This window comes from Variovorax sp. GW821-FHT10D07, assembly GCF_059415325.1.
In genome coordinates this window covers 1-57,671 of sequence record NZ_JBWKMZ010000016.1, presented here as the reverse complement: position 1 = coordinate 57,671, position 57,671 = coordinate 1, and the positions used below count along the sequence as shown (strand labels likewise).

Genomic DNA, 57,671 nt, shown 5'->3' with positions numbered 1-57,671 from the left:
CGCCGCGCACCTCGCTCAACGTCTCGATCACCAACCAGCGCACCTTCGCGGGCCGCACCATCTCGCTGGCCGAGACCAAGTACATCGCCAAGCACTTCGGCGTGTCGCTCAACGACGTGGTGATGGCCACCGTGGCCGGCGCGCTGCGCCACTATCTGGCCGACAACAACGAGCTGCCGGCCAAGCCGCTGGTGGCGGGCGTGCCCGTGAGCCTGCGCGAGGCCGGCGACGACACGGCCAACAACCAGGCCAGCATGATCCTCGTGAGCCTGGCCACCGACATCACCGACCCGCTGCAGCGGCTCAAGGCCATCAATGCCTCGTCGACCTCCTCGAAGTCGACCATGAACCGCTTCAAGGCCGTGATCCTCGACGACTTCCCGACCTTCGCCGCGCCCTGGCTGGTGTCGGGCATCGCCTCGATGGTGGGCCGCTCGGGCCTGGTCAACATGCTGCCGCCGGCCGCCAACGTGGCGATCTCCAACGTGGCGGGCGCGCCGTTCCCGATGTACTTCGCGGGCGCGCTGGTCACCTGCTACTACCCGGTGTCGATCGCGAGCCACGGCACCGCGCTCAACGTCACGGTGCAGAGCTACAACGGCCGCATGGACTACGGCCTGATCGCCTGCCGCCGCGCCGTGCCCGACATCACCGAGATCGGCGACTACCTGCTGGCCGAGCACAAGCTGCTGATGGAGCTGACGCAGAAGCATCCGTCGGTGGCCGGTGCGCCGGCGCCGAAGCCCGCGGCCGTCGTCGAGGCGCCCGCCGACGCGGAGCCCGCGGCCAAGGCTGCCGCGAAGAAGGCCCCGGCGCGCAAGGCCGCGGCGAAGAAGACGCCGGCACCGGCGGCCAGGAAGGCGCCAGCGAAGAAGGTGGCGGCCAAGACTGCAACCAAGGCGGCCACCAAGACCCCCGCCAAGGCCGCGCCGAAGCCCGCTGCCAAGACCCCCGCCCGAAAGGCCCCCGCGCGCAAGAGCGCGCCACGCGCCGCGGCCGCCGCCGCTTGAGGACCGCCCGGGTCCGGAAAATTGGGGCAGTTGGACTAGTTTTCCGACGCTTCTAGTTTTCCAGGCCTAGGCCCTTGGGAAGAAGATCACCCCATCGCGAATCCCGCGACCGATCAACTTCCAGGAACAACCCATGTCCACCTCGCAAACCTCCATCGCTTCCGCCGCCGTCCACGTCATCGGCCAGTACAACGACGCCGGCAAGACCCTGGTCGGTGCCTACCGCACCGGCGTGCAGCGCCTGCTCGACGGCGCCGCCTCGCGCTACAGCGACTTCCTCGGCCAGCGCGAGCTGCCGCTGGTGAACGACAAGATCAAGGCCAACCTGATCGGCGCGCAAGCCAAGGTCAACGGCTTCCTGGCCAACCGCCTCGAGATCGACACCGGCCGCATCGTCTCGGTGATGGACCGTGTCGCCACCGGCACCACCAGCGGCATCGAATCGGTTGCCAACCGCGTGGCCCAGGTCGAGTCGCCGGTCGCCACCTCGGTGATCAACGCGCTGTCGGCCGTGAACCAGCCCTTCGCGACCGTGTCGGTGCAGATCGCCGACCGCATCGCCGCCGGTGCCAAGCAGATCGAAGTCCGCGTCGCGGGCAGCGAGGAAGCCAAGCCCGTGCGCACCGTGAAGGCCAAGGCCGCCGCGGTCAAGAAGCCGGTTCGCCGCGCTGCCGCCCGCAAGGCGGCCTGAGTTCCGCAGGCGCCTTCGGGCGCCTTTTTCTTTTGCGGTACCTTCGAAGGTACCGAGTTCCCCTGGAGTGATGCATGGCGACCCGCCGCGATGAACCCGCAGAACTGAAGAAGAAGGCGACGCCCGCGAAGAAGACCGCCGGCGCCAGGACCCCCGCGAAGAAGGCCGCGGCGCCGCGCAAGCGCAGCGCCGCCAAGGCCAAGACAGGCACGGCGGGCACGGGCACCAAGCCCGCGTCCTCCGGCGAAGGCCTGCTGCGCGCCGGCCTCAAGGCGCTCGACACCGTGCGCAACGACGTCGCCAAGCGGCAGGCCAGCGTCACCAACGTGATCGAGGGCCTGCTGGGCATCGGCGGCAAGGGCGGCGAGGAAGCGAGCGGCGCCAAGGCCGTGCTGACGCGCGGCTTCCCGGGCCTCGACAGCTTCGGCATCCGCAAGTTCGAGGACGTGTTCGACCAGCGCGTGGCCACCGCGCTGCAGCGCCTGGGCATGCCCACGGCCGAGGAGGTGCAGGCGCTGCAGTCGCAGATCGCGGCGCTCGCCGAGCGGCTCGACCGCCTCGAGCAGGCCGCGCGCGGCGGCAAGCGCTGATCGATCCCCGCACGACCTGCAAGACCCGCCAGTGGCCGGCTCCAACACCACGCGCGACCGCATCCTGCTGACCAGCCTCGCGCTGTTCAACGAGCAGGGGCTCGCGGCGGTGTCCACCCACAAGATCGCGGCCGAGCTCGGCATGAGCCCGGGCAACCTGCACTACCACTTCAAGGCCAAGCAGCTGATCGTGGAGTGGCTGTTCCGGCGCTTCGAGCAGCGGCTCGAATCGCTCAACGGCTCCTCGGCCGGCATCGCGGCCATCGACGACCTGTGGCTCGCGTTGCACCTGCGCTTCGAGGCGATCAACGAGTACCGCTTCATCTACCGCGACATGGCCTTCCTCGCGAGCGAGTACCCGGTGCTGGGCCAGCGTGCGCAGGCCCTGACCGCGCAGAACCTGCTGGCGGCCCAGTCGCTGTGCGAAGGGCTGGTGGCCTCGGGCGTGATCGAAACGAGTGCCGAGCAGGCACGCATCCTGGCGCTGCAGATGGTGTTCACCACCACCTGCTGGCTGTCGTTCGAACGGCTGGTGCCGGGCCGCGACGCGCTGGCGCAGGCCGATCCGGGATTGGCGGCTTTTTACACGCTGACCCTGGTTTCTCCTTATGTTTCGGGCGAATCGAGGGCTTACCTCGATTACCTGAGGGCGAAATACCTCGGATAACAGACGACACCGTCCGACGGGGGGCCTTGCGGCGGAACCCGAGACTGGCAACGAAGAACCAACAGAAGCGCAGAGACACGCAAGAAAGGACCCGCTCATGACCACCGCCACCCGTGAACACATCTCGCCGCCTTCGCGCCTGCTGCTGCTGGCCGAAGGCCGTGCGCTCTGGGAAACCGGCGCGGGCCTCGCCATGTGGCCGCTGCTGCAGCTCACGCCGCGCGGCGACGGCCATCCGGTGCTGGTGCTGCCGGGCCTGGTGGCCGGCGATGCCTCCACGCTGGTGCTGCGCCGCTATCTCGCGAGCCGCGGCTACGACGCGCACGGCTGGGGCCTGGGCCGCAACTTCGGTCCGCGCGAAGGCGTGGAGGACGGCATGGTCGAACTGCTGCACAAGCTGCACGACGACAGCGGCCAGAAGGTCAGCCTGGTCGGCTGGAGCCTGGGCGGCGTCTATGCGCGGCTGCTGGCGTCGGCCCATCCCGATGTGGTGCGCAGCGTGGTCACGCTCGGCAGCCCGTTCTCGGGCAGCCCGCGTGCCACCAACGCCTGGCGCGTCTACGAAGGCGTGAGCGGCCAGAGCTCGCACGACCCGCGCCGCATGAAGTTCGTGCAGCCCACGCCCTCGGTGCCCACCACCTCGATCTTCAGCCGCACCGACGGCGTCGTGGCCTGGCGCTGCAGCATCGAGAAGACCGGGCCGAAGTCCGAGAACATCGAGGTCATCGCGAGCCACCTGGGACTGGGCGCGCATCCCGCGGTGCTCTATGCGCTGGCCGACCGGCTGTCGCAGCCCGAGGGCGGCTGGAAGCCCTTCAACCGCGGCCTGCTGGGGCCGCTGGTCTATCCCGATCCCGATCGTCAGAACTGAGGTCCGCCGCCGGAGCCTTCAGGCCTCGGCGTAGCCGGCCGCCTCGCAGGCGAACTCGGCCTGCGAGCGCACTTCCTGCAGCATGTAGCCGCGCCCGTAGGCGGCGCGCAGCACCAGAGCGCCATCCTCCTGCAGCGCGAGCTTTTTGCGCACGCTCGCCGCGGCGATGTTGAGCGCGCGGGCGCCCTCGTGCGGCGGCCGCTTCCACAGCGCGATCCAGAGGAATTCGCGCGTCAGCAACTGGCCGAGGTGGCGGAACAGCATCAGCGCCAGGTCGAACTCGCGCGGATCGAGGCGCACCTCGCGCCCGCGCCGCAGCACCAGCCGTTCGTCCTGGAGAAAGCGGTAGTCGCCGCAGACCAGTTCCTGCGCTTCGGCGCTCGGCCGCGCCGGCGTGCGCGAGCGCGACAGCAGGGCGCGCAGGCGCCATTCGAGTTCGTGGTCGGCCAGCGGCAGCGGCGCGAAGTCGACCAGGCCGTGGCCATGGCACAGGGCCTCGACCGCGGGCGGCGTGCGCCAGGCCGAGTCCTCGGCGAGCAGCAGCATCGGCATGCGCTGCAGCCGGCAGGCGGCCGAGAGGTCGGCCCAGGCCGTTTCGTGTTCGGGATGGAGCAGCAGCAGGTCGAAGCGCCAGCCGCCCTGCAATGCCTTGAGCAGGCCGGTGGCGCCATGGAACGGCATCGCGCCGTAGCCGCGCCGCGCCATGCGCTGCGCGAGCGCCGCACCCCGGACGGCATCGCCGTCCACCACCGCCGCGCGCAGCGGTTCGTCTGCCCTGAGCATTCGCCATGCCTCCCGGTTGTTGATCGGATCGCGGATCCCGTGGATCTCGCGAGAGGCCGATCTTCGGCGGGAGGGTCTAGGCGTGAAAAACCAGAACCGGCGGAAAGTTAGTCCAATTGCTCCAACTTTTTTCGCGCGGCGACGGGCGCGTCAGCTGCCGGCCCAGACGTCGAGCACGTAGCGCTGGTCCGCGATCATCCGGTCCATCCAGGCGGCGCTGTCCTGGCCGTGCTCGCGCGCGATGTCGGACAGCGCGCGCCGCACGTCGGGCTCCATGCGCGAACCGTCGCCGCAGACGTAGACCACGGCGCCGGCCTCGAGCAGCGCCCACACCTGCGCCGCCTGTTCGCGGATCAGGTCCTGCACGTAGACCTTGCGCTCGCCCGCGCGCGAGAAGGCGGTGTGCAGCTTCATCAGGCCGCGGTGCGACCAGGCCTTGAGCTCCTCGGCGTAGATGAAGTCCTGCTCGGGATGGCGGCAGCCGAAGAACAGCAGCGCCTCGCCGAGCGCGGTGCCGGCCTCGGCCTGCGCGGCGCGCTCCTGCAGGAAGCCGCGGAACGGTGCCAGCCCGGTGCCCGGGCCGATCATGATCAGCGGGCGCTGCGCATCCTCGGGCAGGCGGAAGCCCTCGGCCGTGGTCTCGCGCACCACGCCGTGCACCGTGTCGCCGGCCTCGGCGCGCGCCAGGAAGTTGGAGCACACGCCCTCGAAGGTGCCGAGGCCCGACTTGGCCGGGCCGCTGACCACGCCCACCGTCACGCTGCACTTGCCGGGCGTCATCGTGGGCGAGGAGGAGATCGAGTAGTAGCGCGGCGACAGCGGCGACAGCATCTCGAGGAACACGGCGAACGGCACCTGGCAGGCGCGGTGCTCCTCGAGCAGGTCGAGCAGCGACTTGCGCTTGTGCAGCACCTCGGCCTTGTAGGCCGCCTGCGAGGCCTCGTCGCTGCCCGACAGCGCCACCAGCTTCGGCTTGGTGAACGGGCATTCGGTGTAGGCCGCGAGCGTGGCGATCTGCTTGCGCGTGGCCACGTCCTGCAGCTCGACGTAGTCGCCCAGCAGGCGGTCGACCGCGATCACCTGCTCGACCGGCAGCGCCGGCTTGCGGCCCGCGATCGCATGCAGCCGCACATGGGCCGTGCGGTCGAAGCCGAAGCGCGCCATCGCGCGCTCGACCTGCTTGGGGCTGTTGCGCGGCACCACGCTCAGGTGGTCGCCGGCGCGGTAGACCAGGCCCTCGGGCAGCATCAGCTCGACGTGGCGCGTGGAGCGGCCGGCCTCGCCGCCGGCGTGCTGCAGCTCGCGGTTCTCGATCACGCGCAGCGCCACCGCGCCCAGCGCGTCGACGATGGCGTTGTTCTGCGGCGGCGGCAGTTCCTCGAGCGTGTAGAGCGGCTCGCTCTGCGCGGGCGTGTCGGCACCGGTCTTGATGTCGAAGGCCTTCACCAGCTCGGGCCACAGCGCGTCGCTCCAGTCCTGGAAGGCGCCATCCATGTCCTCGCGCGCATCGCCCTCGCCGCGCGGATGCACGCGCGTGGCGCCCAGCGCCTCGAGCCGCTCGTCGATGCGCCGCGGCACCGCCTGGTAGGTGGCGGCCCAGTCGGTGTTGCCGCAGCCGAAGACGCTGAAGCGCACGCCGTTGAGCGCGTCGTCGGCCTTGTCGAGCCAGCGGTGGAACTCGGCCGCGTTGTCGGGCGCCACGCCGTTGTACGAGGCACAGACGATGGCCACCGCGCCGTTGGCCGGCAGCCGCTCGGCGTAGTCGTCGAGCGAGGCCAGCTGGGTCGAGAAGCCGCGCGCCTCGCCGGCCTCGGCGAGCTGGCGCGCCAGGTCCTCGGCGGTGCCGAGGTTGGAGCCCTGCAGCACCAGCAGCGAGGTGCCGTGGCGCGCGGCCTGCGGCTTGCGCGCCGCCGGCTGCACGGGCTGCACCGGCGCGGCGGCCGCGTCGTTGATGTTGCCGCGCGGGCGCGTCGCCGGGTCGCGCAGCAGCGCCTTGATCCGGAAGCCTTCGGGCTTGATGGTCAGCGCTTCCTTGATCTTGAGCTTGTAGCCGGTGTGGTCCACCAGGGTGAAGCGCTGCAGGATCATGCCCAAGGTCAGCACCGCCTCCTGCAGCGCGAACTGGCGCCCGATGCAGGCGCGCTGGCCGTTGCCGAAGGGCTTGAATGCGTTGACCGGGCGCTCGCGCTCGGCCTCGCGGCTGAAGTTGTCGGGATCGAACTGGTCGGCGTTCTCGCCCCAGATGCCCTTGTCGCGATGCAGCGCCAGCGCATGCATGATGACCATGTTGTTCTTCTTGATCGTGTACTGGCCACCGATCTGGGTGTCTTCCTTCGCGCGCATCGAGATCGCGGGCGCGGTCGGGAACATGCGCAGCGACTCCTTGAGCACCTGCATCACGTATTGCAGCCGGTTGACCTGCGCGTAGGTGGGCTTGAGCGAGGTGTCGGGCCCGAACACGTTGTCGACCTCGGCCTGCGCCTTGGCCAGCGCCTCGGGGTTCTTCAGCAGGAAGTAGATGGCGAACGAGAGCAGGCCGCTGGTGGTCTCGTGGCCCGCGATGAGGAATTCGATGCACTCGTCGCGGATCATCTTGTCGGTGAGCTGCTCGCCGCTCTTCTTGTCCACGCCCGCGATCATGTAGCTCAGCAGGTCGGGCTTGGTCGCGATGTCGGCACCGCTCGCGCGCCGCTCCTCGATGATGTCCTCCACCATCTTGTGCATGTAGCGGATGTCCTTGCGCTGCTGCGCGAGCTCCTTCTTGAGCATCAACTCCTCGAGCGGCAGGCCGCGCCGGTTCTGCACCGTCTCGAGCGTGCGCACCATCGCGTCGACGAAGGGATGGAAGCCCTCGCGGTAGAAGGAATTGAAGCGGTAGCCGAAGCCGCACAGGCCGATGGTGTCGAGCGTGAGCGCGGTCATGTCGCGCACCACGTCGACCTCCTCGTCGAAGTTCAGCCGCTCCCACTTGGTCACGAGCTGCCCCGCGATGTCCAGCATCATGGGGTGGTAGGCCTGCATCGCGCGCTGGCTGAAGTTGGCCAAGAGGATGTTGTGCGGCTTCGACCAGGTCTCCTCGTGGGTGTCGGAGGTGAACAGGCCGTGCGAGGCGGCGCGCAGCCGGCGCAGCGCGCCGCGCGTGCTCTTGTCGAAGCGCGCCTCCTCGCAGAGTTCGTCGACCAGCGCGGGCGACGACACCACGATCACCGGCATGCCCGGCATGTCCAGCCAGTAGATGCCGCCGAGCTCCTGGGCGATCTTCCACATGTCCAGCACCGGGGAGTCGGAGCCGATCGACAGCAGGTTGCCCACGAAGGGCTTCTTGGCGGGATGGGGGATCGGGTGGAGCGAGTTCTTGCCTGCCATGGTCTGGATGTTGTGCTTCTGCGGGAGACGGCCGTGGGGCGCGCCGAGGGGGAACGACCACTGGAGTATCGAAGCGGCTCCCCCAGCGGCAGGACGGGGTTTCCCTTAGCAAATGTCAGGGCCGCGGCCGAAGCGCCGCGGCATCCCTTGCGCACGTATTCGGGTTTTCAGCATGCATCATTGTTGGGCATGCGCACTAGCATTGTTCAACAATTCGTGTGAACGGCATGCCTTGGTAGTTTGAAATTGTTCATCTATTTGGCACGGGGCTTGCATCGGGATGTGCAGGCCGGGGGACTGCGCCCGGATCACGCCGCACCGTTTTCCATCAACCCGGCCATGCCACTTCCTGGAGGATCTTTTTTCATGTTCCGAACGTCTCTTGCCGCCGTCGCGCTTTCCTGCCTGGCCGCCTCCGCGCTCGCGCAGACCAAGTGGGATCTGCCCACCGCCTATCCGTCCAACAACTTCCACACCGAGAACATCGCGCAGTTCGCCAAGGAGGTCGACACGGCGACCGGCGGCAAGCTCAAGATCACCGTGCATTCGAACGCCTCGCTGTTCAAGGCGCCCGAGATCAAGCGCGCGGTGCAGGGCGGCCAGGCGCAGCTCGGCGAGATCCTGCTGGTCAATTTCCAGAACGAATGGCAGGTCTTCGGCACCGACGGCATCCCCTTCCTGGCCGACAGCTACGACGCGGCCTGGAAGCTCTACCAGGCGCAGAAGCCCGTGCTCGACAAGAAGCTCGCCGAGCAGGGCATCCAGCTGCTCTACACGGTGGCCTGGCCGCCGCAGGGCATCTTCGTGAAGAAGCCGATCGCCTCGGCCGCCGACCTCAAGGGCGTGAAGTGGCGCGCCTACAGCCCCGCCACCGCGCGCATCGGCGAACTGGTCGGCGCGCAGGCCGTGACCGTGCAGCAGGCCGAGCTCTCGCAGGCCATGGCCACCGGCGTGATCGAGTCGTACATGTCCTCGGGCTCCACCGGCTACGACACCAAGACCTACGAGTACATCAAGAACTTCTACGACACCCAGGCCTGGCTGCCGAAGAACGCGGTGCTGGTGAACAAGAAGGCCTTCGAAGCGTTGGACAAGCCCGTGCAGGAAGGCCTGCTGAAGGCGGCGGCCGAGGCCGAGAAGCGCGGCTGGGAGCTGTCGAAGAGGAAGAACGTCGAGTATCTCGACCTGCTCAAGAAGAACGGCATGACCGTGCTCGCGCCGTCCGAACAGCTCAAGAACGACCTCAAGAAGGTCGGCGACACGATGCTCAAGGAATGGGTCGAGAAGGCCGGCCCCGAGGGCCAGGCCGTGGTCGACGCCTACCGGAAGATGTGAGCGCGCGCGGCTGCACCGATGAATGCGAACACCATGCAGGCGAGTGTCCCGGCCTCCGGGGCAGCCTCGATGCGCAGGTCCCTGGACTTCCTCTACGACAGCGCCGCCGCCCTGGCCGCGTTCTTCCTGTTCGCCTTGCTGGTGATGGTGCTGCTGTCCATCCTCGGCCGGCAGCTGAGCTTCAACGTGCCCGGCATCGATGCCTACGCGGGCTACATGATGGCGGCCAGCGGCTTCCTGGCGCTGGCCCACACGCTTAAGCGCGGCGAGCACATCCGCGTGACGCTGGTGCTCTCCAGCCTCGGCGCCGGCGTGCGCCGCTGGCTCGAGCGCTGGGCCATGGGCGCCGGCGCGCTGCTGGCGGTGCTGTTCGCCTTCTACTGCGTGCGGCTGGTGTGGCAGTCCTGGGCTTTCCACGACATCTCGACCAGCAACGACGCCACGCCGCTGTGGATTCCGCAGCTGTCGATGGCGCTCGGCGCGCTGGTGTTCGCCGTCGCGGCGGTGGACGAGTTCTTCATCGAATGGAACGGCCGGCCGCAACGCGCCGACGGGGAGGCCTTGCGCCATGAGTGACATCGCCATCGCCGGCTTGCTGATCCTGTCGCTGTTCCTGATCCTGGGCAGCGGCGTGTGGATCGGCCTCACGCTCTCGGGCGTCGCGTGGATCGCGATGCAGGTCTTCTCCTCGCGCCCCGCGGGCGACGCGATGGCCGTCACCATCTGGGGCTCGGCCTCGGGCTGGACGCTCACCGCGCTGCCGCTGTTCGTGTGGATGGGCGAGATCCTGTTCCGCACGCGGCTGTCGCAGGACATGTTCAAGGGCCTCGCGCCCTGGATGCAGGCGCTGCCGGGCCGGCTGCTGCACACCAACGTGGTGGGCTGCGCGATCTTCGCGGCCGTCTCGGGCTCGAGCGCGGCGACCTGCGCCACCATCGGCAAGATGAGCCTGCCCGAGCTCAAGCGCCGCGGCTATCCCGACGACATGGTGATCGGCACGCTGGCCGGCGCGGGCACGCTGGGGCTGCTGATCCCGCCGTCGATCATCATGATCGTCTACGGCGTCAGCGCCGACGTGTCGATCGCGCGGCTGTTCATCGCGGGCATCGTGCCGGGCATCCTGCTGGCGCTGCTGTTCTCGGGCTACATCGCGTTCTGGGCCCTGCGCCATCCCGAGCGCGTGCCGCCCGCGGACGCGAAGCTGCCCTTCGCCGAGAAGCTCAAGGCCTCGATGTCGCTGATCCCGGTGGCGCTGCTGATCCTCGGCGTGCTGGGCTCGATCTACGCCGGCATCGCCACGGCCACCGAGGCGGCCGCCGTGGGCGTGGTCGGCGCGCTGATCATCGCCGCCTCGCAGGGCGCGCTGAGCTGGACCACCTTCAAGGAAGCGCTGCTGGGCGCCACGCGCCTGTACTGCATGATGGCGCTGATCCTCGCGGGCGCGGCCTTCCTCACGCTGGCCATGGGCTACATCGGCCTGCCGCGCCACCTGGCCGAATGGATCGGCTCGCTGGGCCTGTCGAAGTTCCAGCTGGTGGTGATGCTCGCGCTGTTCTACATCGTGCTGGGCTGCTTCCTCGACGGCATCTCGATGGTGGTGCTGACCATGGGCGTGATCATGCCGACCGTGACCGCGGCGGGGATCGATCCGATCTGGTTCGGCATCTTCATCGTGCTGGTGGTCGAGATGGCGCAGATCACGCCGCCGGTGGGCTTCAACCTGTTCGTGCTGCAGGGCATGACCGGCAGGGACCTGCTGTACATCGCGCGCGTGACGCTGCCGATGTTCTTCCTGATGGTGGCCGCGGTGCTGCTCATCTACTTCGTGCCGCAGCTCGTGACCTGGCTGCCGCTGCAGATGACGCCCTGATCGGCTGACGCACGCCATGCACCGTTCCTCGCAACCGCGCACCGGCCACAGGCGACCGCGCGTCGCGCAGCTGCACGCGGCGGAGCGCGCGCCGCCCGCGTTCCCCGCGTCCTGATTCCTCGCGCTCCGCGACGAGCACCCGCCCCGGGGCGGCGTGCGGGACGCGCTCGTCCCGTGCCCCCAAAAAAAACAAGTGCAACGCAAAAGGGAGTCTGTTTCACGTACCGCCGCGCGGTGCGGCCAGGCCGGAGGGATTGCCATCGAGAAAGCCATCGACGACCCATCGCAGAACGACCAGGGAATGAGAAGGCGCCGCAGTGCGCCATGCCCGGACAGTTTTCAGAAGGAAATCGAATCATGTTGACACGACACAGAATGAAGCTTTCGGCCGTTTCGGTCCTCGTTGCAGCCGTGGTTGCCGCGTGCGGCGGTGGTGGAGGAGGGGACAGCGTCGTCTCCATCGTTCCGCCCGGCACGGGCAATCCACCGCCCCCCAACACCATGGCCAAATGCAGCTGGGATGCCAGTGCCAAGCTGGCCTACGAAGAGCGCCGGCTCGCGACGCCGCTGCCCTACAGCACCGCCTCCGTGGTGGGCATCGACGAGCGGCCGCTGGCCGAGCGCATCGTGAAGGACACCGGCTTCGACCAGTTCGCGCCGAACTTCTCGGCCAAGCTGTGCGGCAGCGATGGCACGACCACCGTGGCCGGCTACGACGCCGCGGTGACGCTCGTCAAGTCGGAGGGCGCGGCCCTGTGGCGCGCGGCCGTCGACCGGGTGCAGGGCCGTCGTGCCTCGCCCGCGGGCAGCCAGTTGCCCAACAGCGACGACCGCATGCTGTACTGGGCCCGCGTGCAGATGACCAAGGTGCTGCGCCAGTGGGCGCCCGAGTTCGCGCTCTCGGATGCGCAGAAGGCCTCGCTGCAGTGGGAGTTCGAGCGCGCCTCGCGCGGCCAGTACGACATCGAGCTGCCCGAAGGCAATGCGCCGAGCGGCGGCAAGTACCGCCGCATGATCGTGAGCGGCTTCGATACCTTCACGCTCGGCGCGCTGGGCACGCCCAACACCGGCCTGCGCAACGGCAACCCCTCGGGCGCCACGGCGCTCGAGATGGACGGCCGCGAGATCACGCTCGACGACGGCAGCGTGCTGCACGTGGAAAGCTACGTGCTGCCGGTGAGCTACGACCCGTTCCACGCGGGCATGCAGGAGGACACGCTGGGGCCGTGGTTCAAGGCCGGGCCGAAGCGCGTCGATGCCTCGATCACCATGAGCCAGGGCAGCGCCAACGTCTTCAACCTCGAGCAGTGGAACGCCCGCTACCACGGTCCCTCGGCGGGCAACGACGGCATCATCTATTGCCCGGTCGGCAACAGGCTGCCGAAGTACGTGCTGCCGATCGGCACCATCACCGTGCCGAACACCGCGCCGATCTCGATGCCGGGCTCGGGCTGCGACACCAACCCGCAGTCCCGCTGGCTGGGCTACGACGCCATCAGCGCCTGGCTCAAGGAAGCACCGCCGCAGTTCACCACCTCGTCGCTGCCGATCGCCGCGATGGTGACCGGCAAGACGGGCGCCGGCGTTGCGCGTCCGCCGGGTGCCACGAGCGAGGGCACCGACGGCTTCGACGTGACCTGGCACACCAACTACGCTTACTTCGCGGACTGCGACAACGAGGCGGGTACCTCCGTGGCTTCGAACGGCGTGATGAACGCCATGCCCGACCCCTCGCTGGTGAAGGCCCCGCCAGCCACCGCCTGCGCGCAGTCCGGCGGCGGCGGCAACTACCTGTCGAACGAGAGCGCCTACCGCAACACGCTGCTGCGCGATACCTTCAAGCTCGACATCCCGGCGGGCCACATCCACGTGCCGGTGATGACGAACTTCTTCACCGCCGCCACCGGCGGGGTACCTGACGACAACGCCATGACCGACGCCCGTTTCGAGGCCTACCGCACGGCGATCGTCGCGCAGACGAAGAAGCTGCTGGTGGTGATCGGCAACAACCTCAAGTGACGGGGCACGGCATTCGCTTATCTTCACGAACACACGAAAGCATCACCATGAAACTCAAGCTCACCCTCGCCGCCGCCTCGCTGCTGCTGGCCGGCCTCGCCATGGCGCAGCCCAGCGAGTACTACCTCTGGAAGAACAACAGCACGGGCAAGACCGTCTGCGAGCCCGACATGCCCGCCGACAAGTGGACCAAGCAATCGGGCCCCTACGAGGACCCGAACTGCAAGATCCGCCTGCCGGGCTGAGCTCGACAGAGCCGCGCCGCGCTTCCTGGCGCGGCGCGCGTCGGACCTAGACGCTCCAGCCCGAATCGTTGATGTGCCGCGCGTACACCGCGAGCACGATGCGTTCGGAATGCACCAGGTAGTCGTTGAGCGCCGCGGCGGCGCGGGCGAATTCGCCGGCCTCCGCGAGCTCGAGGATGCTGGTGTTCATCTCGACGTAGGGCGCATGCAGGAACTCGGCGTCGCGCAGCAGGCCGAAGGCCAGCCGCAGTTCGGCCAGCACCGAACCGAAGAGCTGGTTGAGCCGCTCGCTGTCGGCGAGTTCGACCACGGCCATGTGGAAGGCCATGTTCGCCGTGCCCACGCCGAGCCAGTCGCCGCCGTCGCGGCAGCTCTTCGCGGTCTCGACCGCCTCGCGCATCTTCTTCTTCGCGGGATGGCGCGGGTAGGCCTGCGCGAGCGCCTGGCACTCGATCAGGCGGCGCACGCGGTAGATGTCGATGATCGACGCGATGCTCGGGATGACCACGAACACGCCGCGGTTCGGCGCGTGCTTCACGAGGCCGTCCTTGGCGAGCATGCGGAACACCTCGCGCAGCGTGTTGCGCGAGATGCCGAGGCTCTCGCTCAGCGACTGCTCGGACAGGCGTTCGCCGGGCATGAACTCGCCCTGCGTGATCTTCTGCCGCAAGGCTTCGGCCATGCGCTCGCTCAAGGCCTGGGCAGGGGGAGTCAGCGGTTCGGAAGCGGCGGAGGTCATGCGGATGGGGGATTTCAGGGGTGAGGGGTTGTAGCAGATTCCGTTCCTCGCGCCGCGGCGCCCGGTGCATGGAATCAGGGTTTGCCCCTGTGAGTCGGCATGCATATTGCTCAACTGATTGATTGAATTGTTCAACAATCAAATAAACTTCGTTCCAATAAAACGGCCAGATTCGAGTCGATCCCATGTTCTTCATGCGCCTTCCGAAGCCCTCCCTCCCGCGCCCGGCCCGGCGTGCCCTTCTGTCGGGCACCGCAGCGTGAGCGCCGCGCCGGGCCGCCCCAAGCAAGCTCGCACCGCAGTGCGAAGCACGAAGGTATTCCAATGAGCGCGCTGGATCTCAACAGCGACCTGGGCGAGAGCTTCGGCGCCTGGCGCATGGGCGACGACGCGGCGATGCTCGGCATCGTGAGCAGCGCCAACGTGGCCTGCGGCTTCCATGCCGGCGACGCGGCCGGCATCCTCGACACCCTGCGCCACGCCAAGGCCCATGGCGTGGCGGTCGGTGCCCACGTGTCCTATCCCGACCTCGCGGGCTTCGGTCGCCGCGCGATGGCGATGGGCAGCGCCGAGCTCGTGGCCGACGTGATCTACCAGATCGGCGCGCTGCAGGGCCTGGCCCGCGCCGCGGGCACCTCGGTGCGCTACGTCAAGCCGCACGGCGCGCTCTACAACGCCATCGCGCACGACGAGCGGCAGGCGCGCGACGTGATCGCCGCCCTCCGCGCGATCGACGACCGGCTCTGGCTGGTCGGTCTCGCCGGTTCGCCGCTGCTTGGCTGGGCGCGCGCGAGCGGCCTGCGCACCGTCTCCGAGGCCTATGCGGACCGCGCCTACCGCGCCGACGGCACGCTGGTGCCGCGCAGCGAGCCGGGCGCGGTGCTGCACGACGCGCAGGCGGTGGCGCAGCGCATGCTGCGGCTGGCCACGCACGGCGAGGTCGAGGCCATCGACGGCAGCACGCTGCGCCTGCAGGCCGATTCGGTCTGCGTGCATGGAGACAGCCCCGGCGCGGTGGCGATGGCGCGCGAGGTGCGCGCCGCCTTCGAGCGCGCGGGCGTCGCGGTGCGGGCCTTCGCGCGCGAGGACCACGAGCCGGCGGGAGCGCCGCGATGATGCGTTTCCTGCCCGTCAACCTCGACGCGCTGCTGGTCGAGCTCGACGACCTCGCGCAGACGCTCGCGCTGCTGGCCTCGCTGCAGGCCGAGCCGATCGAGGGCATCGAGGAACTGGTGCCGGCCGCGCGCACGATCCTGGTCCGCTTCCGCCCCGGCGCGGTCACGCACGAGGCGCTCGTCCAGCGCATCGGCGCGCGCCGCCTCGACGGCACGGTCGAGCGCGCGGGCCGGCGCATCGAGATCCCGGTCGACTACGACGGCGAGGACCTCGACGAGGTCGCGCGGCACCTGGGCCTCGCGCGCGAGGAGGTGATCCGCCGCCACACCGGCCACGACTACACCGTGGCCTTCACCGGCTTCGCGCCGGGCTTCGCCTACCTGAGCGGCGGTCACCCGAGCCTCGACGTGCCGCGCCGCGCCACGCCGCGCACCCGCATCCCGGCCGGCGCGGTCGCGCTCGCGGGGCGCTTCAGCGGCGTCTATCCGCAGGCCAGCCCCGGCGGCTGGCAGATCATCGGCGTGACCGCCACGCCGATGTGGGACCTGGGCCGCGCGCAGCCGGCGCTGCTGCAGCCGGGCTACACGGTGCGCTTCGTCGATGTCTCGGGCCAGGCCGCGCCAGCCATCGCGCCACCCGTTCCGGCCCCGGCGCCATCGGCCACGCACGAAGGGCCGGCCCTCGAGATCCATGCCACCGGCCTGCAGGCGCTGTTCCAGGACCTGGGCCGCCACGGGCTCGCGGGCCAGGGCGTCTCGGCCTCGGGCGCGATGGACCGCGGCGCGCTGCGCGCGGCCAATCGCCTCGTGGGCAATGCCAGCGACGCGGCCTGCATCGAGATCGTCGGCGCGGGCTTCCGCTTCAGCTGCCGCGGCGATGCGGTGCTGGCCTTCGCGGGTGCCGACGTGCCGCTGCAACTGCGCAGCGCCGGCGGCGCGCGCTGGACGGTGCCCACGCACGAGGCGATCGCGCTGGCCGATGGCGACAGCCTCACGGTCGGCGAACCGCGCGCGGGCCTGCGCAGCTACCTCGCGGTGCGCGGCGGCTTCGAGGTCGCGCCCGTGCTCGGCAGCGCCGCCACCGACACGCTGGCGCACATCGGCCCGCGGCCGATCGCCGCCGGCGACCGGCTCGCGCTGCGGCCGGTGGCGCGCGGTGCCATCGTCGGCCTGCCCGATGCGGCGCCGCCCGCGCTGCCCGGCCTGCACGAGGACGTGGTGCTCGACGTGGTGCTGGGCCCGCGCACCGACTGGTTCACGCCCGAGGCGGTCGCGCTGCTCGCGAGCCAGCGCTGGACCGTCACGCCGCAGTCCAACCGCGTCGGCCTGCGGCTCGCGGGCGAGACACCGCTGGCGCGTCTCGACACCGCCGAGCTGCCCAGCGAAGGCACCGCGCTCGGCGCGATCCAGGTGCCGCCGAGCGGCCAGCCCGTGCTGTTCCTCGCCGACCATCCGCTGACCGGCGGCTACCCGGTGATCGGCGCCGTCGCCACCCACCACCTCGATCGCGCCGGCCAGATCCCGGTCGGCGCGCGCCTGCGTTTCAACCCGGTGCGCGCCTTCGACGCGCACTGCCTTCCCGCTCCTTCCTCCGACACGCCATGAAGAAAGTCCTGATCGCCAACCGCGGCGAGATCGCCGTGCGCATCGCGCGCGCCTGCGCCGACTACGGCGTGCGCTCGGTGGCCGTCTATGCCGACGCCGATTTCGATGCGCTGCACACGCGCGTGGCCGACGAGGCCCATGCGCTCGAGGGCACGCGCCCGGCCGACACCTACCTGGCCATCGACAAGCTGCTGGCCGCGGCCGCGCGCAGCGGCGCCGACGCGGTGCATCCGGGCTACGGCTTCCTCTCGGAGAGCGCGGCCTTCGCGCGCGCCGTGATCGAGGCCGGCCTGTGCTGGATCGGGCCGCCGCCTTCGGCCATCGAGGCACTGGGCGACAAGGTGCAGGCGCGCCGCATCGCGCTCGAGGTCGGCGCGCCGCTGGTGGCCGGCACGCCGGCGCCGGTGCGCGACGCGCAGGAGGTGCTGGCCTTCGCCGAGGCGCACGGCCTGCCGATCGCGATCAAGGCGGCCTTCGGCGGCGGCGGCCGCGGCCTCAAGGTCGCGTGGCGGCTCGACGAGGTGGCCGAGCTCTACGAATCGGCGGTGCGCGAGGCCGTCACCGCCTTCGGCCGCGGCGAGTGCTTCGTCGAGCAGTTCCTCGACCGGCCGCGCCATGTCGAGGCGCAGGTGATCGCCGACACGCACGGCCGCGTGGTGGTGCTCGGCACGCGCGACTGCTCGCTGCAGCGGCGCAACCAGAAGCTGGTGGAGGAGGCGCCCGCGCCCTTCCTGAGCGACGCGCAGCGCGAGCGCATCCACCGCGCCGCGCACGACATCTGCGCGCGTGCCGGCTATGTCGGCGCCGGCACGGTCGAGTTCCTGCTCGGGCCCACGGGCGCGATCTCCTTCCTCGAGGTCAACACGCGGCTGCAGGTCGAGCATCCGGTGACCGAGGAAACCACCGGCATCGACCTCGTGGTCGAGCAGCTGCGCATCGCCGACGGGCTGCCGCTGTCGGTCAGCGAGACACCCGCGCCGCGCGGCCATGCCTTCGAGTTCCGCATCAACGCCGAGGACCCGGGCCGCGGCTTCCTGCCCACGCCCGGGCCGGTGCGCCTGTTCGAGCCGCCCTCGGGGCCCGGCGTGCGCGTCGACACCGGCGTGGCCTCGGGCTCGAGCGTGCCGGGCAGCTTCGATTCGCTGATGGCCAAGCTGGTCGTCACCGGCGCCACGCGCGCCCAGGCGATGGCGCGCGCGCGCCGCGCGCTGCGCGAGTTCCGCATCGAGGGTGTGGCCTCGGTGCTGCCGTTCCACCGCGCCGTGGTCGAGGCGCCCGACTTCGTGGCCGAGGACGGCTTCAGGGTCCACACGCGCTGGATCGAGACCGACTTCGCGCAGCCGCTGGCCGCGGCCGTGCGCGCCGAGCCCGTGCGCGATGCCGCGCTGCTGCGCGCGGCGGTGGAGATCGACGGCCGGCGCGTGACGCTGGGCCTGCCGCCGGCGCTGCTGCGCGGCATCGGTGATGCGCCCGCCGCGCCATCGTCATCGCCGCAGTCCGAGGAGGCCGCCGACCCCGCCGCCGTGGCCGCGCCCATCACCGGCACGCTTCAGGCGTGGACCGTGGACGAGGGCGCGCTGGTCGCGCAGGGCGATCCGATCGCGGTGATGGAAGCGATGAAGATGGAGGTGCAGGTCGTGGCCCACCGCGCGGGCCGGCTCGCGCGGCTGGCCGCGGGCGCGGCGCCGGTGGTGGCGGGCACGACCATCGCGCGCATCGGCTGAACGTTCAAGGCCGGACCATCTTGCAGTCGGTGCCCTGTGCCAGTTCGTTACCGCTGTAGACCGCGTCGGTGCGGAAGCCGTAGTTCGTGCCTTCCCAGCCCAGCTTCACGGCCTTGCCGTCGACCGGCGCGATGGTGTTGACCACCTGCGGCAGCAGCAGCTGGTGGTCCTCGCCGCGCATGCGCACCGGGCCGACCACCGAGTCGTAGCTCAGGTCCTCGAGCGCGCGCGCCACCTTCACGGTGTCGGTGCTCGCGGCCTTCTCGATCGCGGCCGCGAGCAGGCGCGGCGTCATGTCGATGCGCGGCGCGAGGAAGTCCTTGCCGGTCTTGGCCTTGTAGGCCTTGGCCAGCGCATCGACCTTCGGCGTACCGGCCTGGCCCGGATGCCATTCGGCGACCCATGTGAGCTGGCCCAGCTTCGCCTGCGACACCGCCGTGACCGTGCCCGGCACCGAGCCCGCGCTGTGGTTGAAGTAGCGCAGGTCGTAGCCGGCATCGCCCGCGGCCTTGAGCAGCAGCGTCATGTCCTGGCCCCAGTTGCCGGTGATGACCGAGTCGGCGCCGCTCTGCTTGATGTTGGCGATGTAGGGCGAGAAGTCCTTGACCCGGCCGATCGGATGCAGCGCCTCGCCCACGAACTGGATGTCGGGCCGCGCCAGGCCCACGAGCTGGCGGCCGTAGCTGGCCCACTGCTTGCCGTGCGCATAGTCCTGGTTCAGCAGGTAGACCTTCTTCACCTCGGGCGTCTTCTTGATGTAGTTGGCCAGCGCCTTCATCTTCATCGCCGTGTCGGCCTCGGTCTGGAAGTGCCAGAAGCTGCAGGCCTTGCCGGTCATCTCGGGATCGATCGACGAGTGGTTGAGCACCAGCAGCTCCTTGCCCGGGTTGCGCTGGTTCCAGCGCGCCACCGCCTGCACCAGCGCCGTCACCACCGAGGAGCCCGAGCCGCCGGTCACGATGGCCTTGGCGCCCTGGTCGATCGCGGCCTGCAGCGCGCTCTGGCTCTCCTGCGCCGAGAGCTTGCTGTCGAACTGCAGCAGCTGCAGCTTGGTGCCGCCGAGCACGCCGCCCTTCGCGTTGATCTCCTCGATCGCGTACTGCGTGTGCATCAGCATCAATTCGCCGACATTGGCGAAGGGGCCCGAGAGCGGGTCGATGTAGGCGAGCTTGTAGGTCTGCTGGGCCTGCGCGGTGCCGGCGGCACCGGTGGCGATCAGGCAGGCGAGCGCGATCCGCGCCAAGGGCGCCGGGTGGAACTTCATGGTGTGTCTCCTGGGATGGGTGGTCAGTGGCCGCTGCGCAGCCCGATCACGCGGCTCGCGAGCTTCGTGAGCTCGGCCACCACCTCGTCGGGCGAGAGCCGTCCGCCCGGGCGGTACCAGCTGTAGAGGAAGCCCGGCAGGCTGCAGGCCGCGAGCGCGGTGATCTTGGTCTCGTCGAAATCGAGGTCGCCGTCGCGCCGCGCCTGTTCGAGCAGCGGGCACAGCAGGTCGTAGAAGTGGTGCGCGAGCTTCTTCTGCGCGGCCAGGTATTCGGGTCGGTAGACCTGCGGTTCGCGGTAGGGGAAGAAGGCGGCCGGATGGTGCGCCACGGTGGCGCGGATCAGCCGCTCGATGCCCTCGAGCACCTTCTCGCTCGCGCGGCGCGGATCGTCGGCCGCGAAGTCGAGTGCGGTGAAGCAGTCGACCGCGGGGCGCCACGAGATGGTCTCGAAGATCTCCTGCTTGTCGCGGAAGTAGTAGTAGACGAAGGGCTTCGTGACACCGAGCGCGCGCACGATCTGCGCCATGGTGGTGTTGGCGTAGCCCTGCGCCGCGAACAGCTGCGTGGCGGCCTGCAGGATGCGCTCGCGCTGCAGGTCGGTGCCCTGCGTGGCGGCGCGCTGGCGGCCGGTGCCCTGCGGCAGGTCGGGGCGCGCCGTGAGGGCCGTGGCCTCCGTCGCATGCGCCTCGTGCATGCCCTGCATGCCTGGCACGCGTGGGGGATCATCCTGCTCCGCGCGCGCCTTGCGCCCAGAGGGTTTGTGCCGTGTCGCGGAAGTTATACCCATGGGTAGGATTGTTCGTGCACCATCCGGCGATGGCAAGCGCCCGCCAGGCGCGAGCGGCTATCGATAACCCTGAGAAAGTGACGCCATGGAGACAACCGACGAACCCTTGCTGCGCGCGCTCCCGCCGCGCGCGCAACAGCCGCTGCACGAGTACCTGCGCGCCCATGCGCGCGAGCGCGGCGGGCATCCGGCCTGCCACTGGTACGGTCATGCGATGAGCTGGCATGAACTCGACCGCGCGAGCGATGCCTTCGCCGCGCGGCTGCAGGCCCTGGGCGTGCGCAAGGGCGAGCCGGTGGTGCTGTTCCTCAACAACTGCCCGCAGTACCTGGTGGCGCACTTCGGCATCCAGAAGATCGGCGCCATCGTCTGCCCCAGCGGCCCGCTCAACAAGGAGCACGAGCTCGCCTACCAGGTCAACGACCTGAAGGCGCGCGTGATCGTCGCGGCCGCGCCGCTGCTGCCGGTGGTCGAGAAGGTGAAGCCCGACAGCGCGCTCGAACACGTGTTCGTCGTGCACTACGCCGACCTCTTGCCTGAGACGCCCGCGCTCGACCTGCCGGCCGAACTCGTGGCCGAGCGCAACACGGAACGCACGGTGCCCGCGGGCTGCGAGGACTTCCTCGCCGTCATGAACGCCGATGCGAAGCCGCGGCCGGTGGCGATCGCCATGGACGACGTCGCGCTGATGACCTACACCTCGGGCACCACCGGCCTGCCCAAGGGCGCGATGCTCAGCTACGGCAATGCGCTGTTCAAGACCCGCGCCGCGGCCGACTGCAACGGCGTCGGGCCCGACGACGTGCTGCTGTCGATCGCGCCGCTGTATCACATCGCCGGCATGCTGATGGGCGTCAACGTGCCGGTGCTCACGGGCGCGGCCTCGGTGCTGCTGCACCGCTTCGATCCGCGCGCGGCGCTGCAGGCCATTGCGCACCACCGCGTGAGCTGGTGGTACAGCATCGCGCCGATGAACGTGGCCTGCATGCAGCTGCCCGACATCGCGGGCTTCGACCTCGCGAGCCTGCGCATGAACCCGGTCACCAGCTTCGGCATCGCCTTTACCGAGCCGCTGGCCGCGCAGTGGCGTTCGCATGCGCCGAACTGCACCTCCTTCGAGGCCGCCTACGGCCTGAGCGAAACCCACACCTGCGATACCTACACGCCGCGCCATGCGCCGCGCTGGGGCACGCAGGGCGTGGCGGTGCCGGGCGTCACGATCCGCATCGTCGACACCGACACGCAGGCCGACATGCCCACCGGCGAGGTCGGCGAGATCGTGCTGACCAGCCCGGGCTCCTTCAAGGGCTACTGGAACAAGCCCGAGGCCACGGCCGCCACGCTGCGCGACGGCTGGGTGCACACGGGCGACATGGGCAAGCTCGATGCCGACGGCTACCTGACCTTCATCGGCCGCTTCAAGGAGATGATCAAGGTCTCGGGCTACAGCGTGTTCCCCGAGGAGGTCGAGACCATCCTGATCAAGCATCCGGCGGTGGCGCAGGCCGCCGTGATCGCGCAGCCCGATCCCGAGAAAGGCGAGGTGGTCAAGGCCTTCGTGGTGCGCAAGCCCGGCGCCGAGATCGCGGCCGAGGCGCTGATCGCCTGGTCGCGCGAGAACATGGCGAGCTACAAGGCGCCGCGCTCCGTGAGCTTCATCGATGCATTGCCCACCACCGGCGCCGGCAAAGTGCTGCGCCGGCTGCTCAAAGACAAGAACTGAAAGACCCCGCGTGTTTTCCAAAGTCCTGATTGCCAACCGCGGCGAGATCGCCGTGCGCCTGGTGCGCGCCCTGCGCGACCTCGGCATCGCCAGCGTGGCCGTGCATGCGCGCGACGATGCCTCGGCCCTCCACGTGCAGCTGGCCGACGTGGCGCTCGCGCTCGACGCGACCGGGCCCGCGGCCTACCTCGACATCGGCGCGCTGATCGCGGTCGCGAAGGCGCAGGGCTGCGACGCGGTGCATCCGGGCTACGGCTTCCTCAGCGAGCGCGCCGACTTCGCGCAGGCCTGCGCCGATGCGGGCCTTATCTTCATCGGGCCCACGCCCGAGCAGCTCGCGCTGTTCGGCGACAAGGCGCGCGCGCGCGAACTGGCCACGCGCTGCGAGGTGCCCGTGATGCCCGGCAGCGCGGGCGCGGTGACGCTCGCGCAGGCGCAGGCCTTCTTCGCCGAGCAGCAGGCGCAGGGCGCGGGCGTGATGGTCAAGGCCATCGGCGGCGGCGGCGGGCGCGGCATGCGCGCGGTGCACGAGGCGGGCGAACTGGCCGAGGCGCATGCGCGCTGCATGTCGGAAGCGCGCGCGGCCTTCGGCATCGAGGGCGTGTACGTCGAGCGGCTGATGCGCGATGCGCGCCACATCGAGGTGCAGGTGCTCGGCGACGGCCAGGCCGTGGCCAGCCTCGGCGAGCGCGAGTGCACCCTGCAGCGGCGCTTCCAGAAGCTGGTCGAGATCGCGCCCAGTCCCTCGCTGCCCGAGGCGCTGCGCGCGCAGCTCACGCAGGCCGCGCTGCGCATGGCGCGGGCCGTGGGCTACCGCGGGCTCGGCACCTTCGAGTTCCTGGTCGACGCGGCCTCGGCCACGCTGCCCTATGTCTTCATCGAGGCCAATCCGCGGCTGCAGGTCGAGCACACGGTGACCGAGGCCGTGACCGGGCTCGACCTGGTGCAGCTGCAGATCGCGGTGGCGGCCGGTGAATCGCTGGCCGCGCTCGGCATCGAGGCCGACCGCACCGCGGCGCAGCGCGGCTTCGCGCTGCAGTGGCGCATCAATGCCGAGACCCTCGATGCGCAGGGCCAGGCGCGGCCCTCGGGCGGCACGCTGGCGCGCTTCGAGCTGCCCGCCGGGCCCGGCGTGCGCGTCGACACGCATGGCTATGCGGGCCTCGCGCCTTCGCCGCACTACGACACGCTGCTGGCCAAGCTGATCGTGCATGCGCCCTCGGCGCGCTTCGCCGATGCGCTGCGCCGCTCGCTGCGTGCGCTCGACGAGTGCCGCATCGAGGGCATCGCCACCAACCTGCCGCTGCTGCGCGCGATCGCCGCGCGGCCCGAGTTCGCGACCCAGGCCGTGCACACGCGCTTCGTCGAGGCGCACCTGGGCGATCTGCTGGCGGCCGCGGCGTCGCTCGAGAAGCGCGCGAAGGAGACAACGCCAGTCGTCGCGCAAGCCGCGGCCTCCACGATCGATGACGCCGACGATGGCCTCACGGTCAAGGCCCCGATGCCCGCGAAGCTGGTGCAGTTCGAGGTCGCGGTCGGCGACGTGCTGCCCGCGGGCGCGCAGCTCGGCGTGCTCGAGGCCATGAAGATGGAGCACCTGCTGCATGCGCCGACCGCGGGCCGCGTGGTGGCGCTGCTGGCCGCGCCGGGCGACTACCTGGTCGAGGGCCAGTCGCTGCTGCGGCTGGAGGCGGTCGACGCGCAGGCCGTGGACACCGAGGCGCGCGCCGCGCACGACCTCGACGCGATCCGGCCCGACCTGAAGAAGGTCATCGACCGCCATGCGTTCACGCTCGACGAGAACCGCCGGGCCGCCGTCGACAAGCGCCATGCGCAGGGCGGGCGCACCGCGCGCGAGAACATCGCCGACCTCTGCGACAGCGCGGCCGATCCCGGCAACTTCATCGAGTACGGCGCGCTCGCCATCGCGGCGCAGACGCGCCGCCGCACGCTCGAGGACCTGGTCGCGAACACGCCGGCAGACGGCATGGTGACCGGCATCGGCAGCATCAACGCGAGGCAGTTCGGCCCCGAGCAGTCGCGCTGCGCCGTGCTCGCCTACGACTACACGGTGCTGGCCGGCACGCAGGGCATGCGCAACCACCACAAGACCGACCGGCTGCTCGCGGTGGCGCACCAGCTGCGGCTGCCGGTGGTGCTGTTCGCCGAGGGCGGCGGCGGCCGGCCCGGCGACACCGACATGCCGATCGTCGCGGGCCTCAACAACCACACCTTCAGCCAGTTCGCCGCCCTCTCGGGCAAGGTGCCGGTGGTCGGCATCGTGCATGGCCGCTGCTTCGCGGGCAATGCAGCCTTGCTGGGCTGCGCCGACGTGATCATCGCGACGAAGGGCAGCAACATCGGCATGAGCGGCCCCGCGATGATCGAGGGCGGCGGCCTCGGCACCTTCGCGCCCGAGCAGATCGGGCCGAGCAGCGTGCAGTCGCGCAACGGCGTGATCGACATCCTGGTGGAGGACGAGGCCGCGGCGGTCGCGGCCGCGAAGCAGTACCTGTCGTACTTCCAGGGGCCGGTCGCCGACTGGCAGTGCGCCGACCCGCGCGCCTTGCGCCACGTGGTGCCCGAGAACCGGCTGCGCGTGTACGACGTGCGCGCCGCGATGCGCGGCGTGGCCGACACCGGCTCGCTGCTCGAGCTGCGCGCGGGCTTCGGCGCGGGCATCGTGACGGCGCTGGCGCGCATCGAGGGCAAGCCCGTGGGCCTGATGGCCAACAACCCGCACCACCTGGGCGGCGCGATCGACGTGGAGGCGGCCGACAAGTCGGCGCGCTTCATGCAGCTGTGCAATGCGCACGGCCTGCCGATCGTCTCGCTGTGCGACACGCCGGGCTTCATGGTCGGTCCCGAGATCGAGGCGCAGGCGCAGGTGCGCCATGTCTGCCGCATGTTCATGGTGGCCTCGCACCTGCGCGTGCCCTTCTTCGCGGTGGTGCTGCGCAAGGGCTACGGCCTGGGCGCGCAGGCGATGACGGCCGGCGGCTTCGACGCGCCGGTGTTCACCGTGGCCTGGCCCACGGGCGAGTTCGGCGCGATGGGACTCGAGGGCGCGGTGCGGCTGGGCTTCCGCAAGGAGCTCGCCGCGGCGGCCGAAGGGGCCGAGCGCGATGCGCTGTTCAAGCAGCTGGTGGCGCAGCAGTACGAGAACGGCGAGGCGATCCACATGGCGCAGACGCTGGAGATCGACGCCGTGATCGATCCCGCGCAGACGCGCGACTGGCTGGTGCGCGGGCTGGCCTCGGCCACGCGTCCCCACGAGGCGCCGGCGCCCTACGTAGACACCTGGTAACCAGGCGGCAGACCCTGCCGCGCGAAGTGACACGGTGGCTCCGTACACTTTGGCGCTTTTGCGCGAGGGGCATGACGCTGGTTTCATATCGATTCGCCGGGATCGGCGCCAAGCTGGCGACGGGCATGCTGTGCCTGGCGCTGTTCGCCGCCGTCGCGCACGCCGCGACCCCCTCGGGTGCGCCCGCTGCCCCGATCGCCGGTGAGCACTGGGTCGGCAGCTGGGCCGCCGCGCCGCTGGATTTCCGCCAGCTCTCGCCGCTGGGCACGCCGCCACCGGTGGCGCCCGAGGACCGCGCCTTCCCTGGCCTCACGCTGCGCCAGCAGCTGCAGCCCAGCGTGGGCGGGTCGCGTCTGCGCGTTCGCTTCTCCAACCGCTTCGGCACCGCGCCCCTGGCCGTGAGCGCCGCGAGCGTGGCGCGCGGCACGGGTGGCGGCGCGATCTCGCCAGCCTCGCTGCAGCCCTTGCGCTTCGAGGGCCGCCCGGGCATCACGATCGCACCGGGCGCCGATGCCTGGAGCGACGGCATCGACTTCGCGGTCGAGGCCGGCCAGACGCTGGTGGTCAGCAGCTACTTCGAGCGTTCCACGCCGCTGTCGACGGTGCACCTGCAGCCGAGCAACGCGACCTGGATGTCGAACGGCAACGCGGTGTCGGCGCCGCGCCTGCCCGATGCGCAGCGGGTGCCGGTCAATGCCTTCGTGACGGGCGTGGACGTCTGGGCCGCGCGCGCGATCCGCACGGTGGTGGCCTTCGGCGATTCGATCACCGCGGGCGGGCTCGACGGCGACGGCGGTGGCAATTCGTACCCGCAGCAACTGGCCACGCTGCTGCGCAAGAGCCCGGGCCCGGGCGCCCCGCGCGAGGTGGCGGTGCTCAACGTCGGCATCGGCGGCAACCGGCTGCTCTACGGCGGCGCGGGGCAGAGCGGCCTCGCGCGCTTCGGCGCCGACGTGCTGGGCCAGAGCGGCGTCACGCACGTGATCGTGCTGATGGGCACCAACGACATCGGCCGCACCGCCTTCATCGGCGCGCCCGGGCAGGTGGTGCCGGCGAGCGAAATCCCCACGCCCGAGCAGTTGCAGGCCGGGCTGCAGCAGCTGGTGCGGCAGGCGCGCGAGAAGGGCCTGAAGGTGCTGCTGGGCACGATCCCGCCGTTCGGCGGCTCGTCGTACTGGAACGAGCATACCGAGGCGCTGCGCGGCGCGGTCAACCGCTGGATCCGCGGCCGGCAGGACGTGGACGCGGTGGTCGATTTCGACGCCGCGGTGCGCAACCCGGCGCAGCCGCTGGCACTGCTGCCGGCCTACGACAGCGGCGACCACCTGCATCCCAATGCCGCGGGCCTCGCGGCGATGGCCGGCGCGGTCGATCTGCAGGAATTGCGGGAATAGGCCTACGCGCGTCGGCCACCACCTGCAGGCGGCGCGCCGGGCGCCGCGTCACAGCTCTACACAAGATTTCGCGCGGCGCTTACAGGCGGTTCACAAGGCACCGGCAGCATGAAGGCTCCTCCAACAACTCATGGAGCCTTGCCATGAAAAGACTCGCAGCCATCGCTTTTTCCGTCGCCGCCACCTCGCTGTTCTCGGTGGGCGCGCTCACGCTGCCGACGGCCGCCCAGGCGCAGCCGGTGGTCATGATCCAGGTGCCGCCGCCGCCGCCGCGCTACGAGCGGGTGCCGCCGCCGCGCCGCGGCTATGTCTGGGCACCGGGCCACTACGAGTGGCGCGGCGGCCGCCATGTCTGGACCAACGGCGTCTGGGTGCGGGCCCGCCCGGGCTATGCCTACCGCGCGCCCGAATGGCGCCAGGAGGGCGGCCGCTGGGCCTACAGCGCCGGCCGCTGGGACCGCGACGGCGACGGCGTGCCCAACCGCTACGACCGCCGCCCGAACAACCCGAACCGCAACTGACGCGGCCGGCATGAAAAAGCCCCCGGGGCGACCTGCAAAGGCCGCCCCGGGGGCTTTGTTCTTTCCGGGCGACGCTCGCTCAGCGGAACACGACGGTGCGGTGCCCGTTGAGCAGCACGCGGTGCTCGCTGTGCCACTTCACCGCGCGCGCCAGCACCTGGCTCTCGGTGTCGCGGCCGCGGGCCGTGAGGTCCTCGACGGTGTCGGTGTGGTCGGCGCGCGCCACGTCCTGCTCGATGATCGGGCCCTCGTCGAGGTCGGCCGTCACGTAGTGGGCGGTGGCGCCGATCAGCTTCACGCCGCGGTCGTGCGCCTGGTAGTAGGGCTTGGCGCCCTTGAAGCTCGGCAGGAACGAATGGTGGATGTTGATCGCGCGGCCGGCCAGGCTCTGGCACAGGCCGTTGCTGAGGATCTGCATGTAGCGCGCCAGCACCACGAGCTCGGCGCCCTCGGCCTCGATGATCTCGAGCTGTTTCGCCTCGGCCTGCGCCTTGGTCGCGGCCGTCACCGGGATGTGGTGGAAGGGCACGTTGTAGCTGGCGGCCAGCTGGTAGAAGTCGCGGTGGTTCGAGACGATCGCGCGCACGTCGATGGCCAGCAGGCCGCTCTTCCAGCGGAACAGCAGGTCGTTGAGGCAGTGGCCTTCCTTGCTGACCAGGATCACCGTCTTCATCGGCTGGGCGGCGGCCTGCAATTGCAAGGTCATGCCGAAGCCCTGGGCGAAGGCGGCGAGCTGCTCGCGCAGCGCGGCCTCGCCGTGCTCGGCGCAGGCGAAGCGCACGCGCATGAAGAACAGGCCCGTGTCGTGGTCGTTGTACTGGGCGGCCTCTTCGATGTTGCCGCCGCGCTCCAGCAGGAAGCCCGAGACGGCATGCACGATGCCCGTACGGTCGGGGCAGGAGAGGGTGAGGATGTAGGCAGGGGTGGTGGTCATGGTCAGGGGCGTGATTGTCGCAGGGGTGCCAGAATGCCGTTCTCCCCGTCCGCCACGTCCCTTTTCCCGGGGGCGCCGGCCGTTCGGCGGCGGGACCTTCCACATTCCGACGAGACACACAGGAGCACGCGCATGGCCTACCAGGACTTCAACATGGACAACCAGTGGTTGCCCTTCACCCCGAACCGCCATTTCAAGAAGGACCCGCGGGTCTTCGTGGCGGCCGACGGGATGGAGTTCACCACCCACGACGGCCGCAAGGTGATCGACGGCATCTCGTCGCTGTGGTGCGTGGGCGCGGGCCACAACCGCAAGCCGATCAACGAGGCGATCAAGCAGCAGCTCGACACGCTCGACTACGCCACCGCCTTCCAGATCAGCAACGACAAGGCCTTCCGCGCGGCCGAGATGATCGCCGCGCTGGCCCCCGGCGACCTCAACAAGGTGCTGTTCTGCAACTCCGGCAGCGAGGCCGCCGACACCTCGATGAAGGTGGCGCTGGCCTACCACCGCGCGCGCGGCGAGGGCCACCGCAACGTCTTCATCGGCCGCGAGCGCGGCTACCACGGCGTGGGCTTCGGCGGCATGTCGGTGGGCGGCATCCCGGGCAACCGCAAGGTGTTCGGCTCGGCCTTCCTGCCGCGCGTGGACCACATGCGCTTCATCCACGACCCGGTCAACAACGCCTACATCCACAACCAGGAACCGGTGTGGGCCGAGGACCCGCTGGTCGAGCTCGAGACCCGCATCCTGCCGCTGCACGACCCGAGCAACGTGGCCGCGATCATCGTCGAGCCGGTGGCCGGTTCGGCCGGCTGGTACCTGCCGCCGCAGGGCTACCTTAAGCGCCTGCGCGAGATCTGCGACAAGCACGGCATCCTGCTGATCTTCGACGAGGTCATCACAGGCTTCGGCCGCATGGGCACCAACTTCGCGTCGGACTACTTCGGCGTGGTGCCCGACATGCTGAACTTCGCCAAGTGCGTGACCAACGGCGTGATCCCGCTGGGCGGCGTGATCTGCCGCGACAAGCTCTACGACGCGATGATGAAGACCGATGCGCCCGAGCACGTGGTCGAGTTCTTCCACGGCTACACCTACTCGGGCCACCCGGTGGCCTGCGCCGCGGCGATCGCCACGCTCGAGCTGTTCGAGAAGGAAAGCCTGTTCCCGCGCGCCGGCGAGATGGGCAAGCTGCTGGGCGACGCCTTCCACAGCACCTTCAAGGGCCTGCCCAACGTGATCGGCATCCGCAGCCTCGGCCTGGCCGCGGCGGTCGAGCTGGCGCCGATCGCGGGCGCGCCCGGCAAGCGCGCCTACGACATCTTCCTCGACTGCTTCCACAAGGGCGCGCTGGTGCGCCCCGCGGGCGACGTGCTGGTGATCGCGCCGCCGTACATCGTCGAGAAGTCGCACATCGACACGCTGGTGAACACGCTGGCGGACGCGATCAAGGCGCACGCCTGATCGCAGGCCCCACCGCGGTCCGCAACGGGCCGCGGACGCGCCCCCGCCACGGGGGCGCGAGCCCCGATCGGACCGCTGTGCGGCGCACAGGATCGGGGCGGCCGCACTGTCCGGCCATCCAGTAATCACCGCTGGTTTGTACTCATAGGTACTACTGGTTTCCGGAATAGCCAGCCCACCTGCCCGATCCATAGCATCCTCTTTACAAAGAAGTAGCACTTTTCGTTTAAGTGCTCTTCCTCCTGAAAGGAGCTGCCATGCCTCGTGCATCCCGTGCCGCCGTATCCCGGTGCTCCGATCGTCGTCGTGGTGCGCCCTGGGCCGCCACGGTGCACGTGGCCCTGGTGGTGGCGCTGCTCCTGGTGGCGGCGCCGCGCGCGCAGGCCAACAACGTCGGCGAGAACGCCGCCTGGCAGTTCCAGACCAGCACCGACAAGGTCAACCAGGCCGCGGTGCAGGACATGATCCGCAAGCAGAAGAGCGGCTACTACGCGGCGCCGGTCTACAACACCACGGTCGGGCGCCAGTACAACTGCAACGTCTCGGCGACCTCGACCGGCAACGACGGCAACAACAGCACGGTCGCCAACTCGCCCGCGAATGCCGGGGCGCGCTCGGGCGCCACGGGCAACGACAGCAACAGCGCGGTCGGCACGCTCGGCGCCGCGGTGGTGGGCACCAACCAGGCCAACGCGGGCACGGTGGGCTCGGCGGTGGTCGGCGGCACCAGCACGCAAGTGCAGGGCGCGGCCTGGCAGGCGCTGAACTCGGCCCAGGGCAACACCGGTGCGCAGACGGCGGGGGTGAACGGCAGCGCCGCCTGCGCCTTCGGCGTGCTCAACTGAACGGGGGCGCCATGCACTGCATCTCGCCCCACGCCCGCCGGGCGGTCTTTCTCGCGGCGCCGCTGGCCGGCGCGCTGGTGCTGGCCGGCTGCACCTCGGCGCCGCAGCAGCGCTTCGCGCCCAACGAGGCGCCGGTGGTGCTCGGCCCCTCGGTGCGCGACAACGTCACGCCGATGGAACCGGTGCTGGCCTGCTTCGCCGACCACATCGCGGCCACGCGCCGGCCCGAGGTAGTGATCGGCGTGGGCGACGTGAAGGACTACACCGGCAAGTACAGCATCAACGAGGGCAATGCGATCACGCAGGGCGGCGCGCTGATGGTCTATTCGGCGCTCGGCAAGCTCGGCGGCGCGGTGCGCATCGCCGAGCGCTTCGACCCGGTGATCGCCGAGCGCGAGCTGGCCTACGCCGACCGGCGCCAGCTCGGCGACGGCCGCACGCACCAGCTCGGCGGCGGGCCGGGCGGCGGCGCGCAGGTGGTGCCGTGGCTGCCGTACTTCGGCGGCACGATCAACAAGTCCGACTACTTCATCGTCGGCGGCATCACCGAGCTCAACTACAACATCAACTCGGGCGGTGCCGAGGTGGCGGTGAACCAGGTCGGCGTGAAGGCGCGCACCTTCACCCAGTCGGTCGGCGTGGACCTGCGCATCGTCGACACGCGCTCGCTGATGGTGGTGCGCACGGTGAGCCTCACCAAGCAGTTCAACGGCTACGAGGTCGGGCTCAACGTGTTCCGCTTCTTCGGCAGCCGGCTCTACGACGTCGACATCGGCGCCAAGGGCCAGGAGCCGGTGCAGATGGGCGTGCGCGCCGCGCTCGAGGAGGGCGTGGTGCGGCTGATGGCCGCGGTCACGCAGGTCGACCACCGGCCCTGCATGACCCTGCGTCCCGGCGGCGGCGAGCAGATCCCGCTGGTGCCGGCCGAGCAGCTGCGCAAGGTGCAGAACCCGGCGGATGCCGGCGCGGCCGGCGGTGCGGCGCCGCCGGTGGTGCAAGCGAGCCCGGGCGTGGCCGTCAACGCCGCGGGCACGGGCGGCGCGCGGCTGACCGGCGCGGCGCTGCAGGTGGCCTTCGACTTCGGCGCCACCACGCTAGGCGGCAGCGCGCTGGCGCAGATCGACCAGGTCGCGGGCGCCGCGAAGAAGGGCGCCACCGACATCGTGCTGGTGGCGCGCGACACCGAGAACTGGGATGCGCGCAAGCGTGACGAGCTGATCGACCAGCGCATCGCCGCCGTGACCTCGGCGCTGGCCAACCGCGGCATTCCGCCGGGCGCGATCACGGTGCTGTGGCGGCCCGACGCGGCCGACACCTCGATCCACCGCGACGGCCCCGGGCTGCAGGAGATCGCGAAGCTGCGCATCGGCGCGCCGGTGGTGGGCAACGGGCCGGCGCCCGCCGCGCCGCAGGGTGCCGCCACGGTCGCGCCCACGCCCAGCGCCTCCGTCGCGCCCGCGCCGGCACCGGCGGGCGACAGCGCGGTCGCTCCGGCCGGCGCCGCCGACACCGCCGCCGTGCCCGAGGCGGCCGAGACCGTCAGCGCGAGCGGCCCCGCGGCCGCCGCCAGCCCCGATCCCGCCGCCGCCCCCGGCCGCGGCAGCTGACACCCCCGTTCCCGCGAACCGTGCGCGCCTGCGAGGGCGGCCCGGTTCCCCTGCGTTCGTCCGTCCCTTTCGTCCACAACGTCTTCACACCAGGAGTCACGCCATGAAAGCTCGCAAGATCCGCAATCGGGGCGCCCGCAGGCCCGCCACCAGTCTCAGCCGCATCGGTTCCGCGGTCGCGGTCGCGCTGCTCGCCGCCGGCGCCGCGCAGGCGGCCGACACCACCGTGAGCAACACGCTCAACGGCTCGGTGTCGGGAGCGTCGACGGCGAACTCGCAGCCCTCCAACACCAACGGCGTGACGGCGGGGATCACGGGCGCCGTCGGCGGCACCACGGTCAGCGGCACGCCGGCCAATCCGAACCCGATCGCGGCCAGCACCACCGGCAACCTGATCGGCGCCAGCGCCGCCGGCAACGACTTCGCGAACGCGATCCAGCCCGCCTCGGGCAGCCCGGCCTCCACGCCGGTCGACAACGCGGCCTCGCTGGGCGTGGCCACCAACAGCGGATCGATCGCCGCCGGCGTCGCCAACAGCAGGCTCGCGGTCGAGCTCAACAACTTCACGAGCGGCAGCGCGGCCGCCACCGACAACACGATCTCGGCCTCGACCGCGATCAACAAGGGCAGCTCGCTGGTGACCGGCGGCGCGATGGCCGGCGCCGTCGGCATCACCGGCGGTGCGGCGCTGACCTACCCGGGCGGCACGCCGCTGTTCGACGCGCAGGGCAACATCGTCGTGACCTCGCTGCAGCTGGGCACCGGCCCGGCCTCGGGCGCGGGCCTGACCAACAACAGGATCGACCTGGCGCTGACCTCGACGCTGCCGGGCAACATCGTGATCGCCGGCGCCACGCTCGACCGCAACACGCTGTCGGCCACGCTGCGGGGCAACAGCGCGAGCAGCGCGGCCGAGATCCAGTCGGGCGCGGCGCCGAGCTTCGCGGGCTCGGCGGTGGTGTCGAACCTGCAGGCCAACGGCAACGGCATCCTCGCGGCGGTCACGCACGCGGCCGACAACACCAACTCGACCGTGCAGGCGCTGGTCACCGGCGCGCCGGCGGGCCAGGTCAACGAACTGCGCGGCTCGCTCTCGGTGCAGAGCAACACCATCTCGAGCGCCGCCACCGGCAACGAGGCGCTCTCGGCCACCGCCGGCAGCGCGGGCAACCGCATCGTGATGAACGGCGTGTCGGTGGTCGCCGCGACCCCGCCCCTCACGCCGGCCAACGCCAGCGTGCACGGCGGCACCGCCGTCACCACCACCCTCGATGCCGACCTGGCCGTGCTCAACAGCCAGGGCAACCTGCGCTCCAGCGTGCTGGCACAGACCATCAACGGCCAGGTGCTGGCGGGCGTGCAGTCCATCGACAGCGGCAGCGTCACGCTCAAGGACAACGGCGTGAGCGCCGCGGCCACCGGCAACATCGCCTCGAGCGCGATCCTGCCCGGCACCACCGCGGCCAGCTTCACGGGCACGGCGGGCATCTCGAACCAGCAGGCCAACACCGAATCGACGGTGTCGGCCGTCGCCAGCGGCAGCGTCATCGCGGTGCAGACCGGCGATGCCACCGGCCAGACGAAGGCCAGCACCGTGACCGTGGCGAACAACAGCTCGGCGGTCGCGGCGCGCGGCAACCAGATCAACCAGGGCCTGGCGCTCGACGCCAACACCGTGGCGCTCGGCAGCGATGCGGTGGCGCTCGGCGGCGGCACCAGCGCCGACGGCCGCGTGTCGGCCACCGGCGCCGTCACGCTGACCAACCTGCAGGGCAACTACAACGGCAGCACCGTCACGGCGATCAACGGCGGCTCCAAGGTCTGGCTGGTCGCGAACGGACCGGCCACGGTGGCCGACAGCGCGCTGTCGCTCACCGGCAATCGCCAGGAGGCGGTGGCGGTCGGCAGCGGCGCCACCAGCGACCTGTCGATCAAGGGCAATGCGGTCGGCACCGGCGCCGGCATCGCCAGCGTGCAGATGAACGATGCCACCTCCTCGGTCGGCGCGGTGCTCAGCGTGCCCGAGGCCCGCGTCGCCGTGTTCGGCAATCTGTCGGGCGGCTCGGCCGCGGTCAGCGATAACCTGCAGCGCGCGATCGCCTACGGCAACTCGGCCACCAGCACGCTGGGCGTGCAGGCCGGCAACGTCACGGTGAACCCGTCCACGGACGTCGCCTCGACCATCACGGCCAACCTCGGCAACAACCTGCCCTTCGACAACAGCCTGGCCACGCAGCCGGCGGTGAATGCCTCCTACGCCATCCTCGGCAGCCAGTCGATCCAGTCGACGGTGAGCACCACGGCCAGCGGCGTGAATTCGTTCGCGGCCTCGGTGAGCGGCGACGTCGCGTCGGCCAGCCTCGGCAACGACCGCAACGCCTTCGTCGCCGCGAGCTACGGCAACGACGCGGCCAACGGCCTGAAGCTCGCGGCCAACCAGATCGCCTCGAGCGACTTCGCCTCGGTCGCCAACGTGACCAGCGTGCAGTCGGTGGCCGGTGCCAACACCAAGGTCGAGGCCAACACGGTCGGCGGCAACGTGGTGCGCACGGTGGTCGGCGGCGGCCTGCAGGACGCCTCGGTCTCGAGCAGCGGCAACACCACCCAGGCCCTGGCCTACGGCAGCCGCGCCACCGGCAACACGGTGGACGTGACGGCCACCTCGATCGACACGGCGGGCTTCGTGCTCTCGGGCGCCACCGTCACCGGCGGGGTCGCGACCACCGATGCCTCGTTCAGCGTGCAGAACGCGCAGTCGGGCCAGGGCACGGTGGCGGCCACGCGCAGCGGCGGGCCCGAGGTGCTGACTCAGATCGCCTTCGGCGTCGGCAACTCGAAGATCGATGCCGACAACAACACCACCGCGGCCGCCGCGACCAGCAACAGCGCGGTCAACGGCGTGCGGCTCGGCGCGGCCGGCATCGCCACCACCACGGCGGTGCAGAACCTGCAGGTCACCACCGCCAAGACCACTTCCGAGCTCGGGCTCGAGGGCGGCGCGCTGACCGACCAGGCCGGGGTGCAGCTCGCGGTCAGCGGCAAGGGCATCGTCGACTCGCAGCTCTCGGTGGACGGCAACGCGGTGCGCGGCGCGGCCACCGGCAACACGGCCGTCAACGGCATCGACGTGAAGGGCAACACCATCGACACGGGCGGCGTGTTGCCGGTGGCCGCGGCGGCCAACGCCGCGGTGCTGACCGGCGCGCTCGGCGACCATGCGCTGTCGAACGCGCAGCTGATGCTGAGCACCGCGACGATCTCGTCCAAGGCGGCCGGTGCCTTCGGCATCGACACCGCGCCGGGCACGGGGGTCAACGGCAGCACGCTCAGCGTGTCGAACAACGCCCAGAGCGCGAAGGCGGTGGCCAACAGCGCCAGCAACGACATCGCGCTGGCGGCCGGCAGCGTCTCGGCCACCTCGGCGCTGCAGTCGGGCCAGGCCAGCCTGGCGGCGGTGGAGGCGCGCTCCTTCGTGCAGGCCTTCGCGCCGGCTTCGGTGTCGAGCGCGTCGGTGACGATCTCGGGCAACGCCAACAGCGCGCTGGCCGTGGTCAACGACGCGACCAGCCGCATCGCCGTCGCGGCCGACACCACGGCCAACGCGATCCTGCCCACCCTGGTGCTGCAGACCGCGGGGCCGGGCGACGGGGGCACGGTCGCCATCCATGCGCTGATGAACCGGCAGTCGGCCGCCACCTCGGCCAGCGCGACCGCCGACAGCGCGATCTACAACGACGACCGCGCCGTGCCGGGCGGCCCGGGCGTGGTCGACAGCGCGGTCGCGATGTCGGGCAACCAGACGCTGGCCGAGGCCGCGGGCAACCGCGCGGGCAATGCGGTGTCGCTCACGGGCGGTGCGTCGCAGGGCGCCACCACCGGCCTGCTGAATTCGCAGGCCAGCAGCGCCGCCGTGGGCGGGGTCGCCAACAACACGACCCGGCTGACGCTGAACGGCACCACCGCGCTGATCGACAGCAGCGCCACGCTCGAGGGCAACACCACCGGCGCGGCCGCCACCGGCAATGCGTCGACCAACAGCATCGAGGTGAAGGGCGGCGCCATCGCCACCGGCCTGGCGGGCTCCGCGGGGACCGCGGCCGCGGGCTCGGCGGTGCTCGCGAGCGCCGACCATGCGCTGGTCAACGTGCAGGTGGGCGCCGGCCCGGTGGGCGCGATCGCGACCGGCAGCATCGGCATCGACACCGCCGGCACCGCCGCGGTGCAGGGCGCGACGCTGAGCGTGTCCGACAACCGGCAGAGCGCGCGCGCCGCCTCGAACACCACGGTCAACGGCGTGACGCTCTCGGGCGCCAACGTCGATGCGCGCGCGGTGGTCCAGTCGACGCAGGTCGGCCAGGCGGCGGTCGCGGCCAGCTCGAGCGCCGAGCTGTTCGCGCCGGCCGCATCCTCGGGCTCGTCGGTGCGGATCTCGGGCAACACCAACACGGCGCTGGGCGTGATGAACGACGCGACCAACACGCTCGACGTGAAGGCCGCCAACCTGCAGCCGGCTGCGACCACGGGTGCCGTGGCGCTGTCGGAAACGGCGGCGGGCGGGCAGGCGGCCACGGGCGACCACCTGGTGGCGAACCGCCAGGCCGCGTCGACCTCGGTCACCAGCAGCGCCAGCACCGCGATCTACAACGACGACCGACTGGTGCCGAACACGGCGGGGCTGTTCAACGGCGCGGTGACGATCTCGAACAACAGCACGCTGGCCGAGGCCTCGGCGAACCGCGCGATCAACGCCGCCACGGTGGCGGGCGACGCGACGCAGGGCGCGAGCGTGGGGGTGTCGAACGCGCAGACCAGCAGCGCGGTGGTGACCTCGTCGGCCGTCACGGCCGCGGGCGTGACGCTCGCGGGCACCGATCCGCTCAATGCGGGCAGCGTGGCCCTCAACGGCAACACCACCTCGGCGCTGGCGCGCGGCAACGCGGCCACCAACCTGGTCGACTCGAGCGCGGGCGGCAGCTACGGCGGCGCGGCCCCGAGCGGCAGCGTGGGCTTCGTGGCCTCGCCGCTGGCGCTCAACCTCGGTGCCAGCGTGGGCGTGCTCAACAGCCAGACCAACAGCGGGCAGGTGAACGCGTCCAGCACGAACACCAGCTACCAGGTGGCGCTCAACGCGACCGGCCCGGGCACGCTCAACGGCAGCGTCGGTGTCTACGGCAACACGCTGAGCGCGCAGGCCTTCGGCAACAGCGCGACCAACCGCGTGACGCAGACCGCGCTGAACACCGGCACGGCGAGCGCGGCGGTCGGCAACTACCAGGTCAACAGCGGCGCGGTGTCGGCCACGGTGACGACGGTGAACTTCGGCGTCGGCGTGGTGGGACCGGTGGGCAGCAGCACCTTGCGCACCACCGGCAACCAGGTCACGGCCTCGGCCACCGGCAACTCGGCGACCTCGTCGATCCTGTCGCGCTGAGGCGGGCGCGGGCCCGCGGGCCCGCCGCATGAAGAAAGACGAAGGCCGCGGCCGGACACTCGTCCTGCCGCGGCCTTCGCACGTCCGGGTCGCTCAGGATTTCTTCGCCGGGCCCATCGACTTGCGGAGCTCCGCGCAGTAGTCCTTCTCGGGCAGCGGCGGCGTGCGCCAGGTGCGGTCGTAGCCGGCCGATGCCGCGTCGGCACCGGCGGGCGCGGCGAGCAGGCGCACGGCCTTGAACGAGACCTCGTTCGGCAGGTGCTGCGCCACGCCGAGCTGGCGGTCGACATGGCCCGCGCCCGCGATCAGCAGCACGGTGCGGCCCGGCTGGCGCGCCTTGACGATGGCCTGGGCCATGGCGCGGTCGCGGCCGACCTGGATCCGGGTCATGGGCACGATCTGCGATTCGGGCAGCAGCTTGCAGTGGCCCTCGCGCACGGCGTCCTGCTGCGCGGTGTAGGCCTCGCCGTTGAGCTGCACGTCGAGCGAGACGTCGGCCATCGCGTCCTTCATGCGCGCGCGCGGCAGGTTGGCGCCGACCACCGGCACGCCGGCGCGCACCGCGGCCATCACGGCCGGACCGTAGTCGGCCCAGGGCCAGGCCTTGTCGTTCCAGCTCAGCGCGGTACGCACCTGGGCCTCGGTGGCCGCGGCCGGCAGGTGGGCGGTGCCGTTGCCTTCCTCGGCCATCTCGAGCGCCAGCGCGGCGAGCCGGCCGCGCGCGGCCAGCGCCTCGACCGTCTCGCGCTCGATCGCATGGTGCTCGGGGGCGTCGTGCTGCTCGCCGAGCAGCAGGGCGTCGGTGGGCAGCAGGGCCTCGACGCGGCGCGCGATGGGGGCGTCGGGCGCCTCGGCGCCGCCGGGCCAGCCCGCGCAGCCGGCGATGAGGGTGCTGCCGAGAAGAGCAAGCAGGAGGGACGAGACGGGCCGGTGCGCGAAAGACATCGCGCCATACTACGCAACGGCGCCGCGCGCGCTGCCGTCCTTTGCCCCTACCGCCTGTCCGTCCGTTCCGCGTGTCCCTTTCCTTCCCGGTCCGCGTGCTGGCCACGCTGCTGCTCGCCTTCGTGGCGGCCCAGATCTGCCTTGCGCTCCACACCCCGTTGCCCTGGATGATCGGCCCGCTGCTGGCGGTGTCGCTGGCCTCGATCGCCGGCGCGCCCATGGCCAGCCACGTGCCGCTGCGCAATGCCGGGCAGTGGACCATCGGCACCGCGCTGGGCCTGTACTTCACGCCGCACGTGGTCGCGCTGGTGGCCAGCGTCTGGTGGGCGATCGTGCTCGCGATCGCCTGGGCGCTGCTGCTGGGCTGGGGCTTCGGCCGCTGGCTCTACGGCCTGCATGCACAGCGCATGCCCCAGGTGCCGGAGCGTTCCATGAGAGCCACGACTTACTTCGCGGGCGCGATCGGCGGCGCCTCGGAGATGACGCTGCTGGCCGAGGCCCAGGGCGCGCGCACCGATCTGGTGGCCGCGGCCCACAGCCTGCGCGTGCTGATCGTGACGGTGACGATCCCGTTCGCGATGCAGTGGAGCGGGCTGCACGGGCTGGAGATCAGCCCGCCGAGCGCGCGCGAGGTGAACCCCGGCGGCCTCGCGCTGCTGGCCGTGGCCACCGGCGCGGGCGGTTTGGCGATGCGCGCGCTGGGCCGCACCAACCCGTGGTTCATGGGCGCGCTGCTGGTCGCGATGGGTTTCACGGTCGCCGGGCTGTCGCTGTCGGCGGTGCCGGGCTGGATGTCGAATGCCGCGCAATTGGTGATCGCCGTCAGCCTGGGCGTGCGCTTCAGCCGCGAGTTCCTGCACACCGCGCCGCGCTGGCTCGGCTCGGTGACGCTGGGCACGCTGGCCATGCTCGTGGTGTGCGCCGGCGTGGCCTGGCTGCTGGCCTGGGCCACTGGGCTGCATCCGGCGACCATGATCCTCGGCACCTCGCCGGGCGGCATCGCCGAGATGTCGATCACGGCCAAGGTGCTGCAGCTCGGCGTGCCGGTGGTGACGGCGTTCCAGGTCTGCCGGCTGGTGGCGGTGCTGCTGCTGGTGGGGCCGATGTTCCGCTGGATTTACCGCTAAGGCCCAAAGAAAAAGCGCCCCGCGGGGCGCTTCGTTACTGGCACGGGGCTCGGCTCAGTGCACCAGAAGCGGCGTCTGCGCCAGCTCGGCATAGCCTTCGAGCGTGTCCTCGACCTCTTCCTGGGTCGGCGTGTTGAGCTGCCAGGCCGCGATCTGCTGGCGGAACAGCTCGGCCCAGGAACCGTCGAGGTAGAGCTCCTTGCCGGAGCGCTTGTCGACGATCTCGAAACCGTGGCGCTCGAGCACCGGCACGTTGGGTTCGGCCGGAACTTCGCCTTCGTTCGGCTGTACGTGCACGACGACGAAGGAATCCGAGTCGTAAAGCATGTTCATGGCGGGGCCTGTGAGGATGTCGAGGGCGTTCATGAGGGTTACATAGCAATCAACGCGCCAGTTTCAAGATGGGTTGTCGTGTTGCCATTAAAACGTTTGGATGCGTGCTTTTTCGCATCAACCGGCCGGTGCGGCGGGTAGGGGTTTGCGCAATTGGGCGTCGGCGAAGTCGCCGTTCGGCTCGGTCTGGCGGATCCGCACCGGCAGGTAGCCGTAGGCCGGGGCCAGCCAGAGCTCGACCTTGCGGTCGAAAGGCTTGCGCGGATCGCGCGTGAGCTTGCGCGCCAGGTACTCGCCGGCCGGCAGGCTCAGCTTCTCCTCGTCGCCGACCACGAACACCCAGACGTCGGCATCGCGCGCGCCCACGGTCTGGATCGCGATCCGGGTGCCGGCCGGGTAGCGCTCGGGGCTGGCCGCCAGCAGGCCGCCGAGCTGCATCATCACGCTCATGCGGTCCTGGGCGCCGGGCTGGAGCGGCACGGGCGGCGTGTTGTTGCTGAACACCACCTCGCCGCGGTCGCGCGCGAAATGCGAGGCCACCTCGGCCTTGCGGCTCTCGGAATAGCGCTCGGGCTCCAGGCCCGACAGGCCGATCTGGCCGGTGCTGCGCCAGTTCAGCAGGGTGAAGAAGACGGCCTTGAGCGTGAGCCGGCCGTCGTAGCGGGTGCCGTCGTGCAGCCACACCAGTTCGCCGAACACGCCACGCTGCGGCGAGGCGCCGATCTGGCCCGTGGCCTCGAAATCCAGCGTGACCGAGCCCGGGATGCGCAGCGACTGGGTGCCGGCCATCGTGGTGGTCGCTTCGCCGGTGCCGGCGGCGGGGGCGCTGGCCGGCGTGGCCGAGGGGGCGACGGCCGCGCTGGCGGGCGGTTCGGGCGTGGGTGCTGCTCCTGAATCGGAAGCAGCCTGCGCCACCAGGTCGGGCGATTCGGGATCCTTGGGCGCCGTGGCCTCGGGCGCGGGGTCGGGCGAGGGCGCGGCTGCCGCGGGGACCGGATCGGGCTTGGGCCGCGGCGCATGCACCGCGCGCGGCCGCAGCGGCTTGGTCGCCGCGGGCGGGGCCGTCGCGGCCGGTGGCGGCGCCGCGGGCGTTTCGGCCACCGGCGGCGCGATCACGATGGTGCGCGTGCTGAACTTGGTGATCGGCGACACCGGCTCGGCCCCGAGCCCGGCCGGCGCGAGGCCCAGCAGCGCCATGTGCGCGAGCGCCACCAGCAGGACCAGCAGCGCCAGCGCCCGCCACGAAGGCCGCCAGGGCACCGGGGAGGGCGCCAGGGCGGAGGACGGCGGAGCGACGGTCGTCGGCATGGAAGGTGGAGTGGGCGTCGCCGCCGAGGTTCATCGAAGCCACCTCGGTACACTGCCGCCCGTCCAACCAGTTTAGGGGAGCGGCGCGCGGCCCGGCGCGGCGCCCCGTCGCCTTTTTCCCAGCACCGCACCATGAAACTCGCCACCCTCAAGGACGGCTCCCGCGACGGCCAGCTCGTCGTCGTGTCGCGCGACCTCACGCTCGCCCACTACGCCACCGGCATCGCCCACCGCCTGCAGCAGGTGCTCGACGACTGGGGTTTCATGGCGCCGCAACTGCAGGACCTGTACGCCGCGCTCAACGCCGGCCGCGCGCGCCATGCCTTTCCCTTCGATCCCGCCCAGTGCATGGCGCCGCTGCCGCGCGCCTACCAGTGGGCCGACGGCTCGGCCTACCTCAACCACGTCGAGCTGGTGCGCAAGGCGCGCAATGCCGAGGTGCCCGAGAGCTTCTATCAGGACCCGCTGATGTACCAGGGCGGCAGCGACGACTTCATCGGCCCGACCGACGACGTGGTCGTGCCCAGCGAGGCCATGGGCATCGATTTCGAGGCCGAGATCGCGGTCGTCACCGGCGACGTGAAGATGGGCGCCACGCCCGAGCAGGCGCTCGACGGCATCCGCCTCGTGATGCTGGCCAACGACGTCAGCCTGCGCAACCTGATCCCGGCCGAGCTCGCCAAGGGCTTCGGCTTCTTCCAGAGCAAGCCCGCCACCGCCTTCAGCCCCGTGGCCGTGACCCTCGACGAGCTCGGCGAGGCCTGGGCCGGCGGCCGCGTGCACCTCGCGCTGCAGAGCAACTGGAACGGCCGCAAGGTCGGCCTGTGCGAGGCGGGTCCCGAGATGACCTTCCACTTCGGCCAGCTCATCGCCCACGTCGCCAAGACGCGCAACGTGCGCGCCGGCAGCATCGTCGGCAGCGGCACCGTGAGCAACCAGGGCGTGGAGAAGAACGGCCGCATGGAATGGCCGCGCGGCTATTCGTGCATCGCCGAGAAGCGTTGCATCGAGACCATCCAGGACGGCGCGCCCTCGACCGAGTTCATGCGCTACGGCGACACCATCCGCATCGAGATGAAGGGGCTCGACGGCCGCTCGATGTTCGGCGCGATCGACCAGGAGATCGTGGCGCCGGGCGGGCGCGCGAAGGCGGCGGCGGACGAGGCCGCGAAGCCCGCGCCGGTGGCCGTGCCCGACGACGCGGCCGAGGCGCAGGCTTCCGAGGACTGACCCCCGCTCACTGCGCCGCGGGCCAGCCACGCAGCAGTTCCTTCTGCGACCGTATCCCCAGCCGCCGGAACGCCCGGTACTGGTGGGTGCGCACGGTCGTGAGCTCGACCCCGATCTCGCGCGCCGCCTCCTTCGCGGTGCGCCCGGCCATCAGGTGGCCGATGACCTCGCGCTCGCGCAGGCTCAACGTGAGCAGCCGCGAGGCCAGCGCGGGTGCCGTGGCCTCGCGCGCCGCCACGGCGCTGCGGCCATGGGCGGTGGTGGCGTCGGCCAGCAGGGTGGCGTGGCGCTCGATGACGGCGAAGTCGGCGGCGCCGAACTCGGGCTGCGCCAGGCTGCGGTAGAAGCTCACGGCCACGCGCTGGCCCGTGGGCAGCAGCAACAGCACCGAGGCGCGCTCGCGGATGCCGACGTCGCCATAGCAGGCGGCGCGGTAGGCCGGGTCGGCCACCTCGTCGCCGAGCTGGTGGCCCAGCCACAGCTGCGCGCGCCGCGGCAGCTTGCGCGCGGCCAGCCAGGCCATGTTGGGATCGAGCAGGTCGAAGCGCTGCGCGACGTAGCGCTCGGCCGTGCGCTCCGCCGTGCTGCCGTAGCTGCTGGCGGCCGACACGGTCTCGATGCGCCCGCTGGCGCCGACCGCGAACACGGTGCAGAAGGTGACCGGCATCACGCGCTGCATCGCGGCGAGGTAGCTGGCCGCGAGGTGCGGCGTGCCGACGCCGGCGAGCACGTCGCCGACCACGCTGGCCGACAACGTGGCCTCGGGCGCGGCCGGAAGGCGCCAGCGTTTCATGGGGCGGGGAGAGGGCGGGGGATTCGGGTAAACACTTCGTACGAAGTTATGACAATGCGGCGCCGGGCGCGTCGGGACAATCCCGGGCATGAACCGCCCCGTTGCTCTCTCGAACCCCGCGCCGGTTGTGCCGGCCGCGCGCCCCGGCGACGCCGCCGGCGGACCGCTGCCGCCGGCAGCGGCCGGCCTGCCGCCCTCGGTCGGCGCCTTCGACTACACGCGCTACCCGGTGCGCCTGCCGGCGCTCGCGGCCGACGGCCTCGAGGCCGTGGCGGGCGGCAGCCATCCGGTGGTGATCGCGGGCGGCGGCCCGGTCGGCATGGCGCTCGCGCTGGGGCTCGCCAACCATGGTGTGCGCAGCGTGATCCTCGAGGCCGACGACACGGTCTGCGTCGGCAGCCGCGCGGCCTGCATCTCGCGCCGCAGCCTGGAGATCATGGCGCGGCTGGGCGCGCTGCCGGCCTTCCTGGCCAAGGGCCTGCCGTGGACCGGCGGGCGCAGCTTCTACAAGACCGAGGAGGTGTTCCGCTTCGAGATGCCGCACGACGCGCGGCAGAAGCTGCCGCCGATGATCAACCTCGAGCAGTACTACGCCGAGCACTACCTGCTCGAGGAGATCGAGCGCCGCAACGCCGCGGCGCCGGGGCTGATCGACATCCGCTGGGGCACCGAGCTCACCGGCCTCTCGCAGGACGACGCAGGCGTGCTGCTCGAGGCACGCAACGCGCAGGGCGAGTACCAGTTGCGCGGCCAGTGGCTCGCGGCCTGCGACGGTGGCCAGAGCTTCGTGCGCAAGGCACTGGGCCTGGCGCTCGAGGGCACGGGCTACGAAGGCCGCTACGTGATCATCGACATCGAATTGAAGAGCGGCCACCCGACCGAGCGCCGCGCCTGGTTCGACCCGCCGTGGAATCCGGGCTCGACCGTGCTGATGCACCGGCAGCCCGACGACATCTGGCGCATCGACTACCAGCTGCGTGCCGGCCAGAGCACCGAGGAGGCGCTGCAGCCGCCGGCCGTGGCCGAGTTCGTGCAGCGCCACCTCGACGCGATCGGCGAAGGCCACCTGCCGTGGAAGACGGTCTGGACCTCGGTCTACCGCGCCGGCGCGATGACGCTCGCGAGCTACCGCCATGGCCGCGTGCTGTTCGCGGGCAATGCGGCGCATGCGATGCCGATCTTCGGCGTGCGCGGCCTCAACTCGGGCTTCGACGATGCCGACAACCTGGCCTGGAAGCTGGCCTTCGTGGCGCGCGGCCTGTCGGATGCCGCGCTGCTCGACAGCTACTCGGCCGAGCGCATCGCCGCCTTCCACGTCAATGCCGAGAACGCGATGCGCAGCACCGAGTTCATGTCGCCGCCCTCGCGCGGCTTCGACCTGCTGCGCGAGGCCGCGTTGTCACTGTCGGGCGCGCACCGCGGCATCGCGCAACTGATCAATCCGCGCCAGACGCAGGCGGTGCGCTACGAGGATTCGCCGCTATCGAGCGCGGACGGCGACGCGCTGCCCGCGGGCCCGCTGCCCGGCGAGGCGATGCCCGAGCAGCAGCTCGCGCAGGGCCATCTCACCGACCGGATCGGCGCGCGCTTCACGCTGCTGGTGCTGCGGCCCGCGAACGGCAATGCCATCGAGCTGCCGGCCGGCGACATCGCACGGGCGCAACAGGGCCCGCTGCCGTTCGCGCTGTGCACGATCGCGGCCGACGGCCCCGCCGATGCCCATGCCGACGCGCAGGTGTTCGAGGCCTTGGGCGCGCGCGAGGGCGCCGTCTACCTGCTGCGCCCCGACGGCCACGTGGCCGCGCGCTGGCGCCGCCTGAGCGCGGGCGCGCTGCCGCGCGCGCTCGAACGCGCGGCCGCCGCCGTGCAACTGGAGCCCCTCGCCGCATGACCACCGCACTTCCCACCCTGGCCCCCGAGGCCCGCGACCGCCTCTACGCCGACTGCGCGAACGCCATCAGCGAGGCCGGCGCCGAGCGCGAATCGCTGTTCCTCGCGCGGCTCGCGCTGCTGCTGTTCGAGCAGGTCGGCGACGAGGCGCGCTGCCGCGCCGCGCTGGCCGACGCGCTGCATGCGCTGCCCGTACCATCGCTGTCCGCAACCGAATGACAACCTGGAGATGACCCTCATGGACCGCCGTACCCTCCTTGCCACGCTCGCCTCGGGCGCCGCCGTGGCCGCCGCGCCCTTCGCCCGCGCGCAGGACTATCCCTCGCAACTGATCCGCTGGGTGGTGCCCTATCCCGCGGGCGGCGGCACCGACGTGATCGCGCGCGCGCTGGCCGAGGCCATGCGCCAGACGCTGGGCCAGCAGATCGTGATCGACAACCGCCCCGGCGCCTCGACCAACATCGGCGCCGACATGGTCGCCAAGAGCAAGCCCGACGGCTACACCGTTCTGTCGGCCGACAACGCGGTGCTGGCCTTCAACGAGCACCTGTTCGGCAAGCTGCCCTTCAACCCCGAGAAGGACTTCAGCTACATCGGCGCGATCGGCAAGTTCCCGCTGGCGCTGGTGGTGCACCCGGACTTCCCGGCCAAGAACTTCAAGGAGTTCCTGGCCTACGTGAAGGCCAACCCGGGCAAGGTCAACTACGCCTCGCCGGGCAACGGCTCGCCGCACCACCTGGCGATGGAGATGTTCAAGGTGCGCACCGGCAGCTTCATCACTCACATCCCCTACCGCGGCGCCGCGCCGGCCATGGCCGACGTGATGGGCGGCCAGGTGCCGTGCATGTTCCTCGACCTGGCCTCGGGCCTGTCGATCATGAAGGCCAACAAGGTGCGCGTGCTGGCCATCGGCTCGGGCGCGCGCAGCAAGCTGCTGCCCGAGGTGCCGACGCTGGCCGAGGTGGGCGTGGCGAATTCCGAGGTGTTCGCGTTCCAGGGCGTGCTCGGCCCGGCCGGCCTGCCCGCGGCGGTGGTGAACAAGCTCAACGGCGACCTCAACCGCGCCTTCGGCAATCCGCAGGTGCAGAAGCGCTTCGAGGACTTCGGCATGGAAGCCATGCCCGGCACGCCCGCGCAGTTCGCGGCGCTGTCGCGCGCGGAGTCGAACCGCTGGGGCCCGATCATCAAGCAGGCAGGCATCAAGCTCGACTGATCGCCCCGGAGGGCGGCTCTCAGCGCGCGTAGGCCTTGCGCGAGCCGTCCTCGAACACCTCGTCGTCGCGCACCAGCTCGCCGTTCTCGTCCCAGCTGCGCTCGCGCGTGACGCGGCCGCGCGCGTCGAAGCTCGATTCGGCGACCAGCGTGCCCTTCTCGTCGAAGCGCTGGTGCGTGCCCTGCGGCAGCTGCCGCGCGCCGCGCCCGCCCACGAGGTAGCGGCCCAGCGCGGCGCGCTGGCCGTTGTCGTGGAACTCGGTGACCAGCACCGTGCGTGCATTGCCCGCGCCGCTGTAGACCGACTTGGTGTGCGGCTGGCCGTTGAGGTAGTAGCTGTCGTCGCCGATCGGCTCGCCGGCGCTGTTCCAGCGCTGGTCGCGCACCAGCGTGCCGCGCTCGGAGAACTCCTGGTCGCGCAGGCGGATCGCCGAGCGCGCCGCCCCCAGCAGCGACACGGTCTCGCGGCGCTTCACGCCCTCGGACGAGAACTGGCGCTCGGTGCGCTGGTTGCCGCTGATCTCGTCGAGCTGCGAGGGCTTGCCGTTGTCGTAGAAATCCTGCGTGCGCACGCGCTTGCCGGCCAGGTAGGACTGGCGCGAGCGCAGGGTGCCGCGCGCGTCGAACAGCTCGACCTGCGAGGGCGCGCCGCCGAAGCCGCACAGCCGCGCGTCGTCGGCCGCGGGCGCCAGCATCGGCGCGTTGCCGCAGCGCAGCGCCGAGAGCTGGCCGCGCTCGGTGAATTCGGCCGAGGCCCGGTCGCCGCCCTGGTCGGGATAGAAGCTGGCGCGGCGCAGCTTGCCGCCCGGATAGAAGCTGCGCACCAGGCCGCGTTCCTGGCCGTCGTCGTAGGTGGCCTCGCGCAGCACCTGGCCGCCGGGCGCGAACTCGCGCGCCAGGCCGTGCATGTTGCCCTTGGCGTTGAGCGTGTGCTCCTTCGCGAGCCGGCCGTTCTCGTAGACGCGCACCAGGCCCATGAAGACGCCGTTCTGGATCTGCTCCTCGCGCAGCAGCTGGCCGCTGCCGCGGTCCTTGCAGCGCAGCACGCCGGTCTTGCGCGCGGTCTCGCTGCCGTTGGCGGGGTTGACCGGCTGGCCGTTGAGTTCGCAGTCCTGCGCCGCGCGCGCGGCGGTGGCGCCGAACAGCAGCGGCAGGGCCAGCGTCGCGGCCAGGGCCAGCCGCGCCGCGAGCCGCGGAACACCGACCGGCCGGACCGGAGCGTGGGTCACTTGTCGTAAAGCGCGTCGAGCGAGCGGAAGCCCTTGGCCTCGATCGGGTTGCCGAAGGGGTCGCAGAAGAACATGGTCCACTGCTCGCCCGGCTGGCCTTCGAAGCGCACCTGGGGCTTGAGCACGAAGTCGGTGCCGGCGGCCTCGAGCCGCGCGGCCAGTGCCTGCCAGTCGGGCAGGGCCAGCACGATGCCGAAGTGCGGCATCGGCACCATCGCATCGCCGACGCGGCCGGTGCGCGTGGTGGCGAAGGGTTCGCCCAGGTGCAGCGAGATCTGGTGGCCGAAAAAGTCGAAATCGACCCAGGTGTCGGTGCTGCGGCCTTCGGTGCAGCCGAGGGCCTCGCCATAGAAGCGGCGTGCGGTGTCGAGGTCGCGCACGTGGAAGGCGAGATGGAAGATGCTCTGCATGTTCCGGATTATGGGCAGCGGTGCTGTTGTAATGCCGGACTTTCTTTCTTCATGGAGCGAGCCTTGCGGATACTCCGGGCACTGGTTGCACCGAGGCGCGAAATCGACAAGCCGGCCGATCGGTCGGCACGGCGCATGCGCCTGGTCTCCTCTTCTTTCCTCTCTTCCTTCCGTTTCTCCTTCTCCTGGGCGCGCGGCGCGCTGCCGGCCCTGGTCGGCGCCTGCTGCGCGCTGGCCGGCGTGGCGGCGCAGGCGGCCTGCCCGCCCTCGGCCATCGGCAGCCTGGAGCGTTCGCGCAGTTCGAGCGACCAGCGCAGCGGCGCCGACCGCGGCCTGCTGTGGCGCATCGAGAAGGACGGCCGCACCTCGTGGCTGTACGGCACCATCCACCTCGGGCGCGCACCCTGGCTGCGCCCCGGCCCGACCGTGCAGCGCGCGCTCGGCCAGAGCGACGCGCTGGCGCTCGAGATCGACGTGCGCGATCCCGCCGCGATGAAGCCGCTGACCCAGCCGGCCGACCCGGCGCTGGTCGCGCGGCTGCTCAGCGGCGAGCGCGCGCAGCGGCTGGCGCGGCAGAACGAGATCGCCTGCGTGACGCCGGGCGCCAACGCGGCGCTGCAGCCGATCCTGCAGGTGACGGCGCTGACCGGCCTGGCCGGGCGGGCCGACGGCCTCTATCCCGACTTCGGCATCGACGAGATGCTGGCCGTGTGGGCGCGCAACGCCAACAAGCCGGTGTTCGCGCTCGAGAACCCGGCCGCCCAGCTCGAGATGCTGACCGGCGGCTCCGAGGAGGAGGAGGCGGCGCAGATCGATTCGGCGCTCGACGAACTCGAATCGGGCCAGCTGCGCACCCAGCTCAAGGAGCTGGCCGACGCCTGGGCGCGCGGCGACCTCGCGCGGCTCTCGCGCTTCCCCGAATGGTGCGACTGCATGCGCACGCCGGCCGAGCAACGGCTGATGAAGCGGCTGCTCGACGACCGCAACCCGATCCTGGCGGCCGGCATCACGCGCATGCACGAGGGCGGCCAGCGGGTGTTCGCGGCCGTGGGCGCGCTGCACATGATCGGCGCGCAGGGCCTGCCGACCTTGCTGGCGGCGCAGGGCTTCACGGTGTCCGAGGTGCTGCCGGGCGAGCGCGGCACGCTGCCCGCAACGGCCGAGGAACCCGAGGCCGAAGCCGCGGCGGCACCGCCCGTGCGTTCGGCGCGCGCCACGCGCGGCGGCCGCTCGGCCAAGGCCGCGCCGGTCCGGGGCAAGGCGGGCGCGCGTGCGGCGGCGCCGGTCAAGGGCGGCAAGGCGGCGCCGAAGGGCGCCAAACCGGCAGCCAAGGCACCGGCCAAGTCGACCGCCAAGCCGGCCGCGAAGGCGTCCTCCAAGCCCGCCGCGTCCAAAACGCGCCGATAATCGCGCCCGCCATGCACCTGATGCGCCGCCACACCCGCTTCCTCGGCCTCGCCGGCCGCTGGGTGCTGCTGTGGTTCGCGCTCTCGCTGGGCGCGGCGATCGCCTCGCCGCTGGTGCATCCGCAGGCGATCGAGCTGGTCTGCTCGAGCGCCGGCGCCGTCAAGGCGGTGGTCCACACCGAGGACGGCGTGCAGGAAATGGGCGTCTCGCACATGGACTGCCCGCTGTGCGTGCTGACCGGCGCGCCGCCGCCGGTGCCGCCGGTCGCCACCCTCGACCTTCCCCTGCCGCTGGGGCGCGTGCTCCAGCCGATTCCCGCCGCGCGCCTGGCCGCGGCCACCGCGGCGCCGCTGCCCGCGCGCGGACCGCCTTCGCGCTCCTGAAACCCTCGAGTCTATGGCTGGATGCGCCCGTTCGACGGGCGTCTCCGGTCCTTCCTGGCCAGCGTTTCGTGGAGCAGCGTCCCTGTGAACAAGCATTCCCGCGCCGTGGCGATCGCCATGGCATTCCCGCTGAGCGCCTCGCTCGGCGCGCCCGCCTGGGCGCAAACCGCGCCGGCGGCTGATACGGCCGGCGCCGAACGAGCGCTCGGCGCCATCACCGTCACCGGCGGCCGGCCGACCTCGCTGCCGGCGCAGATCCCGACCACCATCGAAGGCACGACGCACGCGCAGATCGTCGAGACGGTGAACGCCACCGACAGCGAGGACGCGCTCAAGTACCTGCCGAGCCTGGTCGTGCGCAAGCGCTACATCGGCGACTTCAACCACGCGGTGCTGGCCACGCGCGCCTCGGGCACCGGCAACAGCGCGCGCTCGATGGTCTACGCCGACGGCATCATGCTGTCGAACCCGCTGGGCAACGGCGCCACCTACGCGCCGCGCTGGGGCATGGTCTCGCCCGAGGAGATCGAGCGCGTCGACGTGCTGTACGGGCCGTTCTCGGCCGCCTACCCGGGCAACTCGGTGGGCGCGGTGGTCGACTACGTGACGCGCATGCCCGAGAAGTTCGAGGCCCACGTCAAGCTCAGCGGCTTCGTCTCGAATTTCGATCTCTACAACAGCCATTCCTCGCCGGCCGGCCAGCAGCTCGACCTGTCGCTGGGCAGCCGCAGCGGCGACTGGTCGTGGTGGCTCAGCGCCTCGCGTACCCAGAGCAAGGGCCAGGCGCTGGTGTTCGGCAACCGGCTGCTGAGCGCGGGCACGCTCGGCAATGCCGGCACCCCGGTCACCGGCGCGGTGCTGGGGCTCAATCCCTCGAACCAGCCCTGGTGGCTGGTCGGCGGCGCGACGATCTACGACACCACGCAGGAACAGGCCAAGCTCAAGCTGGCCTACGACTTCTCGCCCACGGTGCGCGCCACCTACACGCTGGGCGCCTGGAACAACACCACGCACGGCAGCGTCGACACCTGGCTGCGCGATCCACTGGGCCTGCCGGTCTACGGCGGGCGGGTCAACATCGCCGGGCGCAGCTACAACCTCGACGCACCGAGCGGCGCGCTGGTGCCGACCGAGACCCGGCTCACCCACTACATGCACGGCCTCTCGGTCAAGAGCCACAGCGGCGGCGTGTTCGACTGGGAGGTGGCGGCCAGCCTGTTCGACTACGCGAGCGACACCTCGCGCACGCCGACCACGCCGCTGCCCGGCGCCTTCCTCGGCGGGCCGGGCCGCACCACCGACATGGGCGGCAGCGGCTGGCGCACCTTCAAGGCCGCGGGCACCTGGCGGCCCACCGGTTCGGCCGAGGGCGTGGGCGCGCACGTGGTCGACTTCGGCTTCCAGCAGGACACGGCCAAGCTGCGCACCAGCGTCGGCAACACCCTCGACTGGATCGGCGGCCCGCCGGTCACGCCGTTCTCGGCCTTCAACGGCAACACGCGGCTGCAGTCGCTCTACCTGCAGGACACCTGGCGCTTCGCGCGCGACTGGAAGACCACCCTGGGCCTGCGCCACGAGCGCTGGGAGGCCTGGGGCGGCCAGCTCGGCAACGCGACCCGGCTGCTCGATTTCGCGCCGCGCAGGAACAGCTACGACTCGCCCAAGGCCGCGATCGCCTGGCAGGCCACATCCGACTGGCTGTTCAAGGCCTCGACCGGCCGCGCGGTACGCATGCCGACCGTGAGCGAGCTCTACCAAGGCTCGATCGACGGCAACCGCATCGTCAACACCGACCCCAACCTGCGGCCCGAGCGCTCGTGGACCACCGAGCTCAGCGCCGAACGCGGCCTCGATGGCTGGGGGCTCGACGGCGTGCTGCGCACCACGCTGTTCTTCGAGCGCACGAAGGACGCGCTCTACAGCCAGGCGCTGACCAACCTCGTGAGCACGGTGCAGAACGTCGATGCCATCCGCACCCGCGGGCTCGAGGTGGCGCTGAACGCCACCGACGTCGGCATCCGCGGCCTCGACCTCGGTGGCAGCCTCACCCTCGCGAACTCGAAGATCACGGCCAACCGCGGCTTTCCGGCCAGCGTCGGCCAGCAGCAGCCGCGCGTGCCCAAGGTGCGCGCCACCTTGCTGGCCACTTACCGGCCCGACGCCAACTGGAGCTACACCCTGGGCATGCGCTACAGCGGCAAGCAGTACGGCACGCTCGACAACAGCGACCCGAACGGCTTCGCCTACATGGGCTTCTCGAAGTTCTTCGTGGCCGACCTGCGGGTGCGCTACCGCATCGACCGCCAATGGAGCGCATCCTTCGGCATCGACAACCTGAACAACAACAAGTACTGGGCCTTCCACCCCTATCCGCAGCGGACCTACGTGGGCGAACTCAAGTTCGACCTCTGACGCCTGCCCTGTCTTTCACCGTCTTTCCTCAAGGAGTACCTCTCATGAACCGTCACCTCACCCTGCGCACCGTCGCCGCCGCCGTCCTGCTGGCCGGCAGCGCCGCCGCCGTGCTGGCCCATGTCACGCTGCCGCCCGGCGGCGTCACCGTGGGCAGCGACTACGACGCCGCCTTCCGCGTCGGCCATGCCTGCGAAGGCGCCAAGGCCACCACCGGCCTGGCGGTGAAGCTGCCCGCGGGCTTCGTGCTGAGCGAGGCGCAGGCGCGCAAGGGCTGGAAGCTCGATGTGCAGAAGGGCGCTGGCGGCGAGGTGCGCTGGACCGCCGAGAACGCGCAGGCCGCGCTGCCCGGCAGCGAGAAGGCCGAGTTCGTGGTGCGCGGCAAGGCGCCGGCCACGCCGGGCACGCTGTGGTTCAAGGTGCTGCAGACCTGCGACGTGGGCAGCGCCGACTGGGCCGAGGTGCCGGCCTCGGGCAATTCCACCGCGGGCCTGAAGCGTCCGGCCGCGAAGCTGGACGTGGTGGCGCAGGGCGTGGCCACGGTCGACGTGCGCGACGGCTGGGTGCGCCAGTCGGTGCCGGGCCAGAGCGGCACCGGTGCCTTCATGAAGCTGACCTCGCCCACGGGCACGAAGCTCGTGAGCATTTCCACGCCCGCCGCCGGCGTGGCCGAGGTGCACGAGATGAAGATGGAAGGCGACACCATGAAGATGCGCGAGCTGAGCGCCGGCCTCGACCTGCCGGCCGGCCAGACGGTGGAGCTGAAGCCGGGCGGCTTCCACGTCATGCTGATGGACCTGAAGGGCGCGGTCGCCAAGGGCACGAACGTGCCGCTGACCCTGAAGTTCGAGGACGCGAAGGGCGTGAAGACCGCGCTCGACGTCACGCTGCCCGTGGGCGCGCCGGCCGGCGCCGACGCGGGCGGGGCGGCGCATCAGCACAAGCATTGAGGCCGCTTCCGCGGCGCCGGGCTGACTAGAGCAACTGGTCCGGCGCCAGCGGCCCGAAGAGCTTGAGCAGCAGGCGCAGGCTCAGGCTGGCATCGGGCTCGGTCCGGCTGTCGGGCAGGCCGCTGCCCTCGGGCGCGTGCCAGACCAGCGAACCGTCGACGAGCTCGACATGCCACGCGCGCTCGCGCAGCCCGCGCTCGATCTGCTCGGCCGCCAGGCGCGACAGCTCGGTGCTGCGGATCAAGAGCGCGATCTCGGTGTTCTGCAGCTGCGAGCGCAGGTCCAGGTTCATCGAGCCGACCACCAGCAGTCGGCCGTCCATCACCAGCACCTTCGAATGCAGCATCGCGCGCGACTCGCCGGTCACGCTGCTGCCGCCGGTCGAGCCGGTGGAGCCACCGAAGGCGCTGCCCAGGCCGGCCTGCTCGCTGCGCAGCTCGTACAGGCCGATGCCCATCTTCAGCAGCTCCTCGCGATGGCGCGCGTAGCCCACGTGGGCCACCGGCGCGTCGTTCGAGGCCAGCGAATTGGTCAGCACCCGGATGCGTACGCCGCGCGCGCGGGCGGCGGCGAAGGCCTGCTTCATGTCGGCGCCGGGCACGAAGTAGGGCGAGATGATCAGCAGATCGGAGCGCGCCTGGCCGATGAGCTGCAGCAGCCCCTCGACCACCGTCTCGCTGCCGGCCGCGAGGTCGGAGTCGGCCGTGAGCGCGGCCGCGCTGCGCGACACGCCGGCCTTGTCCTCGGGCTGGCTCACCACCAGGCCGGGCGCGCGCGCGCCGTCCGGGCCGCCGGGCACGTCGGCCGGAATCTTGCCGGGCTGGTCGGCCAGCATCGCGGCCGGCGCCCAGACGAAGCGGGCGCTGCGCAGGTCGAGCGGCTTCTCGTCCCAGGCGCGCGCGCGCTGCTCGGCGGTGGGCGGACCGTCGGGGCGGGGCTCGCCGTCGGGCGGCTTGGGCTGGTCGCCGGAGTTCGCGGTGGCGGGGTCGCGCGCGCGGGCCGATTCCTCGGCCAGCTCCTGGTCGGTCTGGCGCGCACGGTCGCGGATCGCCTGCAGCTCCTCGCGCGAGACCAGCGACTGCGCCGGGTAGGCGCGCTCGTTGTTCCAGTAGCTGTCGAAGCTGCGCGAGAGGTCCTGCACGATCGGGCCGGCCGCGAGCACGTCGACGTCGATGAAGTTGCCGTTGAGCGAATTGCCGAAGTAGGCGTCGCCGAGGTTGCGCCCGCCGGTCACGCCCAGCACGTTGTCGGCCAGGAACAGCTTGTTGTGCATGCGCTGCTGGATGCGCGAGGCGTCGCCGGCCGAATTCAGAAGCCGGCTGAAGGTCGAGCCGCGCGCGCCCGCGAGCGGGTTGAACAGCCGCAGCTCGATGTTCGGCACGAAGGCCAGGCCCAGCACCAGCGCGTCGCGGCCGGTGCTGTGGAAGTCGTCGAGCAGGATGCGCACCCGCACGCCGCGCTCGGCCGCGGCGCGCAGGCCGCGCACCAGGCGCCCGGTGCTGGCATCGACGTGGATGGCGTAGTACTGGAGGTCCAGCGTCTTCTGGGCGCCGTCGATCAGCGCCAGCCGGCTGCCGTAGGCCGCCTGCGGACCCGCGAGCAGCAGGAAGCCCGATTCGTAGCGCGCCGCATCGGCCCGGCGGCGCTCCTGGACCAGCGTGGCCAGGGCCGTGCCGGCCGGGGCGGCCAGCGCGGTGGACACCGGGCGGTCCACGTTCTGGGGCAATTGGGCGCAGGCGCCGAGGACGAGCAGCAGGGCCGCCGCCGTCGAACGACCGAGGTACGCTGGAATGAACGGCATGCGGTGGACTCCCCCGGCGCTTTCTGTTGTCTGGACTGGGTGCCGCATGTATAGCCGAGGTCGCGGCCGTCCGGCGTCGGACGGCACGCGGACTCAGCGGCTGGCGCCCAGTTCTTCCTGCCGCTCCATCGCAGTCAGCAGTTCGTCGTCGATCTGGGCATGGCGGGCCGCCAGCTCGGTGGCGCGCGAGGCGTCGGTGGCGTAGATCGCACCGCCGTCGAGCGCCAGGATTTCCGCGACGCGCTTCTGCTCGCTTTCCAGCGCTTCAATCAGTGCGGGGAGGGCGTCGAACTCGCGCTGTTCCTTGTAGCTGAGCTTCTTGCGCGGCGCTCCGGCGGGGGGCGCGGCCGGGCGCGCGGGGCTGGCAGCGCTGGCGGCAGGCGGGGGCGGCGCCACGGCGGGCGTGGCGGCCGCGGCCAGGCGCTGCTCGGCGATCTCGCGCGCACGGCGGGACTGGATCAGCCAGTCCTGCACGCTGCCCTCGTACTCGCGCCAGCGGCCGTCGCCCTCGTAGGCGATGGTGCTGGTCACCACGTTGTCGAGGAAGGTGCGGTCGTGGCTCACGAGGAACACCGTGCCGTCGTAGTCCTGCAGCAGGCCCTCAAGCAGTTCCAGCGTGTCGATGTCCAGGTCGTTGGTCGGCTCGTCGAGCACCAGCACGTTGGCCGGGCGGGCGAACAGGCGCGCCAGCAGCAGCCGGTTGCGCTCGCCGCCGCTCAGCGAGCGCACCGGGGAGTTGGCGCGCGCCGGGGAGAACAGGAAGTCCGACAGGTAGCTCTTGACGTGCTTGCGCTGGCTGCCGATCTCGATCCATTCGCTGCCGGGGCTGATGAAGTCCTCGAGCGTGGCGTCGAGGTCGAGCTTGTCGCGCATCTGGTCGAAGTAGGCGACCTCGAGGTTGGTGCCGCGGCGGATCTTGCCGCTGTCGGGTTCGAGCTCGCCGAGGATCAGCTTGAGCAGCGTGGTCTTGCCCGCGCCGTTGGGGCCAAGCAGGCCGATCTTGTCGCCGCGCAGGATGGTGCCGCTGAAGTTGCGGATCACGGTCTTCTCGCCGAAGGACTTGGAGGCTTCGGTCAGCTCGGCCACGATCTTGCCGCTGGCCTGGCCGGTGGCCACGTCCATGTTGACGCTGCCCTGCACCTCGCGACGGGCGGTGCGGTTGGCGCGCAGGGCCTCGAGGCGGCCGATGCGGCTCTGGCTGCGGGTGCGGCGGGCTTCGACGCCCTTGCGGATCCAGACCTCCTCTTGTGCCAGCAGCTTGTCGGCCTTGGCGTTGATCACCGCTTCCTGGGCCAGCTGTTCTTCCTTCTGCAGCAGGTACTGCTCGAAGTTGCCGGGGTAGGAGCCGAGCTTGCCGCGATCGAGCTCCACGATGCGGGTGGCAACGCGGTTCAGGAAGCTGCGGTCGTGGGTCACGGTGACCACGCTGCCCTTGAAGTCGATCAGCAGCTGCTCGAGCCACTCGATGGAGTCGAGGTCCAGGTGGTTGGTGGGCTCGTCGAGCAGGAGCACGTCGGGCGCCGCGACCAGGGCCTGGGCCAGGGCCACCCGCTTGCGGGTGCCGCCCGACAGGTTGCCGACGCGGGCATTGCGGTCCAAATGGAGACGGTGCAGCGTCTCTTCGACACGCTGCTCCCAGTTCCAGGCGTCGAAGGCCTCGATCTGGGACTGGAGGGCGTCCAGGTCCAGGCCGTCTGCGCCCGATAGATAGAGGTCCCGCACGGCGATCACCTCGGACAGACCGGCACTGGCGGCGGTGAACACGTCGGCCTCCATGTCCAGGGCGGGTTCCTGCGCCACATAGGAGACGCGCAGGTGCTGTTGGTATTGGAGGGCGCCGTCGTCGGGCTTTTCCAGTCCCCCCAGTATCTTGAGCAGGGAGGATTTCCCCGCGCCATTGCGGCCGATCAGGCCGATGCGCTCCGATTCGAGAAGGGAGAAGTCCGTGTGATCGAGCAGCGGGACGTGACCGAACGCCAGTTGGGCGTCGAGGAGTGTGATGAGTGCCATGTGGGGCGGATTATCCGAGGAGCCTGTTCTGCCTGCGGCAGCGCGTAGCGCTGCCGCAGGCAGGAAAGCCGGGCGGTCGATTTGTTTGCAGCGCTCTTGCAGGGCTGGATAAATGGCATATACTCGCTGGCTCGGCTGACGATGCGGCAACGCAAAAATCAGGTCGACAGGCCCGAAGGCGAAAGCCGAGGGCAGGTTGATGAAGCAGTCGAAAAAACTTCTCTCGAAGTTGACGCAAGTTGAAAAAGCTGTGCATAATCGAGGGCTTCGCTGGACGGCTTCAGCGGCGGATGACGGAAGTTGTTCTGCTGGTGGTTGAA

At 71.0% G+C, this 57,671-nt stretch carries 44 protein-coding genes (1 of these 44 running past the window's edge); 30 read left to right on the top strand and 14 right to left on the bottom strand.

Annotation, left to right across the window (positions count from 1 at the left end; translation table 11 throughout):
- From AC07PU_RS34705 to AC07PU_RS34685, 5 genes are all read left to right on the top strand, one after another.
- Positions 1-1,010: the 3' portion of a WS/DGAT/MGAT family O-acyltransferase gene (locus tag AC07PU_RS34705; RefSeq protein ID WP_495322711.1), read on the top strand. It extends 703 nt beyond the left edge of the window; only the last 1,010 of its 1,713 coding nucleotides appear in the window; the start codon falls outside the window, past its left edge; the stop codon is at positions 1,008-1,010.
- 133 nt (positions 1,011-1,143) lie between these two features.
- Positions 1,144-1,701, top strand: coding sequence for a hypothetical protein (locus AC07PU_RS34700; protein WP_296787393.1), 558 nt, complete (start codon positions 1,144-1,146; stop codon positions 1,699-1,701).
- Between the two features lie 74 nt (positions 1,702-1,775).
- Positions 1,776-2,291, top strand: a complete 516-nt coding sequence (locus AC07PU_RS34695; RefSeq protein ID WP_495322710.1) for a phasin family protein — start codon at positions 1,776-1,778, stop codon at positions 2,289-2,291.
- 31 nt (positions 2,292-2,322) lie between these two features.
- On the top strand, positions 2,323-2,958 hold the full coding sequence (locus tag AC07PU_RS34690) for a TetR/AcrR family transcriptional regulator (protein WP_093354434.1): 636 nt from the start codon (positions 2,323-2,325) through the stop codon (positions 2,956-2,958).
- A gap of 97 nt (positions 2,959-3,055) precedes the next feature.
- Positions 3,056-3,829: an esterase/lipase family protein gene (locus tag AC07PU_RS34685; protein WP_495322709.1), complete on the top strand. Its 774-nt coding sequence runs from the start codon at positions 3,056-3,058 to the stop codon at positions 3,827-3,829.
- 18 nt (positions 3,830-3,847) lie between these two features.
- Here AC07PU_RS34685 and AC07PU_RS34680 read toward each other — a convergent pair whose 3' ends face one another.
- Together AC07PU_RS34680 and AC07PU_RS34675 are read right to left on the bottom strand one after the other, a co-directional pair.
- Positions 3,848-4,612, bottom strand: a complete 765-nt coding sequence (locus tag AC07PU_RS34680; protein ID WP_495322708.1) for a winged helix-turn-helix domain-containing protein — start codon at positions 4,610-4,612, stop codon at positions 3,848-3,850.
- Positions 4,613-4,762: 150 nt separating this feature from the next.
- A complete protein-coding gene (locus AC07PU_RS34675; protein WP_495322707.1) occupies positions 4,763-7,978 on the bottom strand; it encodes a bifunctional cytochrome P450/NADPH--P450 reductase in 3,216 nt (1,071 codons plus the stop codon).
- Positions 7,979-8,344: 366 nt separating this feature from the next.
- On the opposite strand from AC07PU_RS34675, the gene AC07PU_RS34670 reads away from it, so the two are divergent.
- The 5 genes from AC07PU_RS34670 to AC07PU_RS34650 all read left to right on the top strand — a co-directional run bounded on the left by AC07PU_RS34670 (position 8,345) and on the right by AC07PU_RS34650 (position 13,447).
- Positions 8,345-9,313, top strand: coding sequence for a TRAP transporter substrate-binding protein (locus AC07PU_RS34670; RefSeq protein ID WP_093354446.1), 969 nt, complete (start codon positions 8,345-8,347; stop codon positions 9,311-9,313).
- A 69-nt stretch (positions 9,314-9,382) separates the two neighbouring features.
- Entirely contained in the window at positions 9,383-9,889 is a 507-nt protein-coding gene (locus AC07PU_RS34665) for a TRAP transporter small permease (protein WP_093354449.1), read from the top strand.
- A complete protein-coding gene (locus AC07PU_RS34660; protein WP_492716137.1) occupies positions 9,882-11,183 on the top strand; it encodes a TRAP transporter large permease in 1,302 nt (433 codons plus the stop codon). Before AC07PU_RS34665 ends, AC07PU_RS34660 begins: the two co-directional genes overlap by 8 nt.
- A gap of 501 nt (positions 11,184-11,684) precedes the next feature.
- Positions 11,685-13,202 (top strand): PA0049 C-terminal domain-containing protein, encoded by a 1,518-nt coding sequence (locus AC07PU_RS34655; protein WP_495322705.1) that lies wholly within the window; start codon positions 11,685-11,687, stop codon positions 13,200-13,202.
- Positions 13,203-13,249: 47 nt separating this feature from the next.
- Complete coding sequence (locus AC07PU_RS34650) at positions 13,250-13,447, top strand: hypothetical protein (protein WP_057594440.1); 198 nt, start codon at positions 13,250-13,252, stop codon at positions 13,445-13,447.
- A gap of 46 nt (positions 13,448-13,493) precedes the next feature.
- On the opposite strand, the gene AC07PU_RS34645 is transcribed toward AC07PU_RS34650, so the two are convergent.
- A complete protein-coding gene (locus AC07PU_RS34645) occupies positions 13,494-14,186 on the bottom strand; it encodes a GntR family transcriptional regulator (protein ID WP_490876571.1) in 693 nt (230 codons plus the stop codon).
- Positions 14,187-14,510: 324 nt separating this feature from the next.
- Here AC07PU_RS34645 and AC07PU_RS34640 point away from each other — a divergent pair, with 324 nt between their 5' ends.
- The 3 genes from AC07PU_RS34640 to AC07PU_RS34630 are packed head-to-tail and all read left to right on the top strand — an operon-like array spanning position 14,511 to position 18,630.
- Entirely contained in the window at positions 14,511-15,302 is a 792-nt protein-coding gene (locus AC07PU_RS34640) for a LamB/YcsF family protein (protein ID WP_495322704.1), read from the top strand.
- The gene (locus AC07PU_RS34635; RefSeq protein ID WP_495322817.1) at positions 15,302-16,906 is read left to right on the top strand and encodes a 5-oxoprolinase subunit B/C family protein; all 1,605 of its coding nucleotides are present in this window, start codon (positions 15,302-15,304) and stop codon (positions 16,904-16,906) included. Before AC07PU_RS34640 ends, AC07PU_RS34635 begins: the two co-directional genes overlap by 1 nt.
- Positions 16,903-18,630 (top strand): acetyl/propionyl/methylcrotonyl-CoA carboxylase subunit alpha, encoded by a 1,728-nt coding sequence (locus AC07PU_RS34630; RefSeq protein WP_495322703.1) that lies wholly within the window; start codon positions 16,903-16,905, stop codon positions 18,628-18,630. Before AC07PU_RS34635 ends, AC07PU_RS34630 begins: the two co-directional genes overlap by 4 nt.
- A 4-nt stretch (positions 18,631-18,634) precedes the next feature.
- Here AC07PU_RS34630 and AC07PU_RS34625 read toward each other — a convergent pair whose 3' ends face one another.
- Positions 18,635-19,894: a branched-chain amino acid ABC transporter substrate-binding protein gene (locus tag AC07PU_RS34625; RefSeq protein WP_495322702.1), complete on the bottom strand. Its 1,260-nt coding sequence runs from the start codon at positions 19,892-19,894 to the stop codon at positions 18,635-18,637.
- Positions 19,895-19,917: 23 nt separating this feature from the next.
- Positions 19,918-20,589 carry a TetR/AcrR family transcriptional regulator gene (locus tag AC07PU_RS34620; protein WP_495322816.1) on the bottom strand — a complete coding sequence of 224 codons (672 nt, stop codon included), beginning with the start codon at positions 20,587-20,589 and terminating at the stop codon, positions 19,918-19,920.
- 178 nt (positions 20,590-20,767) lie between these two features.
- On the opposite strand from AC07PU_RS34620, the gene AC07PU_RS34615 reads away from it, so the two are divergent.
- The 4 genes from AC07PU_RS34615 (at position 20,768) to AC07PU_RS34600 (ending at position 27,627) form a co-directional block, all read left to right on the top strand.
- Entirely contained in the window at positions 20,768-22,405 is a 1,638-nt protein-coding gene (locus AC07PU_RS34615; RefSeq protein ID WP_495322701.1) for an AMP-binding protein, read from the top strand.
- Between the two features lie 10 nt (positions 22,406-22,415).
- Positions 22,416-25,712: a carboxyl transferase domain-containing protein gene (locus AC07PU_RS34610; protein ID WP_495322700.1), complete on the top strand. Its 3,297-nt coding sequence runs from the start codon at positions 22,416-22,418 to the stop codon at positions 25,710-25,712.
- Positions 25,713-25,783: 71 nt separating this feature from the next.
- Positions 25,784-27,106, top strand: coding sequence for a GDSL-type esterase/lipase family protein (locus AC07PU_RS34605; protein WP_495322699.1), 1,323 nt, complete (start codon positions 25,784-25,786; stop codon positions 27,104-27,106).
- A 143-nt stretch (positions 27,107-27,249) separates the two neighbouring features.
- Positions 27,250-27,627, top strand: coding sequence for a YXWGXW repeat-containing protein (locus AC07PU_RS34600; RefSeq protein ID WP_208513612.1), 378 nt, complete (start codon positions 27,250-27,252; stop codon positions 27,625-27,627).
- A 79-nt stretch (positions 27,628-27,706) separates the two neighbouring features.
- On the opposite strand, the gene purU is transcribed toward AC07PU_RS34600, so the two are convergent.
- Complete coding sequence (gene purU / locus AC07PU_RS34595; protein ID WP_057594448.1) at positions 27,707-28,561, bottom strand: formyltetrahydrofolate deformylase; 855 nt, start codon at positions 28,559-28,561, stop codon at positions 27,707-27,709.
- Positions 28,562-28,693: 132 nt separating this feature from the next.
- Here purU and aptA point away from each other — a divergent pair, with 132 nt between their 5' ends.
- The 4 genes from aptA to AC07PU_RS34575 all read left to right on the top strand — a co-directional run bounded on the left by aptA (position 28,694) and on the right by AC07PU_RS34575 (position 37,911).
- The gene (gene aptA / locus AC07PU_RS34590; protein ID WP_296780320.1) at positions 28,694-30,028 is read left to right on the top strand and encodes an omega-aminotransferase AptA; all 1,335 of its coding nucleotides are present in this window, start codon (positions 28,694-28,696) and stop codon (positions 30,026-30,028) included.
- A 257-nt stretch (positions 30,029-30,285) separates the two neighbouring features.
- Positions 30,286-30,873, top strand: coding sequence for a hypothetical protein (locus tag AC07PU_RS34585; RefSeq protein WP_256223119.1), 588 nt, complete (start codon positions 30,286-30,288; stop codon positions 30,871-30,873).
- Positions 30,874-30,884: 11 nt separating this feature from the next.
- On the top strand, positions 30,885-32,480 hold the full coding sequence (locus AC07PU_RS34580; RefSeq protein ID WP_495322698.1) for a CsgG/HfaB family protein: 1,596 nt from the start codon (positions 30,885-30,887) through the stop codon (positions 32,478-32,480).
- Positions 32,481-32,583: 103 nt separating this feature from the next.
- The gene (locus AC07PU_RS34575; RefSeq protein ID WP_495322696.1) at positions 32,584-37,911 is read left to right on the top strand and encodes a beta strand repeat-containing protein; all 5,328 of its coding nucleotides are present in this window, start codon (positions 32,584-32,586) and stop codon (positions 37,909-37,911) included.
- A 93-nt stretch (positions 37,912-38,004) separates the two neighbouring features.
- Here AC07PU_RS34575 and AC07PU_RS34570 read toward each other — a convergent pair whose 3' ends face one another.
- The gene (locus AC07PU_RS34570; protein ID WP_431510587.1) at positions 38,005-38,856 is read right to left on the bottom strand and encodes a ChaN family lipoprotein; all 852 of its coding nucleotides are present in this window, start codon (positions 38,854-38,856) and stop codon (positions 38,005-38,007) included.
- A gap of 71 nt (positions 38,857-38,927) precedes the next feature.
- Here AC07PU_RS34570 and AC07PU_RS34565 point away from each other — a divergent pair, with 71 nt between their 5' ends.
- Entirely contained in the window at positions 38,928-39,983 is a 1,056-nt protein-coding gene (locus tag AC07PU_RS34565; protein WP_431510586.1) for an AbrB family transcriptional regulator, read from the top strand.
- Positions 39,984-40,037: 54 nt separating this feature from the next.
- Here AC07PU_RS34565 and AC07PU_RS34560 read toward each other — a convergent pair whose 3' ends face one another.
- Both AC07PU_RS34560 and AC07PU_RS34555 read right to left on the bottom strand, forming a co-directional pair.
- Complete coding sequence (locus AC07PU_RS34560) at positions 40,038-40,316, bottom strand: BTH_I0359 family protein (RefSeq protein WP_057597632.1); 279 nt, start codon at positions 40,314-40,316, stop codon at positions 40,038-40,040.
- A gap of 117 nt (positions 40,317-40,433) precedes the next feature.
- The gene (locus AC07PU_RS34555; protein WP_495322695.1) at positions 40,434-41,624 is read right to left on the bottom strand and encodes a DUF3108 domain-containing protein; all 1,191 of its coding nucleotides are present in this window, start codon (positions 41,622-41,624) and stop codon (positions 40,434-40,436) included.
- A 132-nt stretch (positions 41,625-41,756) separates the two neighbouring features.
- On the opposite strand from AC07PU_RS34555, the gene AC07PU_RS34550 reads away from it, so the two are divergent.
- Complete coding sequence (locus AC07PU_RS34550; RefSeq protein ID WP_495322694.1) at positions 41,757-42,854, top strand: fumarylacetoacetate hydrolase family protein; 1,098 nt, start codon at positions 41,757-41,759, stop codon at positions 42,852-42,854.
- 7 nt (positions 42,855-42,861) lie between these two features.
- Here the strand turns inward: AC07PU_RS34550 and AC07PU_RS34545 are convergent, their stop codons facing one another.
- A complete protein-coding gene (locus AC07PU_RS34545) occupies positions 42,862-43,647 on the bottom strand; it encodes a response regulator transcription factor (RefSeq protein ID WP_093356030.1) in 786 nt (261 codons plus the stop codon).
- Between the two features lie 88 nt (positions 43,648-43,735).
- On the opposite strand from AC07PU_RS34545, the gene AC07PU_RS34540 reads away from it, so the two are divergent.
- The 3 genes from AC07PU_RS34540 to AC07PU_RS34530 are packed head-to-tail and all read left to right on the top strand — an operon-like array spanning position 43,736 to position 46,750.
- Positions 43,736-45,538, top strand: coding sequence for an FAD-dependent monooxygenase (locus AC07PU_RS34540; RefSeq protein WP_495322693.1), 1,803 nt, complete (start codon positions 43,736-43,738; stop codon positions 45,536-45,538).
- A complete protein-coding gene (locus AC07PU_RS34535; protein WP_057597424.1) occupies positions 45,535-45,756 on the top strand; it encodes a hypothetical protein in 222 nt (73 codons plus the stop codon). The genes AC07PU_RS34540 and AC07PU_RS34535 overlap by 4 nt, the downstream gene beginning before the upstream one ends.
- Positions 45,757-45,775: 19 nt before the next feature.
- The gene (locus AC07PU_RS34530; protein WP_208513617.1) at positions 45,776-46,750 is read left to right on the top strand and encodes a Bug family tripartite tricarboxylate transporter substrate binding protein; all 975 of its coding nucleotides are present in this window, start codon (positions 45,776-45,778) and stop codon (positions 46,748-46,750) included.
- A gap of 19 nt (positions 46,751-46,769) precedes the next feature.
- Here AC07PU_RS34530 and AC07PU_RS34525 read toward each other — a convergent pair whose 3' ends face one another.
- Both AC07PU_RS34525 and AC07PU_RS34520 read right to left on the bottom strand, forming a co-directional pair.
- On the bottom strand, positions 46,770-47,978 hold the full coding sequence (locus AC07PU_RS34525; RefSeq protein ID WP_495322692.1) for a toxin-antitoxin system YwqK family antitoxin: 1,209 nt from the start codon (positions 47,976-47,978) through the stop codon (positions 46,770-46,772).
- Entirely contained in the window at positions 47,975-48,388 is a 414-nt protein-coding gene (locus tag AC07PU_RS34520; protein ID WP_093356034.1) for a VOC family protein, read from the bottom strand. Before AC07PU_RS34520 ends, AC07PU_RS34525 begins: the two co-directional genes overlap by 4 nt.
- Before the next feature lie 135 nt (positions 48,389-48,523).
- Between AC07PU_RS34520 and AC07PU_RS34515 the strand changes: the two genes are divergently transcribed.
- From AC07PU_RS34515 to AC07PU_RS34500, 4 genes are all read left to right on the top strand, one after another.
- Complete coding sequence (locus AC07PU_RS34515; protein ID WP_495322691.1) at positions 48,524-49,795, top strand: TraB/GumN family protein; 1,272 nt, start codon at positions 48,524-48,526, stop codon at positions 49,793-49,795.
- 11 nt (positions 49,796-49,806) lie between these two features.
- A complete protein-coding gene (locus AC07PU_RS34510) occupies positions 49,807-50,178 on the top strand; it encodes a DUF2946 family protein (protein ID WP_057597421.1) in 372 nt (123 codons plus the stop codon).
- A 117-nt stretch (positions 50,179-50,295) separates the two neighbouring features.
- Positions 50,296-52,590 carry a TonB-dependent receptor gene (locus AC07PU_RS34505; protein WP_495322815.1) on the top strand — a complete coding sequence of 765 codons (2,295 nt, stop codon included), beginning with the start codon at positions 50,296-50,298 and terminating at the stop codon, positions 52,588-52,590.
- A gap of 44 nt (positions 52,591-52,634) precedes the next feature.
- The gene (locus tag AC07PU_RS34500; RefSeq protein ID WP_093356042.1) at positions 52,635-53,540 is read left to right on the top strand and encodes a copper chaperone PCu(A)C domain-containing protein; all 906 of its coding nucleotides are present in this window, start codon (positions 52,635-52,637) and stop codon (positions 53,538-53,540) included.
- A 25-nt stretch (positions 53,541-53,565) separates the two neighbouring features.
- Here the strand turns inward: AC07PU_RS34500 and AC07PU_RS34495 are convergent, their stop codons facing one another.
- Together AC07PU_RS34495 and AC07PU_RS34490 are read right to left on the bottom strand one after the other, a co-directional pair.
- Complete coding sequence (locus AC07PU_RS34495) at positions 53,566-55,341, bottom strand: phospholipase D family protein (protein ID WP_296780278.1); 1,776 nt, start codon at positions 55,339-55,341, stop codon at positions 53,566-53,568.
- A 93-nt stretch (positions 55,342-55,434) separates the two neighbouring features.
- Positions 55,435-57,351 (bottom strand): ATP-binding cassette domain-containing protein, encoded by a 1,917-nt coding sequence (locus AC07PU_RS34490; RefSeq protein WP_093356049.1) that lies wholly within the window; start codon positions 57,349-57,351, stop codon positions 55,435-55,437.
- Between the last annotated feature and the right edge of the window lie 320 nt (positions 57,352-57,671).

Coding starts and splice junctions, on each gene's coding strand:
- AC07PU_RS34700 (WP_296787393.1), top strand. CDS start 1,144: ATGTCCACCTCGCAAACCTCCATCGCTTCCGCCGCCGTCCACGTCATC.
- AC07PU_RS34695 (WP_495322710.1), top strand. CDS start 1,776: ATGGCGACCCGCCGCGATGAACCCGCAGAACTGAAGAAGAAGGCGACG.
- AC07PU_RS34685 (WP_495322709.1), top strand. CDS start 3,056: ATGACCACCGCCACCCGTGAACACATCTCGCCGCCTTCGCGCCTGCTG.
- AC07PU_RS34680 (WP_495322708.1), bottom strand. CDS start 4,612: ATGCTCAGGGCAGACGAACCGCTGCGCGCGGCGGTGGTGGACGGCGAT.
- AC07PU_RS34675 (WP_495322707.1), bottom strand. CDS start 7,978: ATGGCAGGCAAGAACTCGCTCCACCCGATCCCCCATCCCGCCAAGAAG.
- AC07PU_RS34670 (WP_093354446.1), top strand. CDS start 8,345: ATGTTCCGAACGTCTCTTGCCGCCGTCGCGCTTTCCTGCCTGGCCGCC.
- AC07PU_RS34665 (WP_093354449.1), top strand. CDS start 9,383: ATGCGCAGGTCCCTGGACTTCCTCTACGACAGCGCCGCCGCCCTGGCC.
- AC07PU_RS34660 (WP_492716137.1), top strand. CDS start 9,882: ATGAGTGACATCGCCATCGCCGGCTTGCTGATCCTGTCGCTGTTCCTG.
- AC07PU_RS34655 (WP_495322705.1), top strand. CDS start 11,685: ATGGCCAAATGCAGCTGGGATGCCAGTGCCAAGCTGGCCTACGAAGAG.
- AC07PU_RS34650 (WP_057594440.1), top strand. CDS start 13,250: ATGAAACTCAAGCTCACCCTCGCCGCCGCCTCGCTGCTGCTGGCCGGC.
- AC07PU_RS34645 (WP_490876571.1), bottom strand. CDS start 14,186: ATGACCTCCGCCGCTTCCGAACCGCTGACTCCCCCTGCCCAGGCCTTG.
- AC07PU_RS34640 (WP_495322704.1), top strand. CDS start 14,511: ATGAGCGCGCTGGATCTCAACAGCGACCTGGGCGAGAGCTTCGGCGCC.
- AC07PU_RS34635 (WP_495322817.1), top strand. CDS start 15,302: ATGCGTTTCCTGCCCGTCAACCTCGACGCGCTGCTGGTCGAGCTCGAC.
- AC07PU_RS34630 (WP_495322703.1), top strand. CDS start 16,903: ATGAAGAAAGTCCTGATCGCCAACCGCGGCGAGATCGCCGTGCGCATC.
- AC07PU_RS34625 (WP_495322702.1), bottom strand. CDS start 19,894: ATGAAGTTCCACCCGGCGCCCTTGGCGCGGATCGCGCTCGCCTGCCTG.
- AC07PU_RS34620 (WP_495322816.1), bottom strand. CDS start 20,589: ATGCACGAGGCGCATGCGACGGAGGCCACGGCCCTCACGGCGCGCCCC.
- AC07PU_RS34615 (WP_495322701.1), top strand. CDS start 20,768: ATGGAGACAACCGACGAACCCTTGCTGCGCGCGCTCCCGCCGCGCGCG.
- AC07PU_RS34605 (WP_495322699.1), top strand. CDS start 25,784: ATGACGCTGGTTTCATATCGATTCGCCGGGATCGGCGCCAAGCTGGCG.
- AC07PU_RS34600 (WP_208513612.1), top strand. CDS start 27,250: ATGAAAAGACTCGCAGCCATCGCTTTTTCCGTCGCCGCCACCTCGCTG.
- purU (WP_057594448.1), bottom strand. CDS start 28,561: ATGACCACCACCCCTGCCTACATCCTCACCCTCTCCTGCCCCGACCGT.
- aptA (WP_296780320.1), top strand. CDS start 28,694: ATGGCCTACCAGGACTTCAACATGGACAACCAGTGGTTGCCCTTCACC.
- AC07PU_RS34585 (WP_256223119.1), top strand. CDS start 30,286: ATGCCTCGTGCATCCCGTGCCGCCGTATCCCGGTGCTCCGATCGTCGT.
- AC07PU_RS34580 (WP_495322698.1), top strand. CDS start 30,885: ATGCACTGCATCTCGCCCCACGCCCGCCGGGCGGTCTTTCTCGCGGCG.
- AC07PU_RS34575 (WP_495322696.1), top strand. CDS start 32,584: ATGAAAGCTCGCAAGATCCGCAATCGGGGCGCCCGCAGGCCCGCCACC.
- AC07PU_RS34570 (WP_431510587.1), bottom strand. CDS start 38,856: ATGTCTTTCGCGCACCGGCCCGTCTCGTCCCTCCTGCTTGCTCTTCTC.
- AC07PU_RS34560 (WP_057597632.1), bottom strand. CDS start 40,316: ATGAACATGCTTTACGACTCGGATTCCTTCGTCGTCGTGCACGTACAG.
- AC07PU_RS34555 (WP_495322695.1), bottom strand. CDS start 41,624: ATGCCGACGACCGTCGCTCCGCCGTCCTCCGCCCTGGCGCCCTCCCCG.
- AC07PU_RS34550 (WP_495322694.1), top strand. CDS start 41,757: ATGAAACTCGCCACCCTCAAGGACGGCTCCCGCGACGGCCAGCTCGTC.
- AC07PU_RS34545 (WP_093356030.1), bottom strand. CDS start 43,647: ATGAAACGCTGGCGCCTTCCGGCCGCGCCCGAGGCCACGTTGTCGGCC.
- AC07PU_RS34540 (WP_495322693.1), top strand. CDS start 43,736: ATGAACCGCCCCGTTGCTCTCTCGAACCCCGCGCCGGTTGTGCCGGCC.
- AC07PU_RS34535 (WP_057597424.1), top strand. CDS start 45,535: ATGACCACCGCACTTCCCACCCTGGCCCCCGAGGCCCGCGACCGCCTC.
- AC07PU_RS34530 (WP_208513617.1), top strand. CDS start 45,776: ATGGACCGCCGTACCCTCCTTGCCACGCTCGCCTCGGGCGCCGCCGTG.
- AC07PU_RS34520 (WP_093356034.1), bottom strand. CDS start 48,388: ATGCAGAGCATCTTCCATCTCGCCTTCCACGTGCGCGACCTCGACACC.
- AC07PU_RS34515 (WP_495322691.1), top strand. CDS start 48,524: ATGCGCCTGGTCTCCTCTTCTTTCCTCTCTTCCTTCCGTTTCTCCTTC.
- AC07PU_RS34510 (WP_057597421.1), top strand. CDS start 49,807: ATGCACCTGATGCGCCGCCACACCCGCTTCCTCGGCCTCGCCGGCCGC.
- AC07PU_RS34505 (WP_495322815.1), top strand. CDS start 50,296: ATGGCATTCCCGCTGAGCGCCTCGCTCGGCGCGCCCGCCTGGGCGCAA.
- AC07PU_RS34500 (WP_093356042.1), top strand. CDS start 52,635: ATGAACCGTCACCTCACCCTGCGCACCGTCGCCGCCGCCGTCCTGCTG.
- AC07PU_RS34495 (WP_296780278.1), bottom strand. CDS start 55,341: ATGCCGTTCATTCCAGCGTACCTCGGTCGTTCGACGGCGGCGGCCCTG.
- AC07PU_RS34490 (WP_093356049.1), bottom strand. CDS start 57,351: ATGGCACTCATCACACTCCTCGACGCCCAACTGGCGTTCGGTCACGTC.